Below are 44,633 nucleotides of genomic sequence, written 5' to 3' on the forward strand. Positions count from 1 at the left end.
CCTATATATAAGGTGTCATGAGAAACAACTAAATATTCTGGTTTTATTATCTTCGCGTTAGGGATAGTAGTGGAAAGTCAATAAAAAAACTGAAATTGCATCATTATTTAGTCAGAAGCATCTTTTAAAAGTAGTAAAACAATCTCAATAACAAAAAATTCATGTCGTTAAAAATAATACACACCGCCGATTGGCATCTTGGACAGACCTTTTTGCAAAAATCAAGAATTGAGGAACACACCTATTTTATCGATTGGTTGTTAAAAACCATTCAAACGCAGGTTATTGATGCTATTATTATTGCTGGGGACATTTTTGATGTTTCGAGTCCTTCAATTGAAGCCATAAACAAATATCATTATTTTTTGTTGGAGGCTTATAAACTCAAGGTACAAGTTATAATTATTGGTGGCAATCACGATTCAGCGTCTCGATTAAATTCTTATAAAGATATTTTCAAAATTTTAAATGTAAGTATTGTCGGTGGCGATCTTAACAATGTGGGAGAATTAATCCCAGTTTACAAACGCGGAACAACAAATGCCGCAGCCGTTATTGCCGCAGTGCCTTACCTTCGTGATGGTGATATTCGTAAAATTATCGAGGGCGAAACCGTCAATGAAGCCCATGGTTTATTTACATCGGAAGTAAAAAAGCACTACGATAATTTGTTGAAACAAGCAAAAACGAATTATCCAGGTGTACCCGTTATTGGCACGGCGCATTTGTATGTCACCGGCTGTATTCTCAGTGAACCCGCCGAAAAAAGAATGCATTCTTTGGTGGGGACACTCGGACAAATCCCATCGAGTGTATTTTCAGTCGGATATGATTATATTGCCATGGGGCACATTCACAAACCTCAGATGGTCCAACATCCGGATAATGTGATTGCAAAATATGCCGGTTCCCCAATTTCGCTCAGTTTTAACGAACGCAATGATCTTAAAGAAATAACTGTTTTGACGATTGCCGATAATAAAATAGCACATGAATCTCTGCCGATCCCTTTGCAAAGGAGCGTGATACGATTTGAAGGAAAGGCTGATGAAATTATTGAAAAAATAAAATTACATGAACCTTCACAAGTATTGCCAACTTGGGCAGAAATCATAATTACTGAAGCTGTAAATTATATTGACTTTAATAACGAGATAAATGATTTATGTATTGATCGAAAAATAGAAATTTTGAACCGAACTACTAAGTTTACCTCAATTAATAATCAATCAATAAGAGAAGAATATATTGCCGGTACCGATAATAATCCTTTGGATAATATCCCAAAAATCTTTACTATAAGATGCGAAAAAAAAGGAATGAATGAAGAAAGTATTGCCGGAATAATGCCGTTGTTTATGCAGATATTGGATGAAATTAATAACACACATTAGGTTTTCAAAACATTTTTTGACCCAAGCGATAAACCACCGGCAAAGCATTACAGAATTCTGTCCGATTTCAATAAAAAAATAGCATCTTCTTATGAAATCGCTATTATTCCAAATCACAAACAGGAATGAAGAATGGCGATACCATATTCCTTTAAAAAGCAAATATTATCTTAGTATGAAAATTTTAAAAATAAACATCAACAACATACAGTCTTTGAAAGGGGTTCAACCCGAAATTAATTTTACCGATGGAATTTTGGCCCATGCAGGTTTGTATGCTATTACCGGTCAAACAGGAGCCGGAAAATCAACCATCTTGGATGCGATTACTTTGGCGTTATACGGTAAAATAAATCGATATGGCAATGACAAACCGAGTTCTGAAATAATCACTCGCAATCAAAAAGAAGCTTACGCAGAAGTTACTTTTGAGGTGAATGACATCATTTATTTGGCAAGATGGGCAGCTTCATTTAACAAAAACAACAAAATAAATGCTACGGATGACAGAAAATTATATAAAAAAGAGAACGGTGAATTTAGGTTAATTGCCGAAAAAGTATCAAACGTCAATCCAATGATAGAAGAAATTATTGGGCTAAAATACGAGCAATTTACCAAATCCATTTTATTGGCTCAAAATAATTTTTCAGCGTTTTTAAAAGCAAAACCGGATGAACGTGCCGAAATGTTGAGCAAAATAACGGGAACACAAATTTATGAAGAAATCTCGAAGAAGGTTTTTGAGCATACAAAAGCCTTTGAAACTGAAATTAATAACCTAAGAGCCACCATAAACGGAAATATTTTAAATGAAGAAGAATTAAATGCTATTGCCGTTTCATTTGAAGAAAAAGAAAATACGATTAAGGAAATAGAACCGAAATTAACCCGAATTCTAGCGGAAATTGCTTGGTTAGCGGCTGTTGAAAATACGAAAACAGAAATCAATCAGCATAAAAATTCGCTTGAATTGGTGAAGCAACATTTTTTAGATAATATCGAATTATATCAAAAATTAGAGCATTACAGCAAAGCAACACTAATTGAAAAAGATTGGCTAGCTTTTCAAAACAGTGAAAAAGAGTGCGCTAAAAATACCGTAAACACGCAAAGAACGATTGATGAAATTGAAAGTTTAAATAAAATTTTGGCTACCAATGCACCCGAATTAGAATCTGCAATCAAAAAACTAGAAGAAACTCAAAAAGAGCAATTACTTAAAAAACCATTAATTGAAAGTGCCAAAACAACTTTTGGAGCGATTGCAAATAATAATGAAACCCTAAAACAAAATGCTAAAGATTTAGTAACAGCAAAAAGCAATTTCGATTCAAACCTAGAAGATTTGAAGGCTCAAACAGCCAAAAAATCAATCTTAGATTCTGCAATTGAACAGAACCAAAAAACCATTGTACAACATGAAAAATATGGCTCATGGGAAACAGAGAAGGGAGCTGTGATTTTAAAACGGCAGGATATTGAAAAATCTCAAAAAGAAATTGAATCGTTTAATATTGAAAGTTTACAAAAACAGATTTCTGATTATGATACAAAAAATATTGGGATAGAAAAGTTATTGCAAAACACAAGACACGAAAACACTACATTAAAATCGGAAGTTGATTTATTAGAATTACAAAAAAAGGATTCAGATACCTTAGAAAATTTGTCGAAACTAAAAGACAATACAAAAACCGATTTAGAAAACTGGAAGAAATTATTAGAGTATTTTCCAAAATTAGAAAGTCAAAATGATCAATTAAGACTAAATTCTGCCGAATTAATTACCGCTAATTTATCCAGGGAAACTTTAGAAACAGCAATTTTTGACAAAAAAAAATCGCTGGGGATCTTACATGAAAATAAAAACTTAAAACAGTTATTGGCGAGTTTTGAGGAACACCGACACAATTTAAAAGAGGACGAAGATTGTCCGTTATGCGGTTCTAAAGAGCACCCTTATGCCATGAATTTACCTGAAATATTTTCTAAAAATGATATTGACGATGAAATCAAAGATCTAGATTACGAAATTAAATTAAAGGAAAATGAAAAGGAAGAAGCTGTAAAAAAAGTGGCAAGTTCCAGTCAACAAATCATAAACACGAATGCAACTATTGCTGAAATTCAGGAAGCTACTGCTAAATTAAAATACGTTTTACAAGTTGAAAAAGAGTTGAAAATGGAGGATATTGAAGCTGCAATTCTTAATTTGGAAGCTGAATTTGACTTTGTTCAAACCCGGATTAATAAACTATCGGAATTGAATGCAGCTTATGACCGTGTTAATAAATTGTATTCCAATAAAACCAGCCATTTAAATGAAATTCATTTGTCCGATACTGCCTATCAAACTGCCAAAAAACAAATAGACGAAAAGGAAGTTAACATAGCCGAAAATTTCGCTTTTATAAAAAAGATATTCTATTCATTTGATGAGAATTTAGAAGAAAATGACATCGCAGCCGTTTCTGAAATCGGCAAGAAACTAGGGGACAATTTAAGAAAACTGAATGCCGGTAATGAAATTTTAAAAGCCAATCAGACTGAAATTGTAACCGTAAACAATGCCATAACGGCGTTTTCAACAAAAAGTACCAGTTTAGAAGAGAGTGTTTCAAAGTATATAAAAGTAGATGAAGCGCTTAACACTAAAAAAGGTTTGCTAGAGAATGAATTTAGAAATCAAACGGCCAATTTTGAATTAAAATCACCACAAGAGGAAGAATCCCGTTTGCAAATTAAAGGTAAGACGGAACAAGATTCGGTAACCAAATGGAAAGGTAAAAAGGAAATCACCTTGGCTTCCATCAAAAACAAACACGTTGATGTAGGGCAATTGGTTGCCGAAAAATCAGAACTAGATGATGTATTTCGTTTGGCTACAGCCCAATTGAATGATAAGCTGACTGAAAATGGTTTCGAAAACAGTGTCCTATTACAAGAAGCATTAAACTTAGAAAACAGTGTTTTGTTAATTGCACAAAAACAAACATTCGAGACTAAAAAACAACAAATTGAAGGAGCATTGAATGCTAATTTACTCAAACAAGAGGAACTCAATTCCAATCCTTTAACAGCTAAATTAGTAGAAGATTTAAATGTCGAAAAAGTGGCTTTAGAGGAAGAAAAAACCAAAATAAACCAAGAAATCGGGCAATTAAAGGAACAAATCAATAATAATAAAAAAATACAGGAGGAAAATCAACTCATAATTGATGTAATCAAAACAAAAAATAATGTATTCCAAAAATGGGATCTATTAAATAAAACGGTAGGTTCTTCTGATGGCAAAGCTTTTAAAAAATTCGCTCAAGATTTTACGCTTTCCTTATTGGTACAACACGCCAATAAGCATCTAGAAACCATGTTCAACAGATATGAACTTTTTAAAGATGACACCTCAGATGAAATGGAATTGCAAATAAAAGACAAAAACTTTTTTGGGGAAATTCGCAATATTAATTCGCTTTCTGGTGGTGAAACTTTTTTGGTAAGTTTATCGTTAGCGTTAGGATTATCCGACCTTGCGAGTAAGAATACTAAAATCCGTTCTTTATTTATCGACGAAGGTTTTGGATCACTCGATCCCGAAAACTTGAATAATGCATTAGACACGCTCGAGTTGCTTCGTCAAAATGACGACCGCCAAATTGGGATCATCTCACATGTGGAAGAATTGAAAAAAAGAATTACCACTCAAATTCAAGTAAAAAAATATACTAGTGAGTTTAGTACTATTGAAATTGTGGATTAACAACGATGAATTAGCACCAGTATAAAGTACCATTTTGTCGCAAATATCTCGTGTTTTTGCGACAAAATAAAACGATTTAAAATACTGCCAATTCGCATTCTTTTAATTAATCCTCTGCCTCTGTTGTTTTTGAAATCCACTGATTCTCGATTCCCCACTTTTTATTTGGTACAGCAGCAGTTTCAAGGATCAGAGTTCCTCCTTTGCTAATCTCCTCTTGTGTCAACCAATTTCTGTATATTGGCTGGCCGTTTAATTGAGCTGATTGAACATAAAAGTACTCTTTATTATAATTAGACACTTGTATGTGAAATGATTTTCCATTTTCCCAATTTAATTTTACGGACTCAAAGATTGGAGCTGTCAAATAATAAATGGGGCTGCCAATATTTGCTGGAGACAGACCTATACTTCGCATTACAAACCAAGAGGACATCGTCCCTGCATCATCATCCATAGTGCGGACATAGGCTTGGGGTTCGTTTTTATAGATCCTCCCAATATAGGAATCAATTCCCTTGCTATTGTCATTAAAATAAGCCTGAACTACAGTATCCAACATAATATTCCGAAACAGTTTTTGTGATTTCCAGGGTTGGGAACTCGCATTATACAGTCCCGGAACTTGTAAATCCGGCTGATTCGCATGGTTGTAATTGTCCTCCGCAAAAAACTGGTCCAACTGGTTTAAAAAAGGAGTTTCTCCGCCCGTTAATTTTTTGAGACCTGATACATCAAAAGGAACGAACCAGCGATACTGCCAAACAGTGCCCTGATACATTCCGCGAGAAGGCATTTTATCGATATCTTTCTGGGATAAATCAGCGAAATCTTTTTCCCAATAGTGCTTATATTCTAACGCTTTATTCAAATACTTGGCACTCAAAACAGAATCGTTGGTGATTTTCAGAATTTCAGAAAGCGCCCAACTGTCATACGAGGATTCCAAAGCCTTATCAGGTGCATTATATTCCAAACGATCCACTTCGGCGATTAAAGAATCTTTAATAGCATTAAAATTTACAGGATATCCTTTTTTGTAGCCGTCCAATAAGACAACAATCGCATGTTCCGTTCGTACTGTAGGGGAAGATTCGTGTTTTGTAGCCCAATTATTCTTCCCATACGGATACAAATTTGCAATAGAATTTACAATAGGTCCAAAACGTTCTGGATAGGCTAGTGAAAGCATAGGCAATTGTTCGCGATAATTATCCCAAATAGCCCAACCGCTGTAGATTGGACTTGTAGATTTTTGAATGGATCCATCAATGGCTTTATAAGTACTATTGGTTTCCGAAACTAAAAACGGTGCTTGTAATCCGCGGTATAAAAGGGAATAAAATAAAGCTACCCTATCTTTTTCACCCTCAACTTCTATTCTGTTCAAATGATGCTCCCAAACTGCCGCAGTTTGTGAAGCCAATTCTTTCAGGGAAATTACTTCTATTTTTGCTTTGGCGAAAGCCGTACTTACAGAGGAAAAACCAACACGGACTCCCATTTCCGTGGCATCTTCGGGCGCAGTAATACGATATTGATGGTCAGCTGTTTTTCTAATTGTAACCAAATTAGAGAATTCCAACACATAATAAATACGATATATTCCCTTGTCACAAGTGGTTTGAGTATCTATCCAACCACTAATACTTTTGGTTCCAATTTCATGCGCTTCGGCAACAAATCGATTTACAAATGCATGAGATAAATCAATATGCAGCCCTGCTCCTTTTCTAGGAAATTCATATAGATGGAGTCCGAAATTTTGTTTTACACTCATTTGGGCCTGAATCCCATTCTCAAAAGCTACTTTATAAACACCCGGAGAAGCTGATTCCTGTTTTTTGAGTAATTCCGTTTTGTCATCTCCATCTAAAATAGGTTTTATCAAAAGATTTCCTCCACTTCCCAAACACCCGACTCCTTCGATACGGCTGTGGGTAAATCCTAGAAATTCTTTTGCTAAATGCTCATAACCCGAATGAATATGAGGATAAGTTTGCGGGCCAATACTCATCATATTGAAGGGAGAAGAAGCAGCTGGAGACATTTGTCCATGATCTCCTGAAGTACCTAAAAAGACATTTACTTTTTCTACTGTCGATGAGGCTAAATTAGCGCTATTATTTCTTAAAGGCTGGCAAGCTACTGTAACGATTGCTAATCCAAGTACGAGTATTTTTTTCATGGTATACATTTACGGATCTAGGGGATCAATTGGATTTTGATGCAAAGATTCCACATTGGGTAGAAATTCTATCGCAGTCGAATTTAGTCTTTTTAAAATAACTGCAGGCAAATAACCCAATTCTTCCATACAACGCGCATTAAAGTTTGGATTTCCAACATAATCGCTATGATTCGCATTTGTTACTACAATACTTTTTTTGTCAAGAGGCATTTGATACCCAATCATCAATCTGGTTGCATTACGCAAATTAGTTGTGGTGTGCCGGGCAAAAGGATCAATTAGAATATTTTCTTCAGGAATATGATGCACATTCATCAGTTCTTTTTTCATTTCGATCGCCTCACAATAAGTCGCTCTAAAAGGATGGGCATGACCTCCAGAAACAATGATTAGTGGGGCTTTCTTAGCTTCATATTCCAATACTCCTAATTGCAAATTTAATTTTCCAATGACAGACAATCGGTCTTGATAATTTTCCGGGCCGTTACCTAAAATTAGAACAGAAGCATAATCAAAAGCATCGAAATTGATTTGTTTTATATGAGCGATTGCTTTCTTGTTCTCCTTTTCCTCCAAGGGTTCGTAGCGCTCCACCTCATCCCGATGGTTCATATACAACAGTGCTAAGCTAAAATCTAAGCTTTCCTGAAAAAATAGGGCATTCTCTTTCGGCTTCTTATTATGAAGAAAATCTGACCACATAAAGACCGATCCTTTATAAAATTCAGACTGTACATCATAGGAAACTGAATCCATTTTAGCATATTGCGGGGCTTCCCCAAGGTCATAAACTTTCATAATGCGGTTCATTCCTATGGTACAAACTTGCCATGCTTTTAGTAATAATTCGGTATCTGTACTGTTTTTAAAATTCTCGTATTTCCCAGAAGGACGCAAATTATTTTTTACAAAATCTTGCAGTACCTTTTCGTCTTTCATCAAAATTAGAAGTTCCTCATCAATACTTAGGATGTCTTTTTCTTTAAACAGATAATCTGTAATCAAGCAGGAAAGACTGTCTTTGCAAGACTTTAGTTTAGAACCAATCGCTTGTTGCTGTTTCTTAAAAATTGTTTTCAAAACAACATTGTTTTCTAGTAATTGACTGACGGCTTTATCGTTTTGAATGGCAGTCAATAAATAAAAATTCTTGTCCTGAATCACCGAACCTGAAATAGACGAAACATACCCCAATTCAAATCCTTTCGCTTTTTGGCAATAGCCTGAAATAGTTACAAACGCTAGTACTAAATAAATTATTTTTCTCATCTTTTTGTATAAAAAATTGGGCAACCTGGTCGATTGCCCAATTTACTTAAATTTATTTTTAAAAACCGTTATTCTGAGTTACTGTGCCTATTGGCAGTGCATCAATATACCGCTGTGGAAGTGGGAAATATTCGTTTTTCCCTTTGGTAAAGATCGCATTTGTCAAATGCGTTCTTCTTGTTTTTTCAACTTTCAAATAGGCATTTAAAACAGTATCTGCTTCTCCCCATCGAACTAAATTAAAGAAACGGTGGCCTTCCATTGCCAATTCTAAACGGGTTTCTAAATGTACAGCAGCTCTTGCGGTAATTTTATCAGTCCAAATAGCGTTATAAGATTTAATATTGTAGTTTGCTGCGTTTGCGCTTCCATCTAAAGTCTTTACATAAGTAGAGGTAGCAGCACGATTCCGAATTTGATTCACTAAAATTCGCGCATCATCTATTTTTCCAATTTCAATAGCGGCTTCTGCTCTCCATAAAACAACCTCAGCATATCGAAGAATGTAATAATTCAAAGCATTTACATACGGCCAAACAGTAACATGAAAAGCAGATTTAGCAGAAACAATTCGCTTTTTAGGAGCAAATGCCCCGTAAGTTGCTAAATCTCTTGCCCAGCTGTCTTGGTATAAAACACCCAAGTCCTTATAAGGAATTCCTGGACGGCCTATTGTGATATCGATACGTGGATCTACATTATCACTGGATACAACGTTGATGTTGTTTTCCAATGGCAAACCGTTAGCATCCGTTTTAAAGGCATTCACCAGATTCTGTGTAGGACGGTGAAAACCATATTGGGAATAAAATGGACCTCCTGGCGCTGATAAGCGATCTCCAATACTCCCGTTATACGAACTAGGTTGACCATCTTTAACAGAATGTTGTATAGCAAAAATTACTTCCTTATTATTATCATTTTCCGGTAAAAATATTTGCTGAAAATCAGCTAGTAAGCCATAATTACTACTCATTATTTCGGTCGTAGCATCATAGGCTAATTGCCATTTGTTTTGGAAAACATAACATTTAGCCAAATAAGATTTAGCTGCGATCTTGGTTGGTCGCCCTAACTCTGTTTGTGTAACGGGTAGATCGGCATAGGCCAATTGAAAATCGGTTTCGATTTTAGTCCACAATTCCGCTGAGCTGAAAGTCGTATTGGATTTAGCGTAATCAGCTACTGTAGCTGCCGTTTCATCAATATACGGGATACGATTGTATATTTTTTTTAACTCAAAATAAAAATGTCCTCTTAGGAATCGTAATTCTGCCATTCGTTTAACTTTCAAACTGGTTTCAAAATCAGGAGAAGCATTTAACAATCGCATGGCTTCATTTGCCCGTTTCACCCCTTCGTACAGTGCCACCCATTTACGTTCTATATCCAACGTGGTCGAGTTTTCATTGTAAATCTCCATTTGGTGAATATTGTTCTGATCTCCAGTTCCACCACCGCCTTTATAACTGTCATCCGACGTGACATCTCCAAAACTCCAATTCGAACTTGGTGAATTAAGGGCATTTGAGGCTCCGTCAATTTGTCCGTTTAAAACGCTGTAGGCGGATATAATGGCGCGTTCTACATTAGCCGGCTTCGTCATTTCGGAAGGATCAACTTCACCGTATGTAACTTCTTCTAAAAATGTATCAGAACAAGAACTCATTTGAAGTCCTAAAGCCAGAAAAGCTACTATTTTTATTGTGTTTTTTATTCGCATCATTTTTAAATTTAAAAGTTTAAATTACAGCCAAAAGTAAATGTTCGTGAAGTGGGATAAATTCCTCTATCGATACCTATATCAAGATTTCGGTTGCTTGAAGAATAACTTTGCAGCCCAATTTGTGGTGTCAAACCACTATATTTGGTAATTGTAAATACATTACTCGCCTGACCATACAAACGCAATTTCATTCCGGCTAGAACTTCTGGAGCAAAAGTATAACCCATTTGTAAATTGTTTAGTTTAAAATACGAACCATCCTCTACATAATACGAAGAAGGTCGAATGTTGTTATTTCTGTCATCTAAAGACAATCTTGGAATAGAAGAATTAGGATTGTCAATCGTCCAGGCGCCTAATAATGCACTGTCTTTATTATAAGCAGCCTGATTAAAGAAATTAGTTTTGTATTTTGTCAGATTATAGATGTCATTTCCAAAACTTCCGTTAAAAAACATTCCTAAATCAAACTGTTTGTATTTCAAATTGATATTAAAACCCAACATGATATCCGGATGAGGAGAACCAATAAAAGCTCTGTCATTATTGTTAATTACTCCATCACCATTTACATCTTTAAATTTAAGATCTCCTGCTTGCGCATTGGGCTGCATCCCATAATCGGCAACTTCTTGTTGACTGCGAAATAAGCCTTCGGAAACAAATCCATAAAAAGATCCAATAGGTTGCCCAACGGCACTTCTGGATATTTCCTGACCAAAATTTACTGTATGTAGGGAAGAACTAGGAATTCCCAAATAGGCAACACTGTTCAAAGTGGTCAATTCATTTTTGTATCCCGTCAGATTCAAAGCAAGATCATAGGAGAAATTACTAATTTTATCGGCATAATTTAAATCCAATTCAAAACCGTGGTTTTTCATTTGCCCATCATTAATCCATTGTCCGTCATTTGTACCTCCATAAGTTAAGGGAATTACATTATAAACGAGAATATCATTAGTCTCTTTGTTGTAATATTCTGCCGTTACATTTAATTTATTATTAAAAAAACCAAGATCCAATCCAATTGTTTTTTGAGTCGTAGTTTCCCAAGATAAATTCGCATTCGAAACTCTCGTTTGTGTCAATCCTGTTGCAATCACATTTTGCCCTCCAATGGCATAATCAGAATAATTATTATTGTTAGAATAACTATCCACCGTAGAATAGGACGGTAATTCTTGATTGCCGGTTTGTCCCCAACTCGCACGAAGTAAAAAGGAAGTAAATGTGTTTCCAAAATCAAAAAATTCTTCCTTGTCTAATCTCCATCCACCAGAAATTGCAGGAAAGGTACCCCAATTATTATTGGCTAATCTAGAAGTCCCATCTCTTCTAACTGTGGCACTAACGATATATTTTTGATTAAAATTGTAATTCACTCTACCAAAATAGCTGTTCAAAGCCCATTCATTTGCAGTTCCCATATTTAATTGATTTTCGGTGCCATAACTTAAATATCTGAAATTGGGATCTTCATAAAGGAAATTTTGACGAGAAGCACCAAAACCCTCGTAATAATATTTAATCGCTTCTTGTCCTAAAAGCACATCCAGATTGTGTTGACCAAATTGTTTTTGGTAATTTAAAGTATTGGATATCGTAAGTTGATAATTAAAACTATTGCTTGTAGTTAAAGCATTTTTAACATTTTGTGAAAGAATCTCATTAAAAACAGGTGAAAAATTCCTGAAATTATAATTTTGAAAGTCCAGTCCCAAAGAAGTTTTAAATGTAAAATCACTAATTTTTACACTGGCAAACACATTTCCTAAAGCCTGAATTCGCTTTTGTTTGTTTTCTTTGGCCCGCGTTAAACTGCCCAATGGATTCGGAATATCATTGATTGGGTTACCCGCAAAATTTCCGTTGATATCATACACCGGAACAATAGAAGGAAACTGTAAGGCATTGTAAACAATACTTCCCAAAGAGCTATTCGTTCCTGTTGCAACTTGCTCCGAATAAGAAGCCGTAAAATTTTCGCCAATAGTCAGAAAGTCTTTTACTTTATAACTAGAATTAAATCGTGCCGAAAAACGCTCAAAACCAGTATGCTTTATAATTCCTTCCTGATTAAAATAACCAAGTGTAAAAGCGTGTTGACTTTTTTCATCTCCTTTTGACAATGATAAATTATAGGAATGAACTGCTGCAGGTCGCATGATTTCATTAATCCATTTCACATCACCACTTGGAATCGTATTGGCAGCATTGAGAAATGCCGGTATTGTAGGCGAATTAGGATTACTACCATAGATCCCGCTTGATGGAACTTTCCCGTCATTTTTAGTTGCTTGCCAAAGTAAGTCTCCATACTGTTGCGCATTCAACATAGTAGGCAAATTAAATACCGATTGAACACCGGAATACCCATCAAATTGCATTTCAGTTTTTCCAGTTTTACCTCCCTTTTTGGTGGTTATAACGACAACTCCATTAGCCGCACGAGAGCCATAAATAGAAGACGAGGCAGCATCTTTTAATACTTGAAGCGTTTCTATGTCGGATGGATTGATTCCATTTAAACCATTGGAAGCAGGAACCCCATCAATAATTACCAACGGATCATTATTGTTAATAGTGCTAAACCCGCGTACCCGAATAGAAGAGCCTCCGCCTGGGCTATTGTCACTCATGATTTGAACACCCGGCAAACGGCCTTCCAGCATTTCAGTTACATTCGCTTTAGGCTGTGATACAATCTCTTTCATTTTTACAGACGATACTGAACCGGTAACATTTCGTCTTTGTTCTGTTCCATACCCCATAACAACAACTTCGTTTAATTGAGAAGCCGATTCCGAAAGCATTACTTTTATTTCCGTCTGGTTTTCAATATTAATTTCTTTGGTCTCAAATCCGATATAACTCACCGATAAAACCGTTGTATTTGCTGGAACACTAATCGTGAATTTTCCGTCAAAATCCGTTGTTGCAGTGATCGTGGTTCCTACTACAAAAACAGAAGCTCCAGGTATTGGCAAATTAGATTCGTCTAAAACCACTCCTGTAATTTTTCGGTTTTCCTGATTCTTTTTTGCCGTGCTTTTTGGAGTAATCCCAACCAATTCTTTGACTAAAACGCCATTTTTAGTGATCTTAAAATCAAGACTCACCTTAGTTTTCAAAACGGCTAATACCTGATTTAAATCTTGGTTGTTGATGGTAATAGAAATTTTCTTTTGAAGAAATTTTTGGTCGGACATATAAATAAACCTATTGTTTATTTGTCGTTCTATAAGAGTAAAGGTTTGCTTTATGGAAACGTCTTTTAGATTTAAATTGATTTTCTCTTTTTTGACTGCAATCTCTTCAATAGCAATTGTATTTGAAGTCTTTGAATAAGATATTCCATTACCAAACAGAAGCAATAAGGATACCGTTAGAATAATTTTTTGTTTCATTTTATCTGTGATTATTTATTGTTTTTTACAAACCAAAACTGATTTTAGAATAGTTGGTTTTCTATTAATTATTAGATGGAGTTCAGCAACCCTCTTTTTTTATAGGATTCTAAAGCCCTACTAATATATTTAAGTGCAATAGCGATATGATTTTCAACCGTTTTAGGGGTGACGTTTTGAATTTCCGCAATTTCTTTGTATTTTAATCCATCGATTCTACTGAGTTCAAATGCCTGACGTGATTTTTTAGGAATAATATCTAATATTTCACGTATCAAATTAGTATTCATTTCTTTTTGTTCATTTTCAATAATCTCCTGCTCCCTACTGGGCGAAAATATAGAGTTTATAGTTTTTGTTTCTTCGATTTGTTGGTGAAATGGCTCTGATTTTCGTATTTTTTTTAAACTATTTTTCACAATTACATAGATGTAAGATTTAGGGTTTTTAATTGTATCAAGAATATTTCTATTGGTCCACAACTGAATAAAAATATCAGCCACTTTTTCTTCAACAAGGCACGAGTTCGATTCATAACTCATTCCAAAACGGCACAGAGACGTGTAATACCTTTTAAAGAAAAGTTCCATCGCCTCGTATCGACCATTCTGAATTTGCTGAAATAAATAATCGTCTGAAAAGCAATCACTACTAGCCATTTTTGTTGCATTAATTTTCATGGTACTTGGATATCTCGATGTTGTTTTGAATAGTTTTTGTGATGCTTACCTCTGAAATAAACTCCAGAGACGTTATAAATTCATCAATTGTCTGGTTTTTAAAAGCTCCTTTTATATGCTGATTTGCAATGTCAGCATCCTTAATGATAAAATTTACTCCATAGAATTGATTGATTTTTGGGAGCGCATCTTCAAATTTTTCATCATCCAAGATAAGTATATTGTCTTTCCAAGCAGCAACCTTATTCACATCAAAATTTCTTTTGATCACTAACTTGGTTTTAGAATTCCATACTAATTCTTCATTTGGCAATAGGTTAATTTCATCCTTACTTTCTTTAAGCAATACGTTTACTTTTCCTTTTGCCAAAGAAACAGTTTGATCAATGGCATTGCTACTGACATTAAATTCTGTTCCTAAAACTTTCACATCAAAACCATTTGTATGTACAACAAAAGGAGAATTAGTATTCTTCGTAACTTTAAAGAAAGCTTCCCCTTGCAACCAGATGGCTCTTTGTGTACTGAAATCACTGGAATATTTAACTTCACTGCCTGAATTTAAAATAACGGTGCTGCTATCCGGTAACTTAAAAGTTAGCCGCTGCCCTTTAAGGGCAATTTTATGATTGGTATACCCAGAAGGAGTCATTCCTATAAAATAAAAACCCAGACAAAAAACCATAAGAAAAGCCATAGCAAAAACAGCCTTCTTTTTGATAGAAATTTTTACGGATTTTATCTTTTCTGGTTTATTATATTTAGTGATGATTTCCTCAAAAGAAATAGTTCGTATAGGCACTTCACTATTGGGATAATTCATCCAAATGGTTTGAAAATTTTCAAAAACTGCAAGGAGATCATCATCTAAAGAAAGCTCAATTTCAAACACAGATCGCTCTGCTATAGACATTTCGTTGGCAAGATACCGCACACATTTTTTTTCTTTCTGACTAACATTCAACATAAAAAATTCTCTTTACTAATAGGAGTCAAAATAAGAGAAATACCCCTAGTTTTCAATACCATCAAATTGACACGATATCGTTAATGAATTGTTAATCGTCCGGTTTAAATCAGCTTTGAATAGCTGAGCTTGAGAAAACACGCAAAGTCACAGTACTAACAGAGATATCAAAAAAAAGCAATAGCCTTTATTTATGAAAAAGATCCATGATTAATACTTTCCAAAAAAATAACGAAAAGATATTTCCTATTGAAAAAAGCCTATAGTATTGCAACTGGGACAATGAATTTATCACCCCTGGAAAAGCCAAGTCTTATTAGCGTGGAAAATAGTATATAAGGGACTTAAGTACTACTAGATATATTAAAAAACACTTCCATTTCATAAAACGGAACAACATAATAAATAAGGTTTTAACAGTAAGACATTCATTTAACTTCTTTTTTTATCGGACAATAATGGCTACTTTTATAAAAATTATTCAGGCTAGCCTACCACCAAAAAAAATGAAATGAAATTAACCAACCTATTTTTCACACTGCTGATCGTATTTACTAATACCAGTTTTAAACCGGTACCCGCGCAAACGATTGTACCAACACCTGTTCAAAAACCTAGGGAATTGTATCAGCTCAAAACCTATATTTTCAAGACAGAACAACAAGAACAAACAACTGACAAGTACCTAAAAGAAGCTTATTTGCCGGGATTAAAAAAACTGGGAATCAAAAATATTGGGGTATTCAAGTTAAAACCAAACGCCACAGATACCTTGAAAAAAATTGTGGTACTGATTCCGTTTTCCACTTTGGAACAATTCCTTGCACTTGACGAAAAACTAGCTAAAGACAAAACCTACTTAACTGCGGGATCAGCCTATTTGAATGCGGTTTACAATGAACCTTCATACTTGAGAATAGAATCCGTTTTGTTACAGGCTTTTTCAGACCATCCTTTCCTGACAAAACCCGCTTTGAACAGCACAAGATCCAGTCGTGTATACGAATTGAGAAGCTACGAATCAGCCACAGAAGCAATTTACGCCAACAAAGTAGCCATGTTTAACAGAGGAGGAGAAATAAAACTCTTTGATCGATTGGGATTTAATGCAGTTTTTTATGGCGAAGTGATCTCTGGTCCCAAAATGCCAAACCTTATGTACCTCACTACTTTCGCAGATCAAACAAGCCGGGAAGCACATTGGAAATCTTTTGTAGATTCGCCGGAATGGAAAGCCCTAATTGCCATGGAAAAATATAAAAATAATATTTCCCACATCGACATCACTTTTTTGTATCCAACTGATTATTCTGATTATTAGTTTTGCTTCTAGACATCTTGCAAAACCAACTACAGGTGGTTTTCTTTTAATCCTACATAGAAACCAAAAAAAAATAAAATACCTCTCTTATTTTCTGTTGGAATTTGGTTTAATGTTCAGAGGTCTTTCCTTTATGAAAACGGCTATAAAAACTCAGGTACAAGACCTAAAAACGGTTAATGCGCCTTAAATTTATATCAAAAATTTAATGCAATATTTTTTTGATTTTATACTAACTTTCCTTTTTTAAATTTTGACCTTTGTTTACTTATTCCATTTGTACTTGAAATTGCAATTCTGATTTAATTTGGTTATTTTTAGCCACAAAATAAAACCACTTTTGAAAAAATATTTAAAGAAAAGTTTAAAAATTTTCCTTTGGATAATAGGATTCCTACTTCTATTGTTCTTAGTCTTGGTTGTGGCCATCCAAACTCCGTCTGTTCAAAATTATGTCAAAGAAAAAGCAGTAACCTATCTGGAAGGAAAAATCAAAACTAAGGTTACTATTAATCGAATAGAAATTGGACTTCCAAAAAAAATAATGCTGCAAGGTGTTTATTTTGAAGATCAAAAAAAAGACACCCTTTTTGCCGGAGAAAAACTAGCTGTAGATATTAGTCTTTTTCAATTGATGAATAATAAAGTCGAAATTAATTCCATTCAGCTCGAAGGCATCACCACTAATTTGAGTCGGGATTCAAAAGCAGTTTTTAATTTTGATTATATCCTGAATGCATTTGCCTCGTCAGAGGAACAAAAGAGCGATTCGCTACCCATGCAATTCTCTGTATCCGAAATTAAGCTCGACCGAATCCAGTTTACGTATTCCGATGCGATTACAAAAAATTATCTATCTACCAATCTAAATCACCTTGAAACGAAAATTAAAACTTTCGATTTAGAACAAATGAATTTCGAAATTCCAAAGGCTAAAATCAACGGACTACACTTTAAATTAAAACAAGGTTTGGTTCAGAAATCCGCTGCTAAAGAAGTTCCCACAGGAAATACACCGGAACCCGTTTTCAAATTAAAACTAGGAGAAATTGATTTTGCAAAAATTGATTTTGATTACCAAAGTGAGGGAACAAAGTTATCTACTGCTTTTTATTTGAAAAAACTAGTAGCTAAAATTGACCGGTTGGATATCAATAACAAATTTGCACTCCTTGAAAGTATTGAATTATCGGGTCTAAAAGGAGCTTTGGCTTTTGGTAAATCAGAACCCGCAAAAACTAAAAAAAATCCTGCTTCGGAAGAAGGCAATAACTGGCAAATCAAAATCAAGAATACGGAAATCAAGCGAGTGGATTTTAGGTATGACAACAACAATGTTGCGGCTGTTGCCAAAGGCATGGATTACAATCATTTGCATCTTACTAACTTAAACCTACAAATTGATGCCATAAATTACGGCCCAACTAATATATCTGGAGTAGCTAATTCCATGAGCGTTAAAGATCATAGTGGTTTGAATATCCAATCCTTTAACGCAGAATTTTACTATGGCAAAAAGAATGCGTTTCTCAAAAAACTGTATTTAAAAACACCTCAGACAGAATTGAGAGATGAAATCCGAATTGGATATCCATCTATTGCCGCTTTGGCTGATACTCCCGGAGAATTAGGTCTGATTGCTTACTTGAAAAAAAGCAAATTGGGCATCAAAGATGTGCTGCTCTTTGTACCAACTTTAGCAAATACAGACCCATTTAAGAGTAATCCCAATGCCATCTTGCTAATCAACGGTGACATAACCGGAAAATTGAGTGCTATCACATTCCCATCTATGGAGATTAGCGGCATTGGTACTACAAAAGTAGCAGCAAGCGGCAGCATAGTAGGTTTGCCAGATGTAAATAAAGCCTATTTTGACGTGAATATCAAAAACTTACAATCAGGATCCAAAGATTTTATTGGTTTTTTACCCAATGGAACAATCCCAAATTCGATCCTGCTGCCTCCGCAGTTCAATGCCAAAGGAACGTTTAAAGGAACCATTGCTAATTTCTATACGAACCTGAATCTGTCGAGTAGTTTTGGTACTGCCAAGATCAAAGCGGCGTTGAATCAAAACAGAAAAAATTACGAGAAATATGATATTCAAACCGAGTTTACAAATTTTGATTTGGGACGCTTTATCAAAAATGATTCTATTGGAAAAATCACTCTAAAAGCAAGCATAAAAGGAACTGGATTTGATCCAAAAACAGCCAATGCCTCTTTGAATGGCAACATTCTAAAAGCAAATTACAACAAATATACGTATCAAAATTTAAGCTTAAAAGGAAATATTCGCAACGGAAATTTCAATGCTACTGCCTACGCAAAGGATCCTAATTTAACGTTTGATTTAGTGAGTAACGGAAGCTTTAGAGACAAATATCCTACCGGAAAATTAAAACTGAATGTGGATATTGCTGATTTAGAAAAACTAAATCTCCATGCAGGACCACTAAAAATAAGAGGCGTTGTAGATGCTGACATTCAATCCGCATATTTAGATTATCTCAACGGAAGTGTAAGTGCAAACCGCATAAGCATCACTAATGCAACGGAACAATTTGAGATAGACTCGATCATTCTTGTTGCAACATCTACTACTCAAAAGAATACATTATTGCTGCGTTCGTCGCTTGCAAATGCAGAAATAAAAGGAAAATATACGCTGTCTAAAGTTGCTACAGCACTAACAAACTCGATTGCTAAATATTATGATAAGAATCCTACTGCTAAAAAAACAGAGGTAGGAAAGCAACAATTTGCTTTTCAAATTGGTATCAAAGACAGTCCTCTTTTAATAAAATTAATTCCTAGCATAAAAAGTCTGGAACCCATTAGCATCAGCGGAAGATACAACTCTCTCAACGACTCAATTGTTCTTAATGGCGCTGTTCCAAAATTAATTTATGGCGAAAACACGATAACCAATGTAATTTTCAAACTAGACACACAAGCAAATGCACTTGTTTACAGCTTAATTATAGACGACATTCAAAACAAACAAATTCAGCTCCCACATACGAGTATTACAGGAAAAGTAGCGCAAAATATCCTGGATTACACCTTACAGCTGAAGGATGCAAAAGACGCAGAACGATATGGCATAAGCGGAACACTAAAAGCGGCAAACGGAAATAACGAAGTTCGTCTTGACCCCGCTAAACTACTGCTGAATTATGAATCTTGGACAATAGCGGATGCTAATTTGATTCGGTTTGGCAAAAAAGGAATTTACGCAGATAATTTCGAATTAAACAAGAACGGCAGCACCATTCGCATTCAATCACAGTCTGAAACTCCTAATGCGCCGATCACTATTGATTTCAAAGATTTTGACATTAAAACGATTACGAGTTTTGTGGAGAAAAAGGATTTACAACTGAGTGGTAAGATCAATGGAAACGCAGTGGTGAAAAACACAACCACATCGCCCGTTTTTACTTCGGATTTAAATATTGAAAATTTTACGTTCAAAAAAGATACCATTGGAACTATCAGTATAAAAGTAAATAATGCCATTTCCAACCAATACGATGCTGTTGTTGCTATTACAGGTCAGGGAAACCAAGTCAAATTAGAAGGAAACTATAAAATAAACAACAGTAGTTTTGATATGAATCTGGATATTGAAAAGCTGAATTTAAAAAGTATTCAAGGTTTTACGTTGAATAATATCACTGAAAGCACCGGTTTTTTGAATGGGAATTTTAAAATCACTGGGAATACCAGCCAGCCCAAAGTAATTGGAGAATTACAATTCAATGAAATTGGTTTCAAAGCCACGCCGCTCAATTCTAAATTTAAGTCGTTAAATGATAAAATTATCTTTACTGAAAACGCTATTGTTTTTGATAATTTCATTATCAATGATGAGAGAGACAATGATTTAGCCATCAACGGAAAAATTGACAGTGCCAATTTTAGTAATTTTGGGTTCGATTTAGCCCTGGATGCGGATAACTTCAAGGCGGTCAATTCTAAAGCGAAAGACAATGATTTGTATTATGGAGAGCTGTACTTAGACAACCATTTAAAAATAACAGGAAATTTAGACAATCCTATTGTCGAAGGAACCATACGTATTAATAAAGAGACTAAATTCACTATTGTTTTGCCCCAATCAGATCCTTCCATAGCTGATAGGGAAGGAATTGTAGAATTTATTGACCAAGACAATCCAAAATTAATGGAGACCATTGTTCTGGAAGAATTCAGCAGTGAATCCACTATAAAAGGGGTTAACGCATCCGTAAACATTGAGGTAAACAAAGAAGCTGAATTATCAATGGTAATTGACAAAGCCAACGGGGATTTCTTGAAATTAAAAGGCGAAGCGCAATTAAACGGAGGAATTGATCCTTCAGGAAAAACAACGCTGACCGGACGCTATGAATTGTCCGAAGGGAGTTATGAAATGAACTTTAACGCCATCAAAAGGAAATTTGACATCAAAAAAGGCAGCTACATTCTATGGACAGGAGAGCCCACAACTGCTGACATTAATATAACTGCAATTTATAAAACACAAGCGGCTCCCATTGATTTAGTAAATGACCAATTAGGAAGTGTTACCACCGAAGTGAGAAATACCTACAAACAAAAAATCCCTTTTGAAACCGCATTAAAAATGAATGGTGCTTTGCTCAAACCCACTATTTCATTTGATATAGTTTTGCCGGAGGGGAACAATAGTGTTTCAACAGAGATTATAAATACCACTCAGGCTAAACTGACCCAATTGCGTCAGCAACCTGATGAGCTGAACAAACAGGTTTTTGCCTTACTGCTCTTGAATCGTTTTATTGGAGAAAACCCATTTGCCAGTCAATCCGGCGGAGCAACCGTTTCCTCACTGGCCAGAGAAAGTGCCAGTAAAATTTTATCCCAACAACTGAACAACCTCGCCGGTGATTTAATTCAAGGAGTAGAGCTGAATTTTGATCTGAATACGTCCGATGATTATACGACCGGGCAACGCGAGAACAAAACAGATCTTAATGTAGGCATTTCAAAAAAATTGCTGAACGACCGATTGAAAGTTACGGTTGGCAGCAGCTTTGGGATTGAAGGGCCCCAGCAAGCCAATCAAAATACCAATAATATTGCCGGCAATGTTTCCTTAGATTATCAACTCTCAAGAGATGGAAGGTATAAAATGAGAGCCTACCGCATAAACAAATACCAAGTGGCGCTGCAAGGGGAAGTCGTCGAGACTGGAATTGCCTTTATAATCACTTTAGATTATAATAAATTCAAAGAATTATTTACAAAAAGTGAAGCGAAGAAAGCAAAGCAAAAAAAATAAATAAAAGTTTTTTTACCATTAAGAAATTAGACCAATTGATTTTCCTTAATAAAAACCTAATCTCTTAGTGGTTTAATTTTTTTTAATAAATAATAAAATTAATGAACAATAACCATTTAGTATCTTTTCTTTTCTTTGCAATATTGGCTTCATCGTGCAGCAACACTCGCTTTTTACCCGAAGGAGAGCTGCTGTATACCGGTGCTATAGTAACCGTAGAAGGAAAAGAAACCTCTAAAAAAGAAAACAAAGCATTAAAAACCGCTCTTGGAGAAGTGGTAAGACCAAAACCCAATTCCTCGATTTTAGGATTGAGGCCTAAGCTGTACATTTATAACTTGGCTGGGACGCCAAAGAAAGAAAAAGGATGGCGCTACTGGTTAAAAACTAAAGTAGGCGAAGCCCCTGTTTTATACAGTCAGGTAGACTTAGAATACAACAAAAACGTTTTACAAAATTTCACAGAAAACAATGGCTATTTCAATACAAAAACAGCGGCTGATTCAACACGACACGGAAAAAAAGCAACTGCAGAATATCTTGTAAAACCCGCAAAACAATACAAAATCAGCGCCGTCAAATTCCCTGTAGACTCCGCAGTGATTTCAAGTGCCGTGCGCAATACCAGACTTAGAAGTTTGTTAAAAAAAGAAGAAGGATACAGCCTAAATACCATCAAAGAAGAAAGAATCAGAATCGATTCTAGGCTAAAAGAAAAAGGATTCTTTTATTTTAATCCTGATTATTTAAAAGTACAAGTAGACTCAACGGTTGCAGATCATCAGGTCGATCTAATTGTAAAGATAAAAGAGGAAACTCCGAAACTAGCCGAAACTCCGTACAAAATTAATAAAATTATTGTATATCCAAACTATTCTATTAGTTCTGACAGTTTAAAAATCAGTATCGATACCATTACAAAATATAATGATTTAACCATTATAGATCCAGAAAATTTATTCAAACCAAGGATTTTTGACCGGGCTTTATATTTTAAAAAAGAGGATCTATACAACCGCAGCGATCATAATTTATCATTGAACCGATTGGTAAATCTAGGTACTTTCAAATTTGTGAAAAATCAGTTTAAGGTTTCTGATACACTCGGAAATTATTTAGATGCCTATTATTACCTGACGCCATTGCCTAAAAAATCGCTTCGGATGGAATTATTGGCCAAAACAAATTCTGCTAATTACACCGGAACCGAACTCAATTTAAACTGGAGCAATCGCAATGCGTTCCGGGGTGCTGAATTATTAACAATCTCAGCTTTTGGGGGTGTAGAAGTGCAAGTTTCCGGACAAAATAATGGTTTCAATGTGTACAGAGTTGGTACCGAAGCTAATTTAATTTGGCCCCGATTTATATCCCCTTTTAAGCTAAACCCGTCAAGTGGTTTTGTTCCAAAGACAAAAGCAACATTGGGATATGAATTTCAAAACAGAACCAATTTATATTCCCTACAAACATTCAAAGGTTCTTTTGGTTATTTATGGAAAGAAAACGAACGAAAAGAACACCTTTTAAATGTTACCGAAATCACATACGCCAGTCCGCAAAACATAACTAATTTGTACCATGAACAAATTGCAAACAACCCTTCTCTGGAGAAAGTGGTTGAGAAGCAATTACTATTTGGACCATCCTATTCCTATACGTACACTAATACTTTACAAACGAGAAAGAAAAACACTTTTTACTACAAAGCTAGCCTTGATCTGGTAGGCAATATAGCAGGATTAGTTTCAGGAGCAAATATTCGAAAAGGAGATACTATCAAATTATTTGATGTTCCGTTTAGTCAATTTATCAAAATAGAGCAAGATTTCAGACATTATTTGAAATTAGGAAAAGAGTCTCAATTAGCCAGCAGAATCATTGCAGGAGCCGGATTTACGTATGGAAATTCAAATGAAATGCCTTTTATCAAGCAGTTTTTCATTGGTGGGACCAATAGTTTGCGAGCCTTTAGAGCCCGTTCCTTGGGACCTGGAAGTTTTGATGGAGCTGCAGCTAACACCGGCACTTTTTTAGCGGATCAATCCGGTGATTTAAAACTAGAGTTTAATACCGAATACCGAACTAAAATATATGGACTGGTAAAAGGAGCTTTGTTTCTAGATGCCGGAAATATTTGGTTACTGAATGAAAATCCGGATAAACCGGGAGCAAAATTTTCCAAAAAATTCCTGAATGAACTGGCCGTTGGAGTTGGAGCCGGATTACGCTTTGATTTCTCTTTTCTGATTCTGAGAACAGATCTTGCTTTCCCGTTACGCAAACCGTATTTACCAAATGGAGATCGCTGGGTTTTAGATCAAATCAGTCTGGGAAATAGTGCCTGGAGAAAAGAAAATTTAGTTTTCAATCTAGCAATTGGTTATCCTTTTTAGAAAAAAAATGAAACATAAAAAGAGCTCGATACCTCGTGCTCTTTTTATGTAACCTATCTTGTACACTCTTTAATTGACTAAGAACAATGCATTGCTGAACAATAGATTTCCATTTTCCCAAAAACCTCTGAATAATGGATTATCTACCATATAAATTACAGATCCATCGCCTTTTTTATCAACTGCAAAGCTCACGGTATTGTTCAGTTTCTTTTTGATTTCATTACCTACAAAACCATAACTCTTATAATCTTTAGGAACATAAGCAACATTTATGGCTTTTTTCAATAGTGAATAATGTCTGTCATCCGTTTTTAGACTGAAATATGTATCGCCTAAACCAAAAGACATGGGATGTGTTTTATTCAATAGGTTTTCAATTATGGCTCCGGGAATGGATTTAGAAATATACCTGCGTTCTGAATCCTGAAAATCTAAGAAGCGTTCTTTTAGTTCCTCTTCTTCAGCGGCTTTCTCAGAGCTTAATTTGTCTTCTTCAGTTGCAAAAGGACTTAATGCATATCCGTCTTTTGCTTCAAAAAGGGTAAGCGCACTATTCATTGCAATCACTTTTCCACCGTTTTTAATCCATTCGCCAATTTTCTTTTGTTGGTCTTCTGAAAAATCATAATATCCGTCTGCTAAAATCAGTGTGTTGTAGTTAAAAAGATTAAATCTATTGAAATTATTTACTTCAACCACACTCACCGGATATGCAATAGTTTCTTGCATATAATACCAAGCGGCACCAAACTCTGTAGAGCCCACCCCTTTTCCGGATAATAAAACGACTTTAGGCGCTTTCAATAAATTAAAATTTTCGCCGCCTACATCTTTAGAATTAGACGAAAAACCTGTAAGTATGTAATTATAATCGGTTTTTATTTTTACGAGTTCACTAATCGTTTTTTCAAAATCAACCACTTTAGGATTATCCGCTTTGGTCACTAACAGTCCACCCGGCTCTACAATCACATCTCCAAAAATGGCTTTTTTCATCGCAGACCTCACTTTGATATTATTTTGGTGCAACAAAGACAACACCTGAGCTGAAATTCTGTTATTCCAAGGAATATGAAACGCATAAGCATTTTTAGGAACGATCTTTTCTTTCACTTCAATAGTTGCTTTAGTCTTTATGTCCAGACTATTTTTTAACGCATAGCCTTCAACACCGTACGCCAAGGGCAAAGCCCAAGAGGTAATATCATACGATAAACTATCATTCAACTTTTGGTCCGGTTCAAAAAGCACTTGTGCTAAAACAGCTTTTTGTTGATCTACTTTTACAATTAAATCATTGGGTTCAATCATAAAACCTTTATCTGTTTTTGTATTGTAATTGAATCCGGATACTTTTTGACTGGCATCAGCGTAACTGAATTCTACATTATTTTTTTTCAACAAATCCGCCATTTGAACCAACTTCGGATTATTTTTCATCACATACATTTTATAATTTCCCTTCACTGTTTTTCGGGAATTATTCATAAAACCTCTGAAACCTTTCAGCAAAACATCCGCTTGTGCGGCGGCTGATTCTACCACCGTCAGGACTGCCGTAGCGTGATGTGTCAATCGGTCTTGTATCGTTAAGGTGATTCCGTTGCCCATAGTAACGGCTCTCCCCGCACCTATTCCGCCTTGTTCCATCGTCATACCAACCGCGCCATTGTATGTAGGATACGTATCCCCATAACTTGGATAAAACAAATCAAAACGTTCACCGGTGTTATACATCCAGTTTTGAGCATCAAATTTTTTAGAAATATTTTTACCTAAAGTGTAGTGAAAATCTTTCTGGTATTTCTCAATATATTCGTGCAAAGGTTCCGCTGAGGGTGGAAAAAAATACGGAGAATCGTATCCCATTTCATGCACATCTGTATGAACTTGTGGCATCCATTGGTTGTACAGCGCAATACGCTGTTGGGTTTCCGGTTGTGTTTGCCACGCCCAGTCTCTGTTTAAATCAAATATATAATGGTTGTATCTACCGCCCGGCCACACTTCCATGTGCTCTCTGTCTGACAATTCCGGATGCGTTTTTTTACCTGAAATTTCTCTTAACCAATTTCCGTATCTGGAATATCCATCCGGATTGATGCATGGATCCAGTATTACAATGGTATTCTCTAACCACTTTTTAGTATCGGCATTCGAAGGATTTACTAATTCGTACGCCACGGTCATAGCACTTTCGGTTCCGGCAAATTCATTTCCGTGCACATTAAAACTCAACCAAACAATTAATTTATCGCCAATCATTTGTGATTTATTTTCGGATAAACCAATGGCTGCCAAATTGTTATTCCTAATTTGTTCCAAATTAGCCAAATTCTCCGGGCTCGAAATAAAGTATACATTCAAATCCCTTTGTTCCGGCGTTACACCATATTTCTGGTGTTTGATAAAAGTAGACTTTTCCGTAAGATGCTTAAAATAATTTTCAGTCTGATGGTAATAGGTTATTTGTTTTCCGTAATTGGGTATAAATTCAGAAGGACTTTGCACTTGCGAATGAACACTCAGCACCAAAGTTAGCAGTAGATAAAAAGAAAAAATAATCTTTTTCATGTTGTTTTGGGTTAGTTAAGCTTCAAAAATAGCCATTTACAAAGTATTGCACAAGCTAAATTTTGAATTAAAGAAATATTGATTTTAACAAAGTATTAGTTTTGTTAAATCCTTTTTTTTTGAAGAATACTAGCAATATAGCAATATTAATTATTAAAAAACCAATATTATTCTGTTTTCAATTCGTATCCCTGCTACATTCTATTATATTTGCAGGTAATAAAAATTCACACTTAACATGGAAGAATGTATCTCCGTTTTTGATATGCTAAAAATTGGTGTTGGACCTTCGAGTTCACACACACTTGGACCTTGGAGAGCTGCCGAACGCTTTCTTAGTGAATTGCGAAACGAAAATTTACTTCATGCTGTCAGCAGGGTAAAAATAGATCTATACGGTTCCCTTTCCTTAACCGGTAAAGGACACGCCACGGATTTAGCAGTAATGCTTGGTTTGAGCGGACAAGATCCAGAATACATTCCCGTAGAAAATATTGATGCAATTATCAAATCTATTGAATCCAAAAATGAAATCCATTTAGGAAATGAAAAGCGAATCCCATTCTATTTTCTCCAAGATATCGTTTTCAATAAAAACTTTCTGCCCTTTCATTCCAATGGGATGACTTTTACAGCTTATACAACTGATAACAAAGAACATATAGCGACCTATTATTCAATTGGTGGCGGATTTGTAGTCAAGGAAGAACGCATCAACGCCAAAAATAAAATCCAAATAAAAGGTGCTTTTCCCTATCCAATTGACAAAGCGGCTGAGCTATTGGATATTTGTAAAAAAGAAAACAAATCGATATCCGAAATCGTTTATGAAAACGAAAAATCAATGCGTTCCGAAGCCGTTATCGATCAGGAACTAATGCGCATTTGGCACACGATGCTCGAATGCATGTACATTGGTTGTCATTCTGAAGGGATTCTTCCCGGCGGACTAAACGTGCGTCGCCGTGCTTTTGACATGCACCAAAAACTAATTGGTTTATCCAATTATAATTCCCCTCAGACCTGGCTTGAAGAGATCAGAAAAACAGAAGTAAAATTCCGCCAAATCCTGAAATGGGTTTCCTGTTTTGCCCTTGCGGTAAATGAAGTAAATGCCGCTTTAGGACGCGTGGTCACAGCTCCAACAAATGGAAGCGCAGGCGTAATTCCGGCTGTTTTGATGTATTATTTAGTGATTGAAAACCATAATGCAGGAGAAAAAGAAATCAAACAATTCCTGATGGTTGCCGGTGAAGTAGGCAGTATTTTCAAGAAAGGTTCTACCATTTCTGCGGCAATGGGCGGTTGTCAGGCCGAAATAGGCGTTTCATCTTCCATGGCTGCCGCCGCTTTATGCGAATTGATGGGCGGAACTCCTGCACAAGTTTTAATGGCTGCCGAAATTGCAATGGAACATCACTTGGGGTTGACCTGTGATCCTATTGGCGGTTTGGTTCAGATTCCCTGCATCGAAAGAAATACTATGGGTGCCATAAAAGCCATTAATGCCGCTGAATTAGCCCTGGAAACCGATCCGAAAAATGCCAAAGTGCCTTTAGACAAAGTCGTGGACACGATGTGGCAAACCGCCAAAGACATGAACAACAAGTACAAAGAAACCTCCGAAGGCGGATTAGCCATCGCCGTGAATATGTCAGATTGTTAATTTACGTATTAAACAAAAAAACAATGAAAATCAATTGGGTAATAGTTGGACTTGTACTCTTCTTCGGAATTGCTTTGATAGTATTTCTCATCAGAAAAAATCAAAAAGACAAAAAGAAATACAAACAGTTCTTGAATAAAGATTTCAAAAAAACAACTGAAGAAGATTCTGACTGGAATGATGATACGCATTGATGAATATTTTAATCATTTTAGAAAAATTTAGAAATAAAATCCAATAACGTATTATTAAAAACAAAAACTGCTTGCAAACAGATCCGTAAAACGGATACAACCAAAGGAAATTTCACTAGTACCATATTTTCTCTTTTAAACTTAAAATAATCCAGAAAAGCACCCTTTAAACACTTGGCAGATGGCGACTCGCTTAAATTATAATCGACTTTAACGAAAATTTACAACTATTAAGCAAGAAAATAGTGTAATTATGCAAAATGATTAAACAAATTCGACATACTCTTTTAACTCGATATTTTTGGGGTTTCATGTCGTTATACCTGCTGAACTGCTTTGTTGATTCCCCTGATGCGCAACCAAATTATTTACCTGAGGATCTGACCCACAATGATCTGGAAAGCATTATTGAAATAGTGGTTGAAAAAATATTAGGATTCGAAAATGCTATACCTGAATACGATGATAATGATACCAATCAAGATTTTGCAGCAAAAAGTGCTTTTTTTATAGATTTTTTTGTAGTACCAAACAGTGCAATTAGTCTTTATAAAAAATATTTATATTTAAAAAAGGGGAAATTAGCTGAACAAAATTCGATTCCTCCGACCCCGTATTTTGAAATACACACGCCTCCCCCTGACATTTAATTTGTTATTTAGATCATTAATCCCTGCCTTATTTTCTCATGAAAACTAGGGTTGCAATTCGTATACTAAAACATAAAACAAATTAAAATGGCTCTTCAATATTTAAAAACAGCGGTATTTACTCTGCTATTAACGGTACTTACGGGTACACATTCTCAAGCACAAACAGAAAAAAACCAACAAAATACGATCAAAGACAGTCTTTACATTCAAGAAGTTGAAGGCAAAAAAAAACGTCCAAAAGTGTTACATGCTGAACCTCTGTACATCGATCTCATTAGAGATTTGGGAGCCCGAAAAGGAGAAAAAGAATGGAATTTAGGTCTCGGTTTGACAGACAATATCACTCATGATGAATATACTGCACTGCTAGAATATGAATGGGCTCCAATTGATCGATTAGGACTTGAAGTAGAATTGCCTTTTTCAATTTATTACCCTACTTCCGGCAACGGAAATTCGCCGGGAAGTAACCTGAATAGTATAAAACTAGCGGCACAATATACCTTTTTTGTTTCAGAAAAAAAGAAAATATCAATGGCTGTTGGCTATATTCACGAATTTCTATTACCCAATTTTAACAACTACAGCAATAGTACTTTAATAACCGGAAATGGATATAATCCGTTCTTGGTGATTGCTAAACGCTGGGGACAAAATTTTCATACCCTTTTATACACCGGGCCACAATTTACGCACCACTTTTCAGATAATACAACACAGACGAACTGGCAGATTAATTCAAATATCCATTACATGATCCCCGGAACGCGAAATTTTATTGGACTGGAGTTTAACAAAGAAATTAATAATGCTGATTTTGATATGACAATCCGACCTCAAATGAGAGTAGAAATTACAGATAATTTACTAATAGGCATAGTAACCGGAATTCCTATAAATAGAGAAAACCAGCGGTTTAGCTCCTTTTTACGACTCATTTATGAACCTTCGTCGCATTAAAAAAACAGTGCTTTTTTGATGCAAGTTAGTAGGATCCAATACTAAAACCTTAAAATAAAGCGACCTTTCTTTAATTAATATTACCACTAGACTAGCCGGATTTTTTTAAACACAATCCGGTTAATCAGTGATAATTAGCGGGATAGTGTCAAGAGTCTTTTTTTGCAGCTGTTGTAAAACTTTCTCTCAATACAACAACGCACAAAAATGAAATCCTATTTGTTTTCATAGGATTAAATTATATATTTACGTTCGTAAAAAGCCTTAAAATTCTTGAAAGCACATGTTTTTAGCTGATTTTACGCCATAAAAACGAAAAACATAATATTCTAAAAAACAGGCCTGATATGAAATGGACAATATCCTTTTATCTTATACTAGCACTAAATTTGGTAGGTTATAGTCAAAATAATGATGAATCTGAGAGCATCAAAAAACTACTTGAAAAAGAGTCTGCCACATGGAGAGCTGGCGACAGCAAGGGACATACGGACTGTTGGTACATTCAGCCCTACAGCCGAATATTAATTTCAACTGGAGACGGAACCGTACTCGACATTCCGCCTACGGCTATGATTAATACAAATCCGGAAGCAATGGGTAACGGTGGCTATTCTGTAAATACAAATTACAAGATGAGTATTCATAAGGACAACGCCTGGGTAAGCCACAACGAAGAGTCAACGGCCAAAGATGGTAAAAAAACGTTCTCGTATGAAATTCGGTTATTAGAAAAAATTGATGGACACTGGAAATTAGTGGGGCAATCCATTCATATTGGTAAACAAACAGGTGAATAACTTGTAATTGAGCTGCAGCTTACACTTTTTTTTTTAATTAACACTCGGCAACTGTCTGTTAATCATAAAAGACAAACACATCAACACTAATCAAGGTTCTGAATCTGCATAATGCTTTTTCAAAGCGCGCTTAATCATGGAAAAATATGCAGAAAAGCCATCGATTCCATTATAAATATCCAAAACTAGGTACGTAAATACGTTAATACTACTGAAGAAACTACTTTACAGCAGATTTTTTATATCGTTTTCAAAGCTGCAATAAGCAAATCGATATCTTCTTTAGTATTATAATGGCTGAATGAAATGCGCAAACTTGGTTTCTTTAAATCGTCATTCGAAAGCATTTCGGCTAATACATGAGACGGTTTTATACTCCCGGACTGGCAGGCGCTACCGCGGGAAACTGCTATCCCTTTCATGTCTAAATGAAACAAAATCATCGCTGTCTTTTCGTCTAAAAAAGGCAGTAAAACATTTAAAACCGTGTAAAAACCATCGCTATTCCCATTAATTTCGAAACCTGGAAAATCAATTTCAAGCTTGGTAATTAAATAACTCCGTACTTCAGAAATGTGCTTTCGTTCCGTTTCTAAATTGGTGTATGAAAGTTCCAGAGCTTTTGCCATTCCTGCAATTTGATGTAGAGCCTCAGTCCCGGCGCGCAATCCTTTCTCTTGTTCGCCACCAAAAAATAAGGGTTGCATTCCTGAATTTTTTCGAATAAATGCAAAACCAACGCCTTTAGGTCCATGAAATTTATGCGCACTGGCCACGATAAAATCTATAGATAAATTTTGCAAATCTATGCCGGTTTTCCCTATGGACTGTACGGTATCCGAATGAAACAAAGCACTGTGCTCTTGACAAATACGGCTTATTCGTTCTAAATCTAAAACAGTTCCAATTTCATTATTCACATGCATCAAACTGACTAATGTTTTCTTATCCTGTGATAATAACTCCACTAAATCAGTAATATCAATTGCTCCATTTGACTTTATTGCTACATAATCAATCTGAATTCCATACTCTTTTTCTAAAACTAAAGCCGTGTACAAAACCGCATGATGCTCGATTTTACTGGTAATGATTCGTTGCACTTTCAAGTCCTTAACGGCTGACCGAAGAATCCAGTTATTGGCCTCGGTACCACAGGAAGTAAAAATTATTTCCTGCGCAGTGGCATTCAGGTTTTTGGCAATTGACTTTCTGGAAAGCTCCAGAACATTTTTTGCAGAACGCCCTAAGCTGTGCGTTGAAGATGGATTTCCATAATCTTCCGTTAATACTTTAGTCATTTCCTGGATTACTTCGGGACGAATAGCAGTTGTAGAAGCGTTATCGAGATATACTTTTTTCATTTTTTAAATTATAAAATTATTTTAAAACTGGTATTTCTGAAGGGGCGAGTTTTAATTTTCGGGGAAAAAGCAGTTTTTCATTAAAAACAACAATTGAAACCAAAATCAGCAAATAAGAAAACAATTGAAGCGAGGTAACCTGCTCGTTATAATAAAATATAGCCAACAAGAAATTAATAATCGGGTTAATATAAATCATAATTCCCACCGCGGAAGAGTTGATTCCTTTGAGCGCATAAAGATTTAGAAACAAAGGGATAATCGTAAAAAAAAACACAATCAGGAACATGTAGCCGTAAAACAGAGGCTCTACAGGAATTGTTCCACTGTATTTTGGATAAAAAGGGAGCAGTACAAGTGCCGTAAAAATCAATTGAATCGTCAGGCTGAGGAATTTATCTAAATCATTATTTTTACGTTGACTCACTAAATACAGCGCATAAGTAGCAGCCGTAATAAGACTGTAGAATATATCCTGAAAATGATTAAAGGATAATAAAACGCAACTAAATACACTAATTAAAACAGCAATCCACTGCCATTTGCTCAGCGTTTCTTTCAACATGAAAAAGGCAAAAACAGTTGTTACAATTGGACAAATTAAATACGCCAACGAAGCCGCATTGACACTTACGTGATTCATCACATAAATGTAAACAAACCAGTTTGAGGAGAGAAATATACCTCCGCCAAGTGTTAGCATAACAACACTCTTCTGTTGTTTGGGAGGTATCGTCTTGAAGTGATTCCAGTTTTTACGCATTACATTTCTACGGAAAACAACATTGATCAACACCATGGTAATGGCACTAAAAAACACTCGGTAAAATAATATATCCAGCGACGGATAATTGTGTAAAGGCTTTAAAGCAAAACTAAAAAAACCCCACACAAAAAAAGCTAAAAAAGCAGCCGAATAATATTTGTTGAGTCTCATCTATCGTATTAAATTTAGACAAAGATACTGATTTCAATCGGCTTTAAATTCTCACTATCTTTCAATTTTATAACTATTAAAACAGGTACTTTATCACTTAATTGATAGTTGCTAAAACACAATATCCTGTTAAATAATCTATTTTTAAGCGGTTATGCATTTGGAATAAATTAAAAATTCTATTTTTGTTTTAAATTTTATAAAATGAAAAGAATTGTTAGCCTGTTGGTTTTTGCATTGCTCCTAAACGGATGTGACGATGGAGATTTAATTCAAGAAACCATCACTTTTGAAGATGTAGCCACACAAAATTGCACGACAAATGGGATCATTTATAAATTAAAAGATAGCGAAGCGTTAATTCTTGAAATAAAAAATGTTGTTTTTCCGACAGAAACAAGTGTGCAAGAACTGGATATCAATGGTACAAATCGAGTTTTTTACCGTTTTTATAACGGAACTGTCACAAATGCTACAATTTGCGAAACTATTCCTCCGGCAACACCCACAGTTACAGGCCAATGGACCGCAACTGGCGGGAAAATTGTAATAACTACAACGGCAATAAAACCCCTAAATCCTGATGATAACAGTACTAAAATTACAGGATACAATCATAATATAACGTTCAAAAACATCACTTTTGATAAAGGAAACGGAACGCAAGTGTACGAAACATTCTTTTTTGGAGACTATCAAATAGCAGCAACACCGCTGCCTTTTAGTTTCAATAAAACATTGGAACAATGTGCTACTTCCAAACAATTATACGATTACAACAGCAGTGAAGCGCTAATTCTGGATATTGATGCCAGTTTAATCGTGAATGCCGTAACACCGCTGAACACTCCTAGAACCGGATTGATAGGCGACACAGAAAACAAACTGACGTATCGTTTATTCTCTGGCTTGGTTACAGGAAATTATTTTTGTAATACTACTTTCCCTACTACTCCGACATTTAGTGAAGAATGGATTGGAGTGTCAGGAATAGCAAATACCAGCGGTATTATAGAAGTAACAACTACAACAAATGGATCAGGTTTTAGACATACTGTAGTGCTGAAAAAAGTAAAAATGAAGAAAGGAAACAGTGATTTTATTCTAGGTGATGCTTATATTTATGGAGATTTATTGACTACCAATTAGGGGCCAAAAAACTTATAATTTCAGATAAGAAAAAGTTCTTTTCATGGTTACAAAAAAGGGTCTAATTTAAGAGAATTTCAAAGGAGAAATCATCTTAAATCAGACCTTTCGTTTTGGAATTAAAAATTAAAAATGAGCTTACATAGCGCTTTGCTTAATGAAAACTTCTGTTGCTCCTTGACCGTATTTTTGATAATTACCTTCTTGAAAAGCGATGTTATCATACCGTCCCAATAAGAAATCTAGCTCTGCTTTCAAGACTCCTTCCCCGACTCCATGTATAAAAACAATCTTTGGAATGCGATTTTTAATCGCAAATTCAATATGGCGTTTTGCTGTTTCAGTCTGTAGCGTCAGAATATCATAATTCGACATTCCGCGTTTATTAGGCACCAGTTTTTCAATGTGTAAATCAAATTCAGGAGCTGGAATTTCGTGTTTAGATTTCCTTTCTTTTACAAAACTACGGGGTTTTGGGATCTCTTTCTCTTTTGCAATTTCACTTACATTTATTCTTCTGATTGATTCCATTAAGTTACTGGAATCGTTTATTTTAAGCAATTCATTGACAATAAATGTCATCGTAAAACCATCCTCCGTTTCTATCGTAACCTGCTGGTCTTTGACTGACAACACTATCCCATTCATCGCTTCATCCAGCACGGAAACTTTATCTCCTTTATTGAACATTTTCGTCTTCTTTTTCTTGATTTTTACTCGGAGTTTTAGCACTCAACTGCATCATTCCAATCATAAAAACTACAATTGCAACAACCATGATGTACACGTTTTTTTCGGCACTCACCTGCTCATATAAAGCAACTGTGATGGCGAGAATCATTATGGGGATTATATATTTTTTCATCTTTTAAAATATCAGATTCCAAAAGTACTGAATTTAAAATTACTCTATTTACTCTTGATAAAATTTCTTACTTTTACGTATACTTGTAAAAAAGAAAAAAAATTGAATATAGAAAAATACATGCTCCCGTGTTTCAGTAAAACACTCTTTGGAATAGAGTGTTTGGGCTGTGGTTTTCAGCGGGGATTTTTATTGCTTTTACAAGGCGATTTTGGAGGTGCTTTCGATAGGTATCCGGCAATTTTCACGACCTTATTATTTCTGGGAATTCTGGCTTTGAATTTCATAGACACCAACAGAAACTACAAAAAAATAATTATCGGCACCGCTGTCCTTAATGGTGTTTTTATGATTGCAGGGTATTATTTTAAACACTACTAATGAGTTTCTTTTTATCCCCTTTACAGCAACAACAATTATTTGATTCGGGCTAGAATATCATTCATCATTTCGATTTGTACTTTCTGAATTTCAATTAATTCTTCTTGCTGATGCATAATCAAATGATCCAGTTTTTCATGAAGCATTCTGATTTCAAGTTCTGATTTCAAATTAATCATATAATCTTTTTTAGCTCTTTCCCGATCTTTTTCTTCCTGACGGTTTTGGCTCATCATAATTACCGGTGCTTGAAGTGCAGCCAAACAAGACAGAATTAAATTCAATAAAATAAATGGGTACGGATCAAAACCTTTATTCAGCAGAATATAAATATTAGCCAAAATCCACAATAAAATAAACACCCCAAAAAGAATGATAAATTTCCAGCTTCCGCCAAAAGCTGCGACCTTGTCTGCCACTTTTTGCCCTACGGTTCGATCACCATTTTCATCCTCTACAGTATTCACCAGCGATTTATCTTCGCTTAAGGAACCGATTACTTTAGCCTCCAGATTAGACAATTCCCCTATTTCGACCAATAAATAATTCGAAATATATTTTTCCCGATACCTATTAAGTTCACTTATTGCTAATAATTTATTGGCATCAAAATCAGGATAATCATTTTGAATAAGTGCTAATATTGGGTTCCGTATGGTCTTAGCAGCTACTTTATCCGCTATTGGGAATACCTTTTTAGAAATGTCACTTATAAAAGTCGAATTACTTTTCATAGCTAGTTATTTATTGGCTAATTTAAAAAACACTTCTATCGAAACTAATAATTAATTTGTATACCTTGAAAATAAAAACAGTCTAGCAATAGCTATTTATATCTTAAAATTGTAAAAAAAGCTATTGATTTAATTTTTATTAATTCCAATTAACGGATATAACAAAAATTTCAATTGCATTCAAAAGCAATAAATTTAACAAAAATGTAGCAATAAACAAGATAGCTTTATTGACTAAAAACAAATAATCCAAAATTGTTCAATACCTTTACCATTCGTTTTAAAAACCATGAAAATGCCACTGAATTATAAAAATATTCCTTTCTGCTATTGTTGTTGCTATTTTTAAAATAAGCTTGTTAAAAATAGTTTTTATAAACGAATACTTATCAAATTTAGTCAATACTCGGATTATTACAAATCAAACACAACACACCCAATAGCATGAAATCTCAAACAATACTAGATTTAATAGGCAATACACCTTTAGTTGAATCTACCCATTTGATACAAAATGACAAGGTAAAACTTTTACTGAAACTCGAAGGAAATAATCCAGGCGGAAGCATAAAGGATCGTGCGGCATACAACATGATCAAATCAGCATTAGAAAGAGGAGAAATCAAAAAAGGAGACAAGTTAATTGAGGCAACCAGCGGCAATACCGGAATTGCTTTGGCAATGATTGCCCAGTTATTCAATATCGAAATCGAATTGATACTGCCGGAAGATTCCACTATAGAACGTACGCTTACTATGCGTGCTTATGGAGCTACGGTCATTCTAACGCCTGCTGACACCGGAATAATTGGTTCCAGAGATTATGCTGATAAAAAGGTAGCCGAAGGCGGATACATAATGCTCAATCAGTTTGCTAATGATGACAACTGGAAAGCACATTACAAAACCACAGGTCCGGAAATATGGAATGATACGGAAGGAACGGTAACCCATTTCATATCAGCAATGGGAACTACAGGGACAATTATAGGAACGTCAACGTATTTGAAAGAACGGAATCCAGAAATTCAAATTATTGGTGCGCAACCCAGCGACGGTTCGCAGATTCCGGGAATCAGAAAATGGCCTCAAGAATATTTACCTAGAATTTTTGATGCTTCAAAAGTAGATACCATCATTGAAATTTCGGAACAGGAAGCACGTGCTATGACCAAACGTTTGGCACTTGAAGAAGGCATTTTTGCAGGAATGAGTAGTGGCGGTTCCGTGGCTGCAGCACTAAAAATAGCAAATACAATAGAGTCCGGTGTGATTGTCGCTATCATTTGCGACCGAGGCGATCGGTATTTGTCTTCCGATTTATTTGATTAAATACCAATACACTATAAAATCAACCTTCCTTTTCTCTATCTTTCGGATAAGAATGGAAGGTTGTTGCGTTTTACTGCACTACCACTTATTTACTGTTTTCAAAATTTCTAATCCGGTTACAAATGAAAAACATCCAATTTATTTACAGCATCTTATTTTTATCAATCGTTATGGGAGAAACAATACAGGCGCAGGACTGGCCAAATTTAAGCAAATACCAAGAGCAGAATGTTGCGCTGAAACCACCAGCAGCTGGACAACAACGAATTGTCTTTATGGGTGATTCCATAACCGAATTCTGGAGTGCAACCAATTCTGAATACTTTTCAGGAAAACCATATATAAATAGGGGTATTAGCGGTCAAACAACCCCGCAAATGCTCATCCGTTTCAGAGCTGATGTTATTGCTTTACAGCCAGCCGCAGTACTCATTTTAGCAGGAATCAATGATATTGCCGGAAATACAGGCCCCACAACATTAGATAGGATTGAAAATAATATTATTTCGATGGTTGAATTGGCACAAGCAAACCAGATCAAAGTTATTTTGTGTTCCGTATTACCCGCTTTTGATTTTCCTTGGAAACCCAATCAAAATCCGGCTGAAAAGGTTATGGAGCTTAATCAATTACTAAAGAAATACGCTGATGCCAATGGAATTATCTACCTGGATTATTTTTCAGCAATGGTCAATGAGAGCAACGGATTAAAAGCTGCCTATTCCGGTGATGGAGTACATCCTAATAAATTGGGCTATCAGGTAATGGCGCCTCTGGCTGAAAAAGCGATTGCGCAAGTTCTAGCAATGAAACACTAAAGCACAATTTTGTGCCTAAAATCTTTTCCTTTTCCCTAACTTTGAGAAAACTAAAAAAAATTAGATGAAATCAACCTCAATTCTCTGCTTGTTCCTACTATTATTCATTACTCATGCCAATTACGCACAAACCACCGTCGATGATCCCGAAATAAAAAAAATGGTGGCTGAGGTACAATCGGAAAATATGGAAGCTACGGTCCGAAAACTAGTGTCTTTTGGAACCAGACATACCCTAAGCGACACAAAAAGTAACACTCGCGGTATTGGCGCGGCACAACGTTGGGTAAAATCGGAATTTGATAAATATGCTTTGGCTTCTGGCGGCAGACTAACTTCGGTTATTGATTTTTTCACCATCAAAGCAGATGGAAGACGTATTGCCACCGACAGCCAATTGGGTAATGTCATGGCAACCTTAAAAGGAACTGATCCTACGGACGATCGTGTATTAATTATAAGCGGCCATTTAGATTCCCGTGCTTCGGATGTCATGGATGCTAAAATTGATGCGCCAGGTGCTAATGACGACGCTTCCGGAGTAGCCGCCATGATGGAACTGGCCCGTATAATGAGCCAAAGAGAATTCCCTTTTACACTGATTTTTGTGGCTGTAGTTGGTGAAGAACAAGGATTATACGGAGCTAAGCATTTAGCGGATGTTGCCAAAGAGGGAAAATGGAATGTTATTGCCATGATCAACAATGATATGATTGGAAACAGTTTATCCAGCGGTACTTTATTACGAGACAATACTAAAGTGCGCGTTTTCAGTGAAACAATTCCATTCTTAGAGACAGAAACCGAGTCAAAAATGCGTAAATCGACCAATCGTGATAATGACAGTCCATCCAGACAACTAGCGCGATACATCAAAACGGTTACCAATCAATATGTGGAGCAACTGGATATTAATTTAGTGTATCGCAACGACCGTTTCTTACGTGGTGGGGATCATACTCCTTTCAGTCAAAATGGATTTACAGCTGTTCGTTTTTGTGAAATGAACGAAAACTACGACCACCAACATCAAGATGTTCGAAAAGAAAACAACATCCAGTACGGCGATCTTGCAGAATTTATGGACTTTGAATACATGAAGAAAGTAACCTGTTCTAACTTGGCTACGTTCAGTAATTTGGCTTGGTCTCCTAAAGCGCCTACAAACGTAGGAATTGAAGTAAAGGAACTTACTAATTTTTCTACGTTAGTTTGGACCGCACCTGAAGGGAAATCGGTTTATGGATACAACATTCTTATCAGAGAAACGGCATCACAACATTGGGAAAAAACAATTTTTGTACAAGATACTAAAGCTGAAATCCCATATTCTAAAGACAATTTTTTCTTTGCTGTTCAAGCAGTTGATGCATTAGGACATTCCAGTTTACCGGTTTTCCCTTTGCCAATTCGTTAAAACACTAGAACGTTTTAAACAATTAAAGTAATTATTTATAGTCACGTTTTTATTAATGAATCGTACTTGATGGTTCAACACAACAATAAATAAAAAAGCGTTTGCTTATGCAAACGTTTTTTTTTGTTTCCCATTTATAAATTAAGTATAAATGCTAAATATCAATGATCCGAAAATAATTAAATCAACTCTTTAAAATATTGCAGTAAAATACTGTCGTTTTTCAAGGTTGGTGTAAAAATTTCCAAAATACTTGGTTTTTCATTTTGAGCATACAAAGCAGTCAAACTTATTGCTAAACTCGCCTCATCACTGGCAATACAGTATTCAAAACCATACATTTTAGCCAAATGTTCCGCAGTTAAACAATGTGAAGTTTCAAAGAAGGTATTAAAAACCGGTGTTTCTTTGTGTCCGGGTAAAATCCTAAATATCCCTCCTCCACCGTTATTAATCAATATAATCTTGAAATTTTTTGGAATGTAATTGTTCCATAATGCATTGCTGTCGTACAAAAATCCTATATCACCTGTTATAAAAACCGTTTGTTTTTCATTGGCAACAGCCGCACCAATAGCCGTAGAGGTACTGCCATCAATTCCGCTGGTACCGCGATTGCAATATACTTCAATTGAAGGATCAACAGCTACTAATTGCGCATAACGGATTGCTGAACTATTGCTGATTTGCAATTGACTATTTTTTGGTAAACATTGCATCACTTTTTCGAAAACTTTAAAATCCGAAAAAGGAATTTTGTTTAAATAAATATCCCCTTTTAGCTTTCGCAGCACTTTAACCGCGTCTAATTGCTGAAAATAATTACTTTCTGTTGCTTTTGTAAGTGGCAATAAAGTATCAAAAAAAACATTTGGATCTGCTTCAAAATGTTTGGTCAAAGCGCCAAACGTGTCGTAAGCTCTTAAAGAATCAATATGCCAATGGTGTTTTGGTTTGTGTTTTCTTAAAAAAGCCTTGATTCGTTTTGAAACGACCATTCCTCCAAAAGTGACTAAAATTTCCGGACGAAAATTTTCAAAATCGGCATTCGTAAAAGGCGTAATTATTGTGTCTATAGTATTGATGAAAGTATCGTGATGCAGGTTAGAAGTCGTTTCGGTCAAAACTACAATCGAAGCGTCTTTGGCGAAAGCCTCAATTATTTTTTGGTTGATAGCATTTGGGGCATTCACACCAACCAAAATCATTTTTTTAGTGGAATTGTTCCAAATTGTTGCAAATTCCGAAACGTCTTCAATGGAAATCGTCTGAGTCACTTTTGCGGAAGCGATACTATTCACTTCGATTGAAAGTTCCGAAACGGTTTCATACAATGGTTCTTCAAAAGGCGCATTAATGTGAACGGGGCCTTTTTGAGTGATCGCCGTATTGATCGCCGCATTGATTTTTAAATTATTTGCCACCAAAACATCCTCATGCAAATTAGCATTGTAAAGCGAATGGTTTTCGAATACATTTTCTTGCCGAATCGTTTGACCGTCACCAATATCAATCTTGCTTTGGGGCCTGTCTGCCGAAATCACAATCATAGGAATCTGGCTGTAATATGCTTCCGCAAAAGCCGGATAATAATTCAATAAAGCCGACCCAGAAGTGCACACTAAAGCCGCTGGTTGCTTGGTTTGTTGTGCTATTCCCAATGCAAAAAAAGCAGCCGAACGCTCGTCAGCAATACTGTAACATTGAAAAGCGGGATTATTTACAAAACCAATTGTGAGCGGGGCATTACGAGAACCCGGAGAAATAATTATAGTAGTAATTCCTTTGGCCAAACAGATTTCAATAATGCTTTGTGCTAAAGGTATTTTTGGGTAAATCATTGTTTTAGTTTGAAAGAAACAAAGATACAAAGTTGTAAAGGTTTTTTTCTAATCTTAAATACTTTTCTTAAATTTGAAGCAAAATATATTCTTTATGGAAATCAAAATAAGACCGGCTGTTTTTACCGATTTAGATACAATATTGGAGATCATCAATCACCAAATACTGCACAGTACTTCGATTTATGATTATGAGCCCCGTGATTTTGAAACCCATAAATTGTGGTTTGAAGACAAAATAACTAATGACTTACCTGTTATTGTTGCTGAAACTGAAAATGGAACAATCGGGTACGCTACTTACGGAACTTTTCGTCATAAAATAGGATATCGTTTTACGGTAGAACATTCTGTTTATGTTGCGGAGGAGTTTTTAGGAAAAGGCGTTGGGAAATTATTACTGGCTGAACTAATTCAATTGGCAAAAAAACAAAAATACCATACTATGATTGGCGTTATTGACTCCGAAAACAAAGGCAGTATCGCTTTTCATAAAAAATATGGTTTTGAAACCGTTGGCATTATTAAAGAATCTGGTTATAAATTTGATCGTTGGTTGAGTTCCGTTTTTATGCAATTGATTTTAGAATAATTGAATTTGTACCAGCATATAATAGTTTATTTATTAAACATGTTAGGCTTTAAAAAATTTATAACTTTAAGACTTGCCACTTTATAGTATATTTGCACAACTAAAAATTTCATGGACTACACCTTACTCTCCTCACCTTTACAGGGATTTACTGACTTTCGTTTTAGAAATGCCCAAAACAAACTTTTTGGAGGAATTGATACATTTTACTCGCCTTATATTCGATTGCACGGAAAGATGGTAATAAAACCTTCGTATGAACGAGACCTGCTTACTGAAAATAATCTTGATTTAGAAGTTATTCCGCAAGTGATAACTAACGATGCCGATGAATTTTTATTTGTGGCCAAGTACGTTCAAGAATTGGGATATAAAGAATTAAACTGGAATTTAGGCTGTCCGTATCCTATGGTTACTAAGTCTGGTATGGGTTCCGGCTTGATCAGCAATCCCGATAAAATAAATACTATCCTTCACAGAGCGCATACTGAATCGGATATTATTGTCTCTATGAAAATGCGTTTGGGGTATGAAAACAGTGAAGAAATACTGGATGTTTTACCTATTTTAGATACCTATCCAATCAAGAACATAGCGATTCATGCGCGTATTGGCAAGCAATTGTACAAAGGTGGAGTAAATCTAGATGCATTCCAGCATTGTGTTGACAACACCAAGCATAAATTGTATTACAATGGCGACATAACCTCCGTGGCTAAGTTTCATGAAATGCAGCAACGCTTCCCAACCATTGACCATTGGATGATTGGCCGAGGATTAATATCAGATCCTTTTTTACCAAGTATGATAAAAAACAATACTTCAGAATATCCTGCAAACAAAATAGAATTATTCAGTGCGTTTCACGATACTTTGTATGCTATTTATAGCGAATCACTTTCTGGTTCGACACATATTTTACTAAAAATGTACCATTTATGGGAATACTTTTCGGCTACGTTTTCAAATCCGCACAAAGTTTTAAAGAAAATAAAAAAAGCACAGAGTATTCGGAATTACGAAGCAGCTGTAGCCGAAATTTTCAAATATGAAAAATTCTAAGGAAAAAAATAAACGATTAAGAAATTAAGAAAAACAAAGCTCTGATTCTTAATGTAACTTAATTTCTTGATAGTTAAATTTAATCGAAGCTACATTAATACTATAAACAGCAAAAAAAAGAGATTTTCATTTGACTGAAAATCTCTTTTGATTATTTACATAATAATTAGCAAATTAGTTAAATAAAATTATGCTTTAATCCAATTCAATACTTCCGGATCCGTTACTAATGTTCGTGGAGCGATCACTTTTTCTAATTCACCTTTTTCATTGATTAGGTATTTTTGAAAATTCCATTCTACAGTGGAATCTTGTAATCCGTTTTTAGATTTTTGAGTCAAAAACTGATAAATAGCAGCCATATCCTCTCCTTTTACAGAAACTTTGTCCATCATAGGAAACGTAACACCGTAATTCATTTGACAAAAAGTAGCAATTTCATCATTGGTTCCTGGCTCTTGTGACGCAAAATTATTAGCAGGAAAACCCACAATCACTAATCCTTTGTCTTTGTATTCTTTATATGTAGCTTCAAGATCTTTGTATTGAGGTGTCAGTCCACATTTTGAAGCCGTATTCACAATCATGATTTTTTTTCCTTTCAAAGAAGCAAAATCAAAACTGTTTCCTGATAAATCTTCTACTTTAAACTGATAAATGGTTTCTTTTGCAATTGGAGTTGTGTTCATATTTATTTCAGATTTTTTAGGTTGTGCCTGATTTTGGCAACTAAATAACAGTAAAGCGCAAGTAGCTATAAATACACTATTTTTCATAATTGAAATTTTTTCATTGTTGTCCGGTAAAAAACTTTTAAAAGTTAATTATCCTATATATTTATGGGCTTAGCGAGAATTTATCTCGTA

31 protein-coding genes are annotated in these 44,633 nt (G+C 35.3%); 17 read left to right on the forward strand and 14 right to left on the reverse strand.

The window, feature by feature from the left end; genetic code table 11:
- The first annotated feature begins 161 nt into the window (after window positions 1-161).
- Both sbcD and EKM00_RS13670 read left to right on the forward strand, forming a co-directional pair.
- Window positions 162-1,394 carry an exonuclease subunit SbcD gene (sbcD, locus tag EKM00_RS13665; protein ID WP_126516549.1) on the forward strand — a complete coding sequence of 411 codons (1,233 nt, stop codon included), beginning with the start codon at window positions 162-164 and terminating at the stop codon, window positions 1,392-1,394.
- A 91-nt stretch (window positions 1,395-1,485) separates the two neighbouring features.
- Entirely contained in the window at window positions 1,486-5,154 is a 3,669-nt protein-coding gene (locus EKM00_RS13670) for an AAA family ATPase (RefSeq protein ID WP_126516550.1), read from the forward strand.
- A 106-nt stretch (window positions 5,155-5,260) separates the two neighbouring features.
- On the opposite strand, the gene EKM00_RS13675 is transcribed toward EKM00_RS13670, so the two are convergent.
- The 6 genes from EKM00_RS13675 to EKM00_RS13700 form a co-directional block, all read right to left on the reverse strand.
- The gene (locus tag EKM00_RS13675) at window positions 5,261-7,342 is read right to left on the reverse strand and encodes a glycoside hydrolase domain-containing protein (RefSeq protein ID WP_126516551.1); all 2,082 of its coding nucleotides are present in this window, start codon (window positions 7,340-7,342) and stop codon (window positions 5,261-5,263) included.
- Window positions 7,343-7,351: 9 nt separating this feature from the next.
- Window positions 7,352-8,614: a YdcF family protein gene (locus EKM00_RS13680; protein WP_126516552.1), complete on the reverse strand. Its 1,263-nt coding sequence runs from the start codon at window positions 8,612-8,614 to the stop codon at window positions 7,352-7,354.
- 58 nt (window positions 8,615-8,672) lie between these two features.
- Window positions 8,673-10,337 carry a RagB/SusD family nutrient uptake outer membrane protein gene (locus EKM00_RS13685; protein WP_126516573.1) on the reverse strand — a complete coding sequence of 555 codons (1,665 nt, stop codon included), beginning with the start codon at window positions 10,335-10,337 and terminating at the stop codon, window positions 8,673-8,675.
- An 11-nt stretch (window positions 10,338-10,348) separates the two neighbouring features.
- Window positions 10,349-13,750, reverse strand: coding sequence for a SusC/RagA family TonB-linked outer membrane protein (locus EKM00_RS13690; RefSeq protein ID WP_126516553.1), 3,402 nt, complete (start codon window positions 13,748-13,750; stop codon window positions 10,349-10,351).
- Window positions 13,751-13,821: 71 nt separating this feature from the next.
- On the reverse strand, window positions 13,822-14,430 hold the full coding sequence (locus EKM00_RS13695) for a sigma-70 family RNA polymerase sigma factor (RefSeq protein ID WP_126516554.1): 609 nt from the start codon (window positions 14,428-14,430) through the stop codon (window positions 13,822-13,824).
- Window positions 14,420-15,397 (reverse strand): FecR family protein, encoded by a 978-nt coding sequence (locus EKM00_RS13700; RefSeq protein ID WP_233592307.1) that lies wholly within the window; start codon window positions 15,395-15,397, stop codon window positions 14,420-14,422. The genes EKM00_RS13695 and EKM00_RS13700 overlap by 11 nt, the downstream gene beginning before the upstream one ends.
- Window positions 15,398-15,908: 511 nt before the next feature.
- On the opposite strand from EKM00_RS13700, the gene EKM00_RS13705 reads away from it, so the two are divergent.
- From EKM00_RS13705 to tamL, 3 genes are all read left to right on the forward strand, one after another.
- Window positions 15,909-16,718 (forward strand): NIPSNAP family protein, encoded by an 810-nt coding sequence (locus EKM00_RS13705; protein ID WP_126516555.1) that lies wholly within the window; start codon window positions 15,909-15,911, stop codon window positions 16,716-16,718.
- A gap of 340 nt (window positions 16,719-17,058) precedes the next feature.
- Complete coding sequence (locus EKM00_RS13710) at window positions 17,059-22,029, forward strand: translocation/assembly module TamB domain-containing protein (protein ID WP_126516556.1); 4,971 nt, start codon at window positions 17,059-17,061, stop codon at window positions 22,027-22,029.
- A gap of 101 nt (window positions 22,030-22,130) precedes the next feature.
- A complete protein-coding gene (gene tamL, locus EKM00_RS13715; RefSeq protein ID WP_126516557.1) occupies window positions 22,131-24,425 on the forward strand; it encodes a translocation and assembly module lipoprotein TamL in 2,295 nt (764 codons plus the stop codon).
- A 69-nt stretch (window positions 24,426-24,494) separates the two neighbouring features.
- Here the strand turns inward: tamL and EKM00_RS13720 are convergent, their stop codons facing one another.
- Window positions 24,495-27,002 (reverse strand): M14 family zinc carboxypeptidase, encoded by a 2,508-nt coding sequence (locus EKM00_RS13720; RefSeq protein ID WP_126516558.1) that lies wholly within the window; start codon window positions 27,000-27,002, stop codon window positions 24,495-24,497.
- A 238-nt stretch (window positions 27,003-27,240) separates the two neighbouring features.
- Here EKM00_RS13720 and EKM00_RS13725 point away from each other — a divergent pair, with 238 nt between their 5' ends.
- From EKM00_RS13725 to EKM00_RS13740, 5 genes are all read left to right on the forward strand, one after another.
- On the forward strand, window positions 27,241-28,668 hold the full coding sequence (locus EKM00_RS13725) for an L-serine ammonia-lyase (RefSeq protein ID WP_126516559.1): 1,428 nt from the start codon (window positions 27,241-27,243) through the stop codon (window positions 28,666-28,668).
- 23 nt (window positions 28,669-28,691) lie between these two features.
- Window positions 28,692-28,862 carry a hypothetical protein gene (locus EKM00_RS14835; RefSeq protein WP_197037241.1) on the forward strand — a complete coding sequence of 57 codons (171 nt, stop codon included), beginning with the start codon at window positions 28,692-28,694 and terminating at the stop codon, window positions 28,860-28,862.
- 260 nt (window positions 28,863-29,122) lie between these two features.
- Complete coding sequence (locus EKM00_RS13730; protein WP_126516560.1) at window positions 29,123-29,512, forward strand: hypothetical protein; 390 nt, start codon at window positions 29,123-29,125, stop codon at window positions 29,510-29,512.
- An 87-nt stretch (window positions 29,513-29,599) separates the two neighbouring features.
- A complete protein-coding gene (locus tag EKM00_RS13735) occupies window positions 29,600-30,475 on the forward strand; it encodes an HAEPLYID family protein (protein ID WP_126516561.1) in 876 nt (291 codons plus the stop codon).
- 347 nt (window positions 30,476-30,822) lie between these two features.
- Complete coding sequence (locus EKM00_RS13740; RefSeq protein ID WP_126516562.1) at window positions 30,823-31,275, forward strand: endo-arabinase; 453 nt, start codon at window positions 30,823-30,825, stop codon at window positions 31,273-31,275.
- Between the two features lie 239 nt (window positions 31,276-31,514).
- On the opposite strand, the gene EKM00_RS13745 is transcribed toward EKM00_RS13740, so the two are convergent.
- Both EKM00_RS13745 and EKM00_RS13750 read right to left on the reverse strand, forming a co-directional pair.
- Window positions 31,515-32,639: a cysteine desulfurase family protein gene (locus tag EKM00_RS13745; protein WP_126516563.1), complete on the reverse strand. Its 1,125-nt coding sequence runs from the start codon at window positions 32,637-32,639 to the stop codon at window positions 31,515-31,517.
- A 16-nt stretch (window positions 32,640-32,655) separates the two neighbouring features.
- Window positions 32,656-33,576, reverse strand: a complete 921-nt coding sequence (locus EKM00_RS13750) for an EamA family transporter (protein WP_126516564.1) — start codon at window positions 33,574-33,576, stop codon at window positions 32,656-32,658.
- A gap of 204 nt (window positions 33,577-33,780) precedes the next feature.
- Between EKM00_RS13750 and EKM00_RS13755 the strand changes: the two genes are divergently transcribed.
- Window positions 33,781-34,725 carry a hypothetical protein gene (locus tag EKM00_RS13755; RefSeq protein ID WP_126516565.1) on the forward strand — a complete coding sequence of 315 codons (945 nt, stop codon included), beginning with the start codon at window positions 33,781-33,783 and terminating at the stop codon, window positions 34,723-34,725.
- A gap of 138 nt (window positions 34,726-34,863) precedes the next feature.
- Here the strand turns inward: EKM00_RS13755 and EKM00_RS13760 are convergent, their stop codons facing one another.
- Window positions 34,864-35,415, reverse strand: coding sequence for a Smr/MutS family protein (locus tag EKM00_RS13760; RefSeq protein WP_126516566.1), 552 nt, complete (start codon window positions 35,413-35,415; stop codon window positions 34,864-34,866).
- The gene (locus EKM00_RS13765; protein WP_126462226.1) at window positions 35,405-35,590 is read right to left on the reverse strand and encodes a hypothetical protein; all 186 of its coding nucleotides are present in this window, start codon (window positions 35,588-35,590) and stop codon (window positions 35,405-35,407) included. The genes EKM00_RS13760 and EKM00_RS13765 overlap by 11 nt, the downstream gene beginning before the upstream one ends.
- 102 nt (window positions 35,591-35,692) lie before the next feature.
- Between EKM00_RS13765 and EKM00_RS13770 the strand changes: the two genes are divergently transcribed.
- Complete coding sequence (locus EKM00_RS13770) at window positions 35,693-35,971, forward strand: DUF2752 domain-containing protein (RefSeq protein ID WP_126516567.1); 279 nt, start codon at window positions 35,693-35,695, stop codon at window positions 35,969-35,971.
- 35 nt (window positions 35,972-36,006) lie between these two features.
- Here EKM00_RS13770 and EKM00_RS13775 read toward each other — a convergent pair whose 3' ends face one another.
- Window positions 36,007-36,705, reverse strand: coding sequence for a DUF1003 domain-containing protein (locus EKM00_RS13775; RefSeq protein ID WP_126462232.1), 699 nt, complete (start codon window positions 36,703-36,705; stop codon window positions 36,007-36,009).
- A 444-nt stretch (window positions 36,706-37,149) separates the two neighbouring features.
- Here EKM00_RS13775 and cysM point away from each other — a divergent pair, with 444 nt between their 5' ends.
- The 3 genes from cysM (at window position 37,150) to EKM00_RS13790 (ending at window position 40,272) form a co-directional block, all read left to right on the forward strand.
- A complete protein-coding gene (cysM, locus tag EKM00_RS13780; protein ID WP_126454514.1) occupies window positions 37,150-38,037 on the forward strand; it encodes a cysteine synthase CysM in 888 nt (295 codons plus the stop codon).
- A 122-nt stretch (window positions 38,038-38,159) separates the two neighbouring features.
- Window positions 38,160-38,855: an SGNH/GDSL hydrolase family protein gene (locus EKM00_RS13785; RefSeq protein WP_233592308.1), complete on the forward strand. Its 696-nt coding sequence runs from the start codon at window positions 38,160-38,162 to the stop codon at window positions 38,853-38,855.
- 64 nt (window positions 38,856-38,919) lie between these two features.
- Complete coding sequence (locus EKM00_RS13790) at window positions 38,920-40,272, forward strand: M28 family metallopeptidase (protein ID WP_126516568.1); 1,353 nt, start codon at window positions 38,920-38,922, stop codon at window positions 40,270-40,272.
- Window positions 40,273-40,451: 179 nt separating this feature from the next.
- On the opposite strand, the gene menD is transcribed toward EKM00_RS13790, so the two are convergent.
- The gene (gene menD / locus EKM00_RS13795) at window positions 40,452-42,113 is read right to left on the reverse strand and encodes a 2-succinyl-5-enolpyruvyl-6-hydroxy-3-cyclohexene-1-carboxylic-acid synthase (RefSeq protein ID WP_126516569.1); all 1,662 of its coding nucleotides are present in this window, start codon (window positions 42,111-42,113) and stop codon (window positions 40,452-40,454) included.
- A gap of 94 nt (window positions 42,114-42,207) precedes the next feature.
- On the opposite strand from menD, the gene EKM00_RS13800 reads away from it, so the two are divergent.
- Window positions 42,208-42,705 (forward strand): GNAT family N-acetyltransferase, encoded by a 498-nt coding sequence (locus EKM00_RS13800; RefSeq protein WP_126516570.1) that lies wholly within the window; start codon window positions 42,208-42,210, stop codon window positions 42,703-42,705.
- A gap of 111 nt (window positions 42,706-42,816) precedes the next feature.
- Entirely contained in the window at window positions 42,817-43,767 is a 951-nt protein-coding gene (locus tag EKM00_RS13805) for a tRNA dihydrouridine synthase (protein ID WP_126516571.1), read from the forward strand.
- Window positions 43,768-43,955: 188 nt separating this feature from the next.
- Here EKM00_RS13805 and EKM00_RS13810 read toward each other — a convergent pair whose 3' ends face one another.
- Window positions 43,956-44,543 carry a glutathione peroxidase gene (locus tag EKM00_RS13810; RefSeq protein ID WP_126516572.1) on the reverse strand — a complete coding sequence of 196 codons (588 nt, stop codon included), beginning with the start codon at window positions 44,541-44,543 and terminating at the stop codon, window positions 43,956-43,958.
- Window positions 44,544-44,633 lie beyond the last annotated feature (90 nt).

It is taken from the genome of Flavobacterium sp. RSP15, from assembly GCF_003968755.1.
Classification (GTDB): domain Bacteria; phylum Bacteroidota; class Bacteroidia; order Flavobacteriales; family Flavobacteriaceae; genus Flavobacterium.

What these genes read in the sequence shown, in the direction of transcription:
- EKM00_RS13690 (WP_126516553.1), bottom strand. Translation starts at nt 13,750, where the DNA reads ATGAAACAAAAAATTATTCTAACGGTATCCTTATTGCTTCTGTTTGGT.
- EKM00_RS13680 (WP_126516552.1), bottom strand. Translation starts at nt 8,614, where the DNA reads ATGAGAAAAATAATTTATTTAGTACTAGCGTTTGTAACTATTTCAGGC.
- EKM00_RS13775 (WP_126462232.1), bottom strand. Translation starts at nt 36,705, where the DNA reads ATGAAAAGTAATTCGACTTTTATAAGTGACATTTCTAAAAAGGTATTC.
- EKM00_RS13760 (WP_126516566.1), bottom strand. Translation starts at nt 35,415, where the DNA reads ATGTTCAATAAAGGAGATAAAGTTTCCGTGCTGGATGAAGCGATGAAT.
- EKM00_RS14835 (WP_197037241.1), top strand. Translation starts at nt 28,692, where the DNA reads ATGAAAATCAATTGGGTAATAGTTGGACTTGTACTCTTCTTCGGAATT.
- menD (WP_126516569.1), bottom strand. Translation starts at nt 42,113, where the DNA reads ATGATTTACCCAAAAATACCTTTAGCACAAAGCATTATTGAAATCTGT.
- EKM00_RS13725 (WP_126516559.1), top strand. Translation starts at nt 27,241, where the DNA reads ATGGAAGAATGTATCTCCGTTTTTGATATGCTAAAAATTGGTGTTGGA.
- cysM (WP_126454514.1), top strand. Translation starts at nt 37,150, where the DNA reads ATGAAATCTCAAACAATACTAGATTTAATAGGCAATACACCTTTAGTT.
- EKM00_RS13685 (WP_126516573.1), bottom strand. Translation starts at nt 10,337, where the DNA reads ATGCGAATAAAAAACACAATAAAAATAGTAGCTTTTCTGGCTTTAGGA.
- EKM00_RS13755 (WP_126516565.1), top strand. Translation starts at nt 33,781, where the DNA reads ATGAAAAGAATTGTTAGCCTGTTGGTTTTTGCATTGCTCCTAAACGGA.
- EKM00_RS13675 (WP_126516551.1), bottom strand. Translation starts at nt 7,342, where the DNA reads ATGAAAAAAATACTCGTACTTGGATTAGCAATCGTTACAGTAGCTTGC.
- EKM00_RS13750 (WP_126516564.1), bottom strand. Translation starts at nt 33,576, where the DNA reads ATGAGACTCAACAAATATTATTCGGCTGCTTTTTTAGCTTTTTTTGTG.
- EKM00_RS13730 (WP_126516560.1), top strand. Translation starts at nt 29,123, where the DNA reads ATGATTAAACAAATTCGACATACTCTTTTAACTCGATATTTTTGGGGT.
- EKM00_RS13670 (WP_126516550.1), top strand. Translation starts at nt 1,486, where the DNA reads ATGAAATCGCTATTATTCCAAATCACAAACAGGAATGAAGAATGGCGA.
- EKM00_RS13800 (WP_126516570.1), top strand. Translation starts at nt 42,208, where the DNA reads ATGGAAATCAAAATAAGACCGGCTGTTTTTACCGATTTAGATACAATA.
- EKM00_RS13785 (WP_233592308.1), top strand. Translation starts at nt 38,160, where the DNA reads ATGAAAAACATCCAATTTATTTACAGCATCTTATTTTTATCAATCGTT.
- EKM00_RS13810 (WP_126516572.1), bottom strand. Translation starts at nt 44,543, where the DNA reads ATGAAAAATAGTGTATTTATAGCTACTTGCGCTTTACTGTTATTTAGT.
- EKM00_RS13745 (WP_126516563.1), bottom strand. Translation starts at nt 32,639, where the DNA reads ATGAAAAAAGTATATCTCGATAACGCTTCTACAACTGCTATTCGTCCC.
- EKM00_RS13705 (WP_126516555.1), top strand. Translation starts at nt 15,909, where the DNA reads ATGAAATTAACCAACCTATTTTTCACACTGCTGATCGTATTTACTAAT.
- EKM00_RS13695 (WP_126516554.1), bottom strand. Translation starts at nt 14,430, where the DNA reads ATGAAAATTAATGCAACAAAAATGGCTAGTAGTGATTGCTTTTCAGAC.
- sbcD (WP_126516549.1), top strand. Translation starts at nt 162, where the DNA reads ATGTCGTTAAAAATAATACACACCGCCGATTGGCATCTTGGACAGACC.
- EKM00_RS13720 (WP_126516558.1), bottom strand. Translation starts at nt 27,002, where the DNA reads ATGAAAAAGATTATTTTTTCTTTTTATCTACTGCTAACTTTGGTGCTG.
- EKM00_RS13735 (WP_126516561.1), top strand. Translation starts at nt 29,600, where the DNA reads ATGGCTCTTCAATATTTAAAAACAGCGGTATTTACTCTGCTATTAACG.
- EKM00_RS13740 (WP_126516562.1), top strand. Translation starts at nt 30,823, where the DNA reads ATGAAATGGACAATATCCTTTTATCTTATACTAGCACTAAATTTGGTA.
- EKM00_RS13790 (WP_126516568.1), top strand. Translation starts at nt 38,920, where the DNA reads ATGAAATCAACCTCAATTCTCTGCTTGTTCCTACTATTATTCATTACT.
- EKM00_RS13805 (WP_126516571.1), top strand. Translation starts at nt 42,817, where the DNA reads ATGGACTACACCTTACTCTCCTCACCTTTACAGGGATTTACTGACTTT.
- tamL (WP_126516557.1), top strand. Translation starts at nt 22,131, where the DNA reads ATGAACAATAACCATTTAGTATCTTTTCTTTTCTTTGCAATATTGGCT.
- EKM00_RS13700 (WP_233592307.1), bottom strand. Translation starts at nt 15,397, where the DNA reads ATGTTGAATGTTAGTCAGAAAGAAAAAAAATGTGTGCGGTATCTTGCC.
- EKM00_RS13765 (WP_126462226.1), bottom strand. Translation starts at nt 35,590, where the DNA reads ATGAAAAAATATATAATCCCCATAATGATTCTCGCCATCACAGTTGCT.